The following is a 57,671-nucleotide window of genomic DNA, read 5'->3' as shown; positions in this document are numbered from 1 at the left end:
ACTGCCGCAGGAGAGCTTCGTTTTCGCGCAGCGCAGCCAGTTGGGCTTCGGCTCGCGCGGCCCGGTCACCGCTGCGCGCCGCGTGCAGCAGCCACCCGAGGACGGTGCCCGCGGCCAGTGCCAGGAGCATTCCGAGTGCAGCGAGTGCATTCATAGGTTTGATGGTGCACCACACCACCGACAAGCGGATTCGGCCCGGCGACAGGTACCCCAAGTTTTCAGGGTTGTCAGTGCGGTGCTCTACCGTTTCGGGTCATGAGGATCCTGCACACTTCGGATTGGCACATCGGACGCACGTTCCACGGGGTGGACCTGCTCGCCGACCAGACCCGTGTGCTCGATGCGATCGCCGCCCTCGTCGCGGAGCACGGCGTGGACGTCGTCGTTGTTCCTGGAGACGTCTACGACCGTTCGATCCCCAGTGCTGACGCCGTCACCGTGTGCAACCGCGGATTCGAAGCGATCCGGGACGCCGGCGCGGTCATCGTCGCGACCTCCGGCAACCACGACTCCGCTGCCAGGCTCGGCGCGGGTGCCGCATTTTCCCGTGCAGGCGGCCTGCACTTGATGACGACCGTCGCCGGTATCGGCTCGCCCGTCGTCCTCGAGGACGAACACGGCACGGTCGCGTTCTACGGGATTCCGTACCTTGAACCGGAGATCACCCGCGATCGACTCGGAGTGCCGTCTGCCCGGTCGCACGCCGAGATCCTCGACGCCGCGATGGTCCGCGTTCGCGCCGACCTCGATGCCCGTCGCGAGACGCTTCCTCGTACCAGGTCCGTGCTTCTCGCTCACGCGTTCGTCGTGGGTGCCGAGCCCACTGGATCGGAGCGGTCCATCTCCGTCGGTGGCGTCGAGACGGTGCCGGCATCAGCCTTCGGTGGAACCGACTACGTCGCGCTCGGCCACCTCCATTCGCCCCAGACTCTCGCGGAGAACATCCGGTACTCGGGGTCGCCGCTGCCGTACTCGTTCGGCGAGCGCACCCACAGCAAGGCTGTCTTCATCGTCGATCTGGATGCGGACGGACTGCGAACCGTTGAGCGTGTCGCGTTGCCGGTAGTCCGCGGTCTGCGACAACTGACCGGCACGGTGCGCGAACTGCTCGAGAACGACGAGTACGAAGACGCCCGGGACTGCTACGTGTCGGCCGTTCTCACTGATCCGGAACGCCCGGTCGACGCCATGCGCGCGCTGCAGACGCGATTCCCGTTCGCTGTCCATCTCGAGTGGAAACGTCCGGAAGGCAGTGAGAATCTCCGGTATCAAGACAAGATACGTGGGCGCAGTGATCTGCAGATCACTCACAGCTTCCTTACCGATGTACGTAACGAGCCGTCGGTAGGTGAAGTCAGGCTGGTGGAAGCCGCACTCGGCTTCGCCGAACGGGCAGGCGAGGACACCGCCGAAGTCGGCGCGCTGGGGCAGACGGCATGAAACTGCACCGACTCGAGGTCGAGGCCTTCGGGCCGTTCGCGGGATCAGTGGAAGTCGACTTCGACCGACTCGGCGCAGATGGTCTCTTCCTTCTACACGGTCACACCGGCGCCGGGAAGACCACCGTTCTCGACGCCGTGGCCTTCGCGCTCTACGGCACCGTGCCCGGGGCGCGTAAGGAAGGCAAACGGCTTCTTTCCGACCATGCGCCCGCCGGTTCCGTTCCGACGGTGACGCTCGAGGCCACGATCGGCGGCCGACATCTGCGACTCGTGCGCAGTCCCGAATTCGAGCGCCTGAAGCGTCGAGGGTCGGGAACGATCAAGGAGAACGCGAAGGCCACGCTTACGTGGCTCGACGGACGCGGCGAGGACCTGTCCCGGATCCCCGACATCGCCGAGGAGGTCGGCCGGCTGATGGGCATGAGTGCCGATCAGTTCTTCCAGGTGGTCCTGCTGCCCCAGGGTGAGTTCGCGAGATTCCTGCGCGCCGACAACGAGGAACGGGGTCAGCTCTTGGAGAGGCTGTTCGACACCACCCGTTTCGGGACGGTGGAGGAGTGGTTTCTCAACCGCAGGCGCATCAGCGCCCAAGACTTGGACGACCATCAGCGGGGCATCGAAGTACTGATCGCGAAGGTCGGGGCGGCGGCGGGAATCGAGGGAGGCGCCGATGCCGACCCGGTGACCTGGGCGCACAAACTCGAGGACCAGGCCCGCGAGATTCACGAAGCCGCCTCGAATGACCTGGAAAAAGCCAAGGTCGAGGCGAAATCGGCCGGTGACGCGCTGACTGAAGCACGCCGAATACTCGAACTGCAGAGTCGTCGACGACGGGCGGAGTCGGAACTTGCCGCGCACGCCGCGGGTGCGGGCGACCGCGCCGTTCTCGCCGCCGAATTGGCGGATGCGCGCCGGGCCGAACCGGTGGCAGCCGCCGCACGGGACGCCGAGTCCGCTCGAACCAAGTCGGCCGCCGCGCTGCGGAACGTCGAGATGATCGCCGGGGATCTCAGCTCGAGAGTGGGCGGCGCCGAACTTGTGTTCGAGTTGCCTTGGCCACATGAGGTTTTCGATCGAGAGCGCATCCGAGCGCATATTCGATCCTGGCGCGACGAGGTCGTGCGTCTCGACGCCGCCCTTGCCGAGTCCGCAGCAGCCGAGCGTCTCTCGGTCGAACTCGGTCGGCTGCATGAAAGGCGGGTTGGACTCGCCGACGCCGGTGAGGCCCTGTCCCTCGAGCGGGAACAGTTGCCGCTCGCGCTGCAGATAGCGGAGAAGGCGCTGGACTCGGCGCGGAAGGCCGCTGCCGCACTGCCCGCCCTCGTGGACGCCCGGGATCGTGCGGCCGATGCCGCCTCGGCTGCGGCGGGCCTTCGTCCGCGCCGGCTCGAGCGCGATCGGCTCGAGCGCTCGGTGCTCGACGCCAGACAGTCACACCAAGACGCACGCGGGCGCTGGCTCGACCTGTTGCAGCGTCGAATCGTCGGGATGGCAGCGGAACTGGCAGGCAAACTCGAGGACGGTGAGCGATGCATGGTGTGCGGATCGTTCGAGCATCCGCGCCCGGCAGAGCCGTCCGAACAATCGATCACTAAATCCGACGAGGATGCGGCACTCGCCGAGGAGCAGCGCACCGCGACGGCACTGACCGCCACGCGGGACGAGCTGGCCGTGGTCGAGCGTGCGATCGACGTGTTGATTCAGCGCGGTGGTGACGGCGATACGAATGAACTCGATCAGGCACGTGCCGAGGCCGACACGATGGTGCGGGAGTCGACCGCGCTCGCCGACGAGGTCGGAAAGCGGGCCAAGTCCCTCGAAGAACTCCGGGATCGTGAGAGCCTGTTGCAGGAACGCCTGAGGGGACTGGGCGTCGACGCAGCCACCGTGGCCGAGAAGATTGCGGCGAGTGCAGCGCAATTCGAAGAGATTCGGATACGCGTGAGCGCGGCGGCAGGCGAAGACCCGAGTGTGGAGGCTCGCCGCGCACGACTCGACGCGCTTGCCGAAACGGCTTCACACCTACTCGACGCGCGCGATGCGGGTACGGCGGCCGAGTTGTTGGCCGGTGAACTCTCCGCGAAGGCGAAAACGCTTTCCGAAAATGCGGGTTTCGGGGGCACCGACGATGCCCTGGCCGCAGTAAGGACCACGGCTCGCCAGGATGAGATCGAGGCAGTTCTGGCGGCGGCCCGCGATGCGGAGGTCGGGGCACGGAGTGTGCTCGACGATCCCGACGTCGTAGTCGTCTCGGGCGCGGAACCTGTGGAGTTGGGCCACGTCCAGCGCGCGCACGATGTGGCGGCGGAGTCGGTGAACCTTGCCGTCGCGGCGGCGTCCGATGCCGGGCGCCGACTACTCGACCTCGAACGGTTCGTTCATCAACTCGCCGAGGCCGCCGAGGCGATGGCTCCGATGCAGGCCGCCCACGAGGAGTTGGCCGCGCTCGCCGAGGTGATCGCCGGCCGCGGTCAGAACTCACGGCGGATGTCGCTGCGGTCCTACGTGCTGGCTGCTCGGTTGGAAGAGGTGGCGGTTTCAGCGTCCGCACGTCTTGGCCGGATGTCCGCGGGACGCTACGAATTCGTGCACACCGACGAGGCCGGTCCGCGTGGCAGACGGGGAGGCTTGGGGCTCGACATCCGCGACGACTACACCGGGGTCGTGCGGTCGGCCAAGACGCTCTCCGGCGGGGAGTCGTTCCTGGCGTCGTTGTCGTTGGCGCTCGGTCTCGCCGATGTGGTTGCGGCGGAGTCGGGAGGCGTCGTGCTCGACACCATGTTCATCGACGAAGGATTCGGTACGCTCGATTCAGACACCCTCGACTCGGTTATGGGTGTGCTCGACGAACTTCGTGACGGTGGCCGCGTGGTCGGGATCGTCAGTCACGTCGACGAGATGCGTCAGCGAATCCCGAACCGCCTTCACGTGATTCGGGGACGATCTGGCTCCACCCTGGAGGTGGTGGCCGGCTGAGGCTGTTCAGTCCGCGGTGGGAGAGACGGCGGATTCGTCGACGGTGACGCCCTCCCGTTCGGTCTCCTCTACGTCTTCGTCACCGGCGTGGGCGTCGGGGGCGTCGTCGATGTCGCTCTCTGCGCTGTGCTCGTCGATCTGCTCGCCGATGTAGCGAATCACCACGGCGATAACGGCTGCTGTGGGGACTGCGAGGAAGGCGCCGACGATTCCGAACACGGAACCGCCCGCGGCGACGGAGAGCAGCACCACGACCGCATGCAGTTTCATGCTCTTGCTCTGCAGCACCGGTTGCAGCACGTTGCCCTCGATCTGCTGCACCACGATGATGATGATCAGCACAATCACGGCTGTCGTGAGGCCGTTGGCCACCAACGCCACAAGCACGGCGAGAGCGCCTGCGACGAACGCGCCGACGATCGGGATGAAGCCGCCGATGAAGGTCAGGATCGCCAGGACCGGCGCGAGTGGCACGCCGAGGATCAGCAGTCCGGCGCCGATGAACACGGCGTCGATGAGGCTGACCAGGGCCTGGGTTCGGATGAACCCGCCGAGCGTGTCCCACATTCGGCCGAGTACCGCTTCGAGGTGGCGTCCAGCGCGGCCACCGGTCACGGAGTGCAGCCACGGGGTGAAGCGGGGGCCGTCCTTGATGAAGAAGAATGACAGGACGAGCACGAGGCCGAGGGTGATGAGGAGCGACCCGGCGGTGCTGACGCCGGTAAACACACCGGACGCGATGACCGTTCCGCTCTCCTGGACCTTCGCGATTATGGTGTGGATGCCCTCGTTGATCTGCTCGTCCTGGAGGTTGATCGGGGGACCCTTCAGCCATTCCTGGACCGTGTTGATGCCCTCGGTGGTCCTGTTGGCCAGTTCGGGTGCCTGGCTGACGACAGACGGCACAATGCCCGCGACGATTCCGGCGACGACAGCGATGAACACGATGAGCGTCGTCGCGGCAGCGGCGGCTGGGGGAACGCGCCGTTTGGTCATTGCTCGGGTCGGTGGCCACAGCACGGTGCACACGACGGTGGCCAGGAGTATGGGGAGGACGATCACCCACAGTTGTTCGATGATCCACCCGAACAACAAGGCGCCCAGTGAGATTGCCACGAGAACGAGAGACCATTTGGCTAGCCACATCGCGCCCACCCCGATGAGATGCGCGCGGTCCGGATTCGTGGATCTAGGCTCCGCCACAGATGGTCCTCCCTGGTCGTCCAGGCCATGGTCAGCTGTGCAGACGTTCGCCTGCACAGCTGATCGTACTGACAGTAGTGTCGGCGGTCGGGGATATGCCGCGCCGTCAGAAGTGCGCCGACGTTCCGTTCGGTTGGGAACTCCGTCAGAAGCGGGTCGAGTCGGCCTCGATCCAGTCGCTGAGCCAGTCCGCGGGCGGGTCGTCGAGCAGTTCACCCGGCATCAGCCACTCATAGAGTTGCGCATAGGTCCGGGTAGTGACGCCGTCGATACGTCGATTGAGCAGGGCCGGTGTCAGTTGATCGAAGCTGTCGAGGCCCATCGATGCCACCATCTGCTGGGCGCCGGCCACCGTCGATTTCTGGAACCGGAACACGCGCGCAGCCTTGTCGGGGACGTCGAGTGCCCGGGTCCGCGCCGGGTCCTGCGTGGTGACCCCGACCGGACACCGGTTGGTGTGGCACATCTGCGCTTGAATGCACCCGACGGCGAACATCATCGCCCGCGCGGACATCGTGAAGTCGGCACCCTGGATGATCCGTTTGACGATGTCGGCTGCGCTGGCGACCTTGCCGGACGCGCCGATCTTGACGCGGTCGCGCAGTCCGGTCCCGGTAAGCGCGTTGTGTACCAGCATCAGTCCCTCGGTGAGGGGCATGCCCATGTTGTCTTCGAACTCCACTGGGCCGGCCCCGGTACCACCCTCGGACCCGTCGACGATGACGAAATCGACGGTGACGTCACGCTCGAGCATCGCCTTGCAGATGCCGAGGAATTCGACGCGGGAACCGACGCACAGTTTGAACCCCACCGGCTTGCCGCCCGATAACGTCCGAAGCGTGACGATAAAGTCGACCAACTCGTTCGGGGTACTGAACGCAGTGTGGGTGGGCGGCGAGATCACCGTCTCTCCGAGAGGCAACCCCCGTGTCTCCGCGATCTCCTGTGACACCTTGGCTCCGGGCAGCACGCCGCCGAGCCCCGGTTTGGCACCCTGGGAGAGCTTGATCGAGATGGCCTTCACCTGGTCGAGCCTCGCGAGTTCGGCGAATTTGGAGGCGTCGAAATGACCGTCGCGGGTGCGGCAGCCGAAGTAGCCGGATCCGATCTCCCAGATCAGGTCTCCGTCGTGTTTGCGGTGATAGGGGCTGATGGCGCCTTCGCCGGTGTCATGGGCGAACCCGCCACGCGCCGCGCCTGCGTTGAGGGCTTCGATGGCGTTGCCAGACAGTGCCCCGAAACTCATCGCCGACACGTTGAAGAGAGCGATGTCATAGGGACGCGGGCAGTCTCGGCCGCCGAGCCTCACAGTGGAAGGTTCCAGCGGCGCCGTCCTCGCGCGTAGAGAGTGGGTCATGAACTCGTAGCCGATAGCGTGCACGTCCCGCTCGGTGCCGAACGGTTCCTCGGCCAGAGTGCCCTTGGCGCGCTCGTAGACGAGGTCGCGGGTATCGCGGTCGAAGGGTGTTCCGTCGGTCGATGATTCGATGAAGTACTGCTGGACTTCGGGACGGATCTTCTCGAGCAGAAAGCGGGCATGCCCCAGCACCGGGTAGTTCCGCAGGACGCTGTGCCTGCGTTGCAGCAGATCCCACGTCCCCACGGCAGCCAGGGCGAAGAGGACGACTGCGGCGAACCACCACCCGCTCGCCAGTCTGAGCGCCAGGGCCAGAGCGCTCAATCCGAGAATCCACATCACGAGGACAATCAACCAGCGGGTCACTCCCTGAGACTAAGACCCCCGGCAGGCGTCGGTGCGTACTCCGGCATAGTCCCTTTCCTGGACGCCGGGAGAGGATGCCATAGTGAATGCGCACGGTCAGTCGTCGCGAATGGGGGATGGATGTCAGAGCCAACGAGCAATCCGGAATGGTCGAGCGATCCGGGAACGCCGATACCCGGCGACACGGGTTCGTACGGGCTCCAGTATCAGACCCAGCAGCAACCGCCGCAGCAGCTGTACCCGGGTCAGTTCGGTCCACCGCCGCTGCCGCGTTCGAACGCAGGATGGGCCGCGGCCGCTGTGATCTTCTTCTGGCCACTCGCGTTCTCCGCCTTCAACCATGTTCACGACGTGTACCCCAAGTGGGCGATGGGCGATTACCAGGGCGCTCAATACGCATCGGATCAGGCCAAGTCTCTCGGCAAGATCGCGCTCTGGATCTTTGTGGCGCTGATGATCCTGTTCGTGCTCTTCTACGTCATCATGATCGCCGTCGTTGTTGCGAGCACCAGCAGTTCCACCATGTGACGGCCGAGGTCGGTGATTCGCCCCCGACGCCGTAGAATCCAACGACCGTGAGCCTTACCCTCGGAATCGTCGGACTGCCCAACGTCGGCAAGTCCACCTTGTTCAACGCGCTGACCAACAACGACGTGCTGGCCGCGAACTACCCGTTCGCAACCATCGAGCCGAACGTCGGACTGGTCGAACTGCCCGATCCGCGGCTGTCCAAGCTCGCCGACATATTCGGTTCGCAGCGCATCCTGCCTGCCACGGTGTCGTTCGTCGACATCGCCGGCATCGTCAAGGGTGCGTCCGAGGGGGCGGGCCTGGGCAACAAGTTCCTGGCCAACATTCGTGAGGCCGACGCGATCTGCCAGGTGGTTCGCGTGTTCGACGACGACGACGTCGTGCACGTCGACGGGCGCGTCGACCCGGCGTCCGACATCGAGGTGATCGAGACCGAGCTCGTCATCGCCGACATGCAGACGCTGGAGAAGGCGCTGCCGCGCCTGGAGAAGGAAGCGAAGAAGAATAAGGAGCTCAAGCCGACGCACGAGGAGGCGCTGAAGGCGCAGGAGATCCTCAACGAGGGCAAGACCCTGTTCAGCGCGAAGGACAAGCTGGATTTCGGTCTGCTGCGCGAGCTGAGCCTGCTCACCACCAAGCCGTTCCTGTACGTCTTCAACGCCGACGAGTCGGTGCTCACCGACGAGGCGAAGGTCGCCGAGCTGCGGGCCTCTGTCGCCCCGGCGGACGCGGTGTTCCTCGACGCGAAGGTCGAGCAGGAACTGCTCGAGCTGGACGAGGAGGACCGGCAGGAGATGCTCGACTCGATCGGTCAGACCGAGCCCGGGCTGTACGCCCTCGCCCGTACCGGCTTCCACACTCTTGGACTGCAGACCTACCTCACCGCCGGGCCCAAGGAAGCGCGCGCCTGGACCATCCACAAGGGCGACACCGCCCCGCAAGCTGCCGGCGTCATCCACACCGACTTCGAGCGCGGCTTCATCAAGGCCGAGATCGTGTCCTTCGACGACCTCGTCGACGCCGGATCGATGGCCGCCGCCAAGGCCGCGGGCAAGGTGCGCATGGAGGGCAAGGACTACAACATGGCCGACGGCGACGTGGTGGAGTTCCGCTTCAACGTGTAGCGGGGCAAATTTTCCAATTCAGGTGCCCCGGGGCGCTTCACCTCATGACTGCAGGGTCGGGGCGCTCGTCGGGCCTGTCAGGGCGTCACCCGACGGGCTTCCAGGTGCCCATTCGCTTGCTCGTGAACTGCGCGTCGGACACGGCGATCGTGACGGTGACCTGCTGGGCCGAGGACATGAAGTTATTGTCGATGATGCCGCCGGACTTCGAGGTGCATTCGCAGCAGCCGCCGCCACCCGGGTTGCGCAACGGTGGCGACGTCCTCTACATCACGATATTTCCTCTCTCGAACGCAGATCGACTTATTCCCAATGGATTTCCTGATTCGGGTACACGTTTTGTGTTGGGGTGGTATCCGCATGCAGTTCGAGGATGACGGCGTAGCCGCTATATGCCCGAGACCGCTTGCGCGTCCTAATGAACGTTGTTAGCTTCTGTGTGTCGGGGTGTCGATAGACCTGAGTTCGGCACGGGGGGCTACCAATTCACGGAGGCTCTGCCGAGTCGATTTCTGGCCAACTTCAGGAGGATTTTCGTGATTCGTTCCATTCGGCAGCCGTTGATCGTTGCTGCCACTGTCGGGCTCGTCGCTGGTGGGTTTGGCGTCACCGGGGCGAACGCCGCGCCGTCGGAGACCAGCATCCAGGCGGTGTCCGGCGTGACGACGGCGGCACCGGTCGCCGACACCGGCGAAGACGACGTGGTACCTGCCCTCGGCTCGCTCGAGTTCGGGTCGTTTGCGCTCGGCTCGTTGGTAGGTGGCGCGCTCGGCGGCTTCATAGGCCTCCCCTTGGTTCTGATCGAGTTCAGCGACGTGCTCAGCTGATCGAAGGCCAAGCCTCGCGTTTCTTGGCGGGTTCACGCGGTCGTCGCGACGCTCTCGATGTGGGAGGTCGCGGCGACCGTGTCGTTTTCGGACTGTGCTCGGTTCGGTGATCAGCTCGTGGTCTTGGCCGATTCCGTTGTACCCGTGGTGGATGCCGCGTCCGTTTTCTACTCCAGCACGACGCTCTCTCGGGCGCAGATCGACTTATTCCCAATGGATTTCCTGAACTGGGGTACACGTTTTGTGTTGGGGTGGTATCCGCATGCAGTTCGAGGATGACGGCGTAGCCGCTATATGCCCGAGACCGCTTGCGCGTCCTAATGAAGGTTGTTAGCTTCTGTGTGTCGGGGTGTCGATAGACCTGAGTTCGGCACGGGGGGCTACCAATTCACGGAGGCTCTGCCGAGTCGATTTCTGGCCAACTTCAGGAGGATTTTCGTGATTCGTTCCATTCGGCAGCCGTTGATCGTTGCTGCCACTGTCGGGCTCGTCGCTGGTGGGTTTGGCGTCACCGGGGCGAACGCCGCGCCGTCGGAGACCAGCATCCAGGCGGTGTCCGGCGTGACGACGGCGGCACCGGTCGCCGACACCGGCGAAGACGACGTGGTACCTGCCCTCGGCTCGCTCAACACTTTTATGGGTGGCGTGGCCGTCGGCTCCGTGATGGTCCCCACGGTGGTGATCTGTTTGCTGATCGACTGCGCTCCAGGTGGTATGGGGTGAGCTGATTACCGACTCGTTCAGCGCCTGATCGAAGGCCAAGCCCCGCGCTTCCTGGCGGGTTCACGCGGTCGTCGCAACGCTCTCGATGTGGGAGGTTGCGGCGACCGTGTCGTTTTCATTGGACTGTGCTCGATTCCGGTGTGCCAGTGACGGATGGTGCCGTCTGCTCCACACCACGAACTAGTGAAACACGGCCTAGTGCCGGGTTCTCCGCAGCGTGCGGGGTCGCGTGTGCGCTCACCGCTGGCGTAAGGACTGTCGCATCTGCGTCGCCGACGTCTTTCTGAGAGGGACCTTCACGTTGTCAACCGACGGGCAAGTCACACCAATCAGAGGTAGCAGTGGGCGTCCCGCATGATCTGGGCCCCATTCGGTTTCATCACTTCGATCTACGAGACGCGGTCGCTCGGTCCGCTGATCTGGATCGTGGGAATGCAGTTGACGGTCGCGTTCGCGAGCGCCACCAGCCCGTTGAGGAGTCCCGGCGCCGACACCTTCAGGCAGACGCCTGGGCGCCCGGTGAGATAGCCGGCGGCCACGGCCGCATGCCCGACGGCCTGCTCGTTGCGGAATTTGCTGGACTCCGCCCCGCGGGCGGCGATCTTCCCCGAGCCTCCCCCCGTGCGGTCAGGCCGGACCGAAACGTCGGGCATGCCCGGATGGCGGCTCTCGGTGCAGTCGAAGACGCGCGGTCGACAAAATTGGTCATATGACCAAACTTGGGCGCCCAGAATCTTGACACTTGTCAACATTTGCCTGGACAGCCGTCAAACAAAATATAGAGTGATGCGCGTCGCAGGCGTTGTGGTCTCCGCCACCTTTCGGAAGGGGCAGGCAAGTGAGTGTCAATAGCCATGCAGGCAAGAAGGCGCTCTTCACATGCGGTTCACAAGGCCGCGGCGGCGCCTGCCTCGTCACGGGTCTACGAGCGCGCCACCGCCAGCGACGTCCGAGACAATCGCTGCCGGCATCCCCGTCAGCCACACTCACGACAGGAGAAAGAACATGGTTGGTCTGCTAGCTGACAAGGTAGCCATCGTCACTGGGGCCGGTGCCGGCATCGGTGCTGCGATCGCTCGCGCCTACGGCGCAGAGGGAGCGCGCGTCGTCGTCACTGATATCAACGGTAATGCGGCAAAGGATGTTTCGGCGTCCATCGCTGGATCCATCGCGGTCACAGCCGACGTCACCGACGAGAAGCAGGTACTGGATCTTGTCGAGCGGACGGTCTCCGAGTTCGGTGGTCTGGACGTGGTGGTTCCGAACGCGGGCATCGCCACAAGCAAGCCGCTGGTTCAGACCTCTTTCGAGGAGTGGAGAAAGGTGATGTCGGTCGACCTCGACGGGGTGTTTCTGACCATCCGTCACTCACTGCCCGCAATGCTCAAATCCGGTGGAGGGTCGATCGTGACCATCTCCTCGATCTCGTCGACTACCGGTTCGGCCCTCATCGGCAGCTACGCCGCAGCGAAGGCCGCTGTGCGAAATCTGACGGAGACGCTCTCGGCCGAACTCCGCTTCCAGAACATCCGTGCCAATGCGCTGCTCCCCGGGTTCATCGACACCGACCTCGTCAAATCACATCAGCCGGACTTCGAGGCGGCGCTCGGCCTCGAGGCCGGCGGGTTCGATGACCTGATCTCTGCCAAGCAGACACGTTACGGGCGTACCGAGGAGGTGGCTGCTGCGGCGGTGTTCTTCGCGAGTGATCAGTCTTCGTGGTGCAACGGCAGCAGCCTCATCCTCGACGGCGGCTTCAAGGCGTCCCTGCTCTGAATCAGGAACATCAAGTCACACAACGGTAGTCGCCGGGCACTCGCGAGGCTTGCCTCCATGTCGCGCCCGACGACTCCACCCCTTCCAGGCCCACGCCGAAGGATGAGGACATGCTCTCCCCAGCGATCTATGTAATACCGCCCGGCGGTCTCGACAACCTCGTCACTCGTGATGTCCACACACCCGATCCGCGGCCGGGTGAAATCATGATCGAGGTTCATGCGAATTCGCTGAACCACCACGACGTCCTTGTCGCAAGCGGGGCGATCGCAACGAATGCACCACGAATCCTGCTCTCGGACGCCGCGGGTGAGGTTGTTGCGATCGGCGACGGAGAGCCGCAGTTCAGTCTCGGCGACCGCGTAATGACGACGTACTTGCCGCATTGGCAGCACGGACGGCCCACCTTCGACGGGTTTGCGAACTCACCGGGCGACGGCGTGGACGGATACGCCCGTCGGTTTGTCACAATCCAAGCCGCGGCGCTGACCACGATCCCACGAAACTACTCGTACGCCGATGCCGCGACCCTGCCGACCGCGGGACTGTCCGCATGGCGGGCACTGTTCTCAACAGCGTCGCTCAGGCCGGGCCAGACCGTGCTCGTTCCAGGTTCGAGCACGGTGTCGCTGTTCGCTATCCAACTTGCCAAGGCGGTCGGCGCCCGAGTCATCGGCACGTCCTCTTCGACAGACAAGATCTCCAAGCTGCTCGAACTCGGCGTCGATGTCGCCGTCAACTATCGAGAGAATCCTGAGTGGGGACGAGAGGCATTTCGTCTGGAAGGTCACGGAGTTGATCACGTGCTCGACATCGGAGGACCGGCCACCTTCGATCAGTCCCTCGCCGCAGCGAAAGTCGGCGGAAGGATCGCCGCGCTGGGCATCATGACGGGGGCTTCGTCGACGGTCGATTTCACGCCGCTGCTGACCAAGCAGATCACGATCGAAGGTCTGTTGGTCGGGAGCAAGGAACATCAGGAGGAGATGGTGGCTGGGCTCGAGGGCCTCGCGATCAAGCCTGTCATCGACTCGACGTATCCTTTCGGTCGCCTGACCGATGCACTACGCCACCAGCAGTCCGGCCGGCATTTCGGCAAGATCGTCCTCACGTCGTAGCTGGCCGCAATTCGCTTGCAGCGCGGCGTTGTGTGGGTCACGTCGTTGCCGCATTCGAGATCGTTACGCGTTCGAGATGGTTAGGTAAAGCCGCGACATCGCGACAGAGGGCGGTCGGATTTTTGGGTTGACAGTGCTCCTCGAGCGGGCCTACGTTCGAACGGGCAGCTAGCCTCTTGCCCAATTGAGGGAGAATTCTGATGCTACGAAGTGTCGGTGTGTGTTTCGCCGCTGCGAGTGTGCTCGTCCTCAGCGCCTGTTCGAGTTCATCCACGTCGGACGATTCCGCCGCGTCGTCCGCTACGAGCGCGTCAGCGGCGGAACAAGTCTTGCCGACGATCACGCTCGAAGACATGCCGACCGGCACTGCCTCGCTGAGCTGGGACCCAGACACCATGCTCGTCACCGCGGCGATCGACATGCACGGCTTCACGCCGAGCAGCAGTCACGCCATGCACATCCACCCCGGGACCTGCGCCGACCAGACCCAGCCGCCGTCGGTGCCATTTCCGGATGTCGTCGCGGACGCCAGCGGCGCGGTTGAGCAAACAGTCGTCAGCGCGGCGGTACCCGAAGGCATCCCGACCGAGTCGTACCTGAATATCCATCTCGCGCCGATGGCGGAACTCGGGGCGCCCACCGACGTGAGTTTCACTCCGATCGCCTGTGGAGACATTCCCGCGGATACGGCTGCGGCAGGTCCGGCGGAGCTGGAAATGCAGACTCCGCCGCTGGAGGGGCAGACTCCGCAGGGCACGGCCACTCTGACATATGACAGCGATCAGCAGACCCTTGGCGTCGAGGTGAGGGCCTCCGGTCTACAACCTGACAGCGCCCATGCGGTGCATGTCCACTCCGGTTCGTGCGCCGCCCAGGGGCCCGTCGTGTATCCGGTACCGGACCTGCAGGCAGACGGCTCAGGCGAGGCAACCACCACGATCACCATCGACAACGTCGACGCTCCTCCGCCCGCCACGGGTTGGTACGTGAATGTGCACATGGGGTCGATGAATGAGATTGCCGACGACAGCGGCCCGACGCTGCTGTTCGCCCCGATAATCTGCGGGGATGTCACCGAATAGTCCTTTGCATCCGTGGCCGACCGGCCCTGACGGTGAACCTGATTTGGGATTACACCACTTCATGCAGGTGCGGGCGCGAACGTCGCCCGCACCTGCAGCCACTGGGCCAGGATCTGACACCCGGTCAGACCGCTGGCGTCCAGTGGCTCGCTGGCGTATGCGACATGTCGCCCGCCTCGTGAATTGGCGATGTTCACGCCGTGCCAGGTGAGACGCGGCGGCAGGTAGCCGAGTATCTCGATCGTCGCTATCCGCAGGCGTTGCAAATCGGTACGCCATTGCTTCGGAGTGATTCTTGTCTTTTCCGCATTCTGGAAGCTGTTGTGGCGGAGCAGCTCCCATGTTCGCGCGCGCCACACTCGATGCATACGAAACGACATCCACCGGGTGAGGTCCGCGATATCGCGGACATAGCTGTCGTCGCTGGCATTGCAGATCATGTCGCTCGGGTGCGCGATCCACAGGACAGGGATCGAGCCGGGTAGCGGTGCTCCTTCGCCTGCGACTCCCCGTCCACAGCAGCCGAGAACGGCACCCGCGGGCTGTTCGGGATCGGAGATCATACCGGCGGCGCTGACATTGCCGCTACGGAATTCGCCGGTGGCGATCTTCCCCAGCACCTCACGGATCACGGTGCAACCCTGTGAATAACCGATCAGCATGACCAATCCTGCGGCGCCGTCGATGGCCTCGATCAGCCTGCGCACACCGACCTCGGTGCTCTGTCGATAACTCAGCCCGCCTGCAGCGACCGGTCCGTACGACGCCGGGTAACCGACCCAGCGTGACGTGAAACGCCCGTCGAGCGCGTCGGTGACCTCGCACAGCAACCCGGACACGTGGGTTCGGTCGTCATCGGTGTGGGACTCTCCGGTGCCACCGACTGCGAAAACGGTCACGTCAGGCATGTAATCCATCTTGCCGAGCGAGAATAGGTACCCGATCGGTCGAACCTGAGAACTCCCTGGCAATCGGGAACGGAGATAGAACTCTCAGCGTGGTTCGGGTCGCTCCTGGTAACACTTGAATCTCAATGTGAGACGGCCACGCCCGTGAGTAATCGATCGGAGCGCAACCGCATAGTCGGTGACCTCGCTCGTCGGGACGGAGGCGATCACGGTGATCTCGCCGTCGCGGGCCGGTTCGGTGCCTTCGATCTGCCCCCGCCGACGTCCGAGATCTGCCATCACGTCACCCTGAACGGCCGCGGGCACTGTGACCTCCAGGTGGTCGACCGGTTCGAGGACGCGGGTGCCCACACTGTCAATAGCCGCGCGGAGGGCGAGCGCCCCGGCCATCCTGAAGCTGAAATCATCGGAATCGACCGAGTGGTGTTTTCCGTCGAGGACCGTCGCTCGCAGGTCGACGAGAGGAAACCCGTGTCGGCCCCCGCGTTCCATGGAGTCGGCGACGCCCTTGCCGACCGCAGAGACGAGAGACTTGGGAATCACCCCGCCGCGAGTCTCGTCGACGAACTCGTAGCCGTCGTCGAGGGGAAGTGGTTCGAAGCGGACGGTGGCCACGCCGAACTGGCCGTGACCGCCGGACTGCTTCTTGTGACGGCCCTCCGCCTCGGTGGATCCGAGCAGAGTCTCGCGGTACGCGATCTTCATGGGTTCGGTGCGGAGGGTGATCCCGTATCGCCGCTGCAGCCGTGTCAGGGCCACCTGTACGTGCATGTCGCCCGCGCCACGGACCACCGTCTGATGGGTTTCGTTGTCACGGATCACTTCCAGCGTCGGGTCGTCGCTGACGAGTTCGGCCAGGGCGGTCGACAACTTGTCCTCGTCGCCTGCGCTCTCGGCGGCCACAGCAATCCCGTATACAGGTCGCGCGCGTTCGATCGGCGCCACGGTGAGTGAGGACCCGATCGGCGCCAGGGTGTCGCCAGTCGCGACGTCGGCGAGTTTGATCGCGCCGACGATATCGCCCGCCTCCGCGGAGTCGATCGCGGTGTGCTTGCTGCCGAGGACGCGAAGCAGATTGTGCAGACGCTCCTTTGCTCCGGTGCGCTGATTCACGAGGACGTCGTCGGCGTGCACGGTGCCGGAGGCGATCTTCATCAACGCCACCTGGCCGACGTATTCGTCGGTCTGGGTCTTGAAGACGTACGCCAGTGGATCACCGGACGCATCGCACGGCACTTCGCTGACCCGGCCGTTGTCATGTACTTCGATGCCGGGGGCCTCCGCCGGTGCAGCCGCGATCCGGCACACGAAGTCGAGTAGACGATCGACCGCGATGGCGTCGACGGCCGACCCGCACAGCACCGGCCACAGGGTGCCACCGGCAAAACCTACGCTCAGTGCGTGCTCGAGTTCGGCGACGCCGATGTCCTCCCCTTCGAGATACCTGGAGAGCAGATCATCCTCGATCTCGACCACGTCCTCCACGAGATGTTCGTGTTGCTCGTGCTCGCGGTCGGCGATGTCGGCCGGGAGTTCGTCGCTCGTGGTCGCTGAACCGGTGTCGTAGAGCATGACGCGTTCGGTCAGGAGATCGGCGACACCCGCAAACGCGGATGCCTCGCCGATCGGCAGATCGACTGCTTCCACTCCGGAGCCGAACCGGTCGTGGATTCCGGCCAGGACCGCATCGAAGGACGCTCGCTCCTTGTCCAACTTGTTGATGAAGAGGATCCGAGGGATCGATCGCTCGTTGGCCGCCTGCCACAGCAGTTCATCGTTCACCTGTAGACCACTGACCCCGTCGATCACGAACACGGCGACGTCCGCGACCCGGAGTGCGGTCATCGCGTCGCCGACGAAATCGGCGTAGCCAGGCGGGTCGAGGAGATTGATCCGATGATCGCCCCAGGAGAAGGAGGCCAGACCGAGCGTCAGCGACTGGGTGTGGTCGTGTTCTTCCGGTTGGGTGTCGAGTACGGTGTTGCCGCTCTCCACGCGTCCGGGGCGAGTAATGACACCGGCCCGGTAGAGCATTGCCTCTGCGAGGCTCGTCTTGCCGTTGCCCTGATGCCCCACCAGCGCGATATTGCGGATCAGATCACTCTCGATCGTCACGGCCCCCCTGCCACGGGACTGTCGTATGGGTCGTTCCCGACGATACCGTGAGAGACCCCTCTGGGGCGTGCGACTTGGGCATCGCAGTCTCGGGCCGGCAGCGACAGATCGAGGGCCGGCGTATCATGGAGGAACTACACCCTCCCGAAGATGTTTGCACTGCAACACATGTCGGCGGTAAGTGGTGGCCCGGTGCATGAATGAACCAACTTCAGCTCCTGCGCCCCGTTTCCACCGATCGAGGAGAAGCAAGGGTGACCGATCGGTGAGTGGCAGCAGTTTGTCCGGTGACCGAAGAACCCCATTCGCGACAGCGGGTTATCATTCGAACGACGAATCTGGTGTCGACAAATCTGGTGTCGAGGGTTCTGCTGTCGAAGGGAATCGAAGTGAGCACAAATATCGAACAACTGCAGTTCCAGGCGGAGACCCGCCAAATTCTGGACCTCATGATCCACTCGGTGTACTCCAACAAGGACTCGTTCCTGCGGGAGCTCATCTCCAATTCTTCGGATGCATTGGACAAGTTACGGCTCGAAGCCTTCCGCAATAAGGATCTCGACGTCGATACGTCGGATCTGCACATCGAGATCGAGTTGGACGAGGAGAACCGCACACTCACGATCCGCGACAACGGCATCGGTATGTCGCACGAGGAGGTCGTCGACCTCATCGGCACGCTGGCCAAGTCCGGGACGGCAGACCTGCGCAACAAGCTGCGGGAGGCCAAGGACTCCGCAGCGTCCGAGGAGCTGATCGGGCAGTTCGGCATCGGCTTCTACTCGACGTTCATGGTCGCAGACAAGGTGACCCTGCTGACGCGGAAGGCTGGCGAGAGCGGGGCCACCCGCTGGGAGTCGAGCGGCGAGGCGACGTACACGATCGAAGCAGTCGATGACGCGCCGCAGGGCAGTTCGGTCACCCTGCACCTCAAGCCCGAGGACGCAGAAGATCAGCTGCACGACTACACCTCGGACCGGAAGATCAAGGAACTCGTCAAGCGGTATTCCGACTTCATCGCCTGGCCGATCCGGATGGACGTCGAGCGAACGGTCCCAGCCGAGGGCGAGGGCGAGGGCGAGGTCACCACGACTTCCGAGACGATCAACTCGATGAAGGCGCTGTGGGCCCGATCGAAGGACGACGTCACCGAGGACGAATACAAGGAGTTCTACAAGCACATCGCCCATGCCTGGGACGACCCCCTCGAGGTCATCCCGATGAAGGCGGAGGGCACGTTCGAGTTCCAAGCGCTGCTGTTCATCCCGTCGCACGCGCCGTTCGACCTCTTCATGCGCGATGGGAAGACCGGCATCCAGCTCTACGTCAAGCGCGTCTTCATCATGGACGACTGCGACCAGTTGATGCCCGAGTACCTGCGCTTCGTCAAGGGGGTGGTGGACGCACAGGACCTCTCGCTCAACGTCTCCCGCGAGATCCTTCAGCAGGACCGGCAGATCCGAGCCATCCGCCGCAGGCTCACCAAGAAGGTTCTCACCACCATCAAGGACCTGAAAGCGGAGCGCCCCGACGACTACCGGGCGTTCTGGGGGGAGTTCGGCCGCGCGGTCAAGGAAGGCCTGATGTCGGACACCGACAATCGAGATGTGCTGCTGGGCGTCTCGTTGTTCGAGTCCACACACAGCGAGGACGAACTGACGTCGCTGGAAGAGTATGTCGCTCGGATGAAGGACGGTCAGGAGCAGATCTTCTACGCGACCGGTGAATCCCGGCAGTTGCTCGAGAGTTCGCCACACATGGAAGCCTTCCGGGCGAAGGGCTACGAGGTACTGCTGCTGACAGACCCGGTCGATGAGATGTGGGTCGGTGCGATTCCGGAATTCGATGGCAAGTCGTTCCAGTCGATCGCGAAAGGCGAGGTCGATCTCGACACCGAGGAAGACAAGAAGGCCCACGAGTCCGAGCGGGAAGAGCAGGAGAAGGATTTCGCGGGCCTGCTCACCTGGATGGCCGAAGCGCTGACCGAGCAGGTCAAGGAGGTCAGGCTGTCCTCCCGGTTGACTACGTCTCCGGCCTGCATTGTCGGCGACGCCTTCAGCATGTCGCCCGCGCTCGAACGGATGTACCGGGCGTCAGGACAGCCGGTTCCCACCTCGAAGCGCATCCTCGAACTGAACCCGACCCACCCGCTGGTCAGCGGGTTGCGGGACGCTCACGGTGAGCGCAGCGAGGACGCAGCGCTGGGGGAGACCGCCGAACTCCTCTACGGCATGGCACTGCTCGCCGAAGGTGGCGAACTCGACGACCCTGCACGGTTCACGACCATGCTCGCCAACCGTCTCGCCAGGACGGTGTAGTTCCGCTTGCTCGTATTGGTCACGGGGGGAACGGGGTTCGTTGTGGGAGCCCGCTCGCCCCGTGACCAATTCCGCACACCGACCATAACTTTGGAGGCGGGTCGGCCGTGAGTTTCACCCGCGCGGAGTTGGAGTCGTTCCGCGATGCCGAGGTCCCGGAACTCATCGGACAAGACTGCCGCCTGCTGTTCGTCGGAATCAACCCGGGGTTGTGGACGGCGGCGACCGGGGCGCATTTCGCGCGGCCGGGCAACCGATTCTATCCGGCCCTGCTGGCCGCCGGGATCATCGAGCGTGCGATCGATCCGACGGACGGAATGTCGGATGCGGATCGGAACTACCTGGTCGAGCGCGGCGTCGGTATCACCAATCTGGCGCGGCGCGCCACGGCGAAGGCCGACGAGTTGACCGCCGAGGAATTGGCGGCCGGCGGCGAACGGCTTCGAGTCATGGTGCGTGACAACGTTCCTCGAGTCGTTGCGATTGCGGGGGTTACTGCCTATCGCACGGCTTTCGGACAGCGGGGTGCAAAGAAGGGGAAGCAACCGGGCGGCTTCGAGGGTGCGGAGTTGTGGGTTGTGCCCAATCCGAGCGGGCTCAACGCCCATGAAACCGTCGCAACCCTGGCCGCAGCCTATCGGGAGGCGGCGATCGAGGCGGGGATCGTGTCCGGCTGACCGGTCGGTTCGCTACGTCAGACGCGGGGTCGATGTTGCTGTAGTTGTGGGATGCGCCGAGCGGACTGGCCCCGGACGAACGGGTGAGCTGATGAACTGATGAACCCGGCCACTAAGCTGTCGACATGACCGTCCTCTACCATCTCGTTTTCGTCTGCCATCTGCTCGGTATGGCCGCCCTCGTCGGTGGCTACTTCGCGGTACTCGCGACTCCGCGGGTCTCCGAGGTGATGGTGTGGGGTGCGCGACTCCAATTCGTGTCAGGACTCATTCTCGTCGGCATCGGCGAGGGTGCACTCGACAAGGACTACAACCACATCAAGATCGGTGTGAAACTCGTACTGTCGCTCGTGATTCTTGCGCTGGCCGAGATCTTCCGAGGCAAGCAGAAGAAGGGGTTGGAGAACCCGAACATGGTGCATGTGATCGGCGGGCTGTCCATCGTTACCGTTCTAGTCGCCGCGCTCTGGACCTGATCCCGCCGCGGTTGCTGAGCGGAAGATGGCCCCGATTGCTACCGTCGGCAACATGAACAGCGAGGCGACGGTGTATTCGCACGGGCACGATGAGTCGGTGCTGCGCAACCACCGGTGGCGTACGGCGGAGAACTCCGCCGGGTACCTGTTGCCGCATTTGGCCAGTGGAATGACTTTGCTCGACGTCGGTTGCGGTCCGGGAACCATCACTGCTGACCTCGCGGGCCTTGTCGCTCCCGGAGAAGTCACGGCCGTCGAGATGAACGACGAGGCGCTGAACTTGGCACGGGCCGAGTTCGCGAAACGATGTGTCCCGAATGCCAAGACGGTGGTGTCGGACATTCACGCACTCGACTTCGCCGACGACACTTACGATGTCGTGTACGCACACCAGGTATTGCAACATGTCGGTGATCCGGTGCAGGCGTTGCGTGAAATGAAGCGTGTCTGCAAGCCGGGCGGAATCGTCGCCGTCCGCGACACCGACTACGGCACGTTCACCTGGTACCCGGCGAAGCCGGAACTCGACCGGTGGCTGGCGCTGTACAAGGCCACCGCCCGTGCGAACGGGGGTGAGCCCGACGCGGGGCGGCGCCTTCGGGCGTGGGCACACGAGGCTGGTCTCGAAGAGTTCATGACTACCGCCAGCACGTGGTGTTTCTCCTCGGACGAGGATCGCGAGTGGTGGGGCGGTTCCTGGGCCGATCGCGTCCTCCACTCCAACTACGCCGACCGTGCGATCGAACTGGGATTGGCAACTCCGGAGGATCTGGAACACATTGCGGCAGGATGGCATTCGTGGGTGCGGGAGTGCGACGGCTGGTTCGCGCTGCTGCACAGCGAAATCCTCTGCCGAGTGTAGGAACGATCTTTCGGTCGGCGCCGACTACAGGCCGGGGCGCTTGCCGACCGTCAACGTGACCTCGCCGGTGTGGGCAAAGAAGTCTTCACCCTTGTCGTCGACCACGATGAACGCGGGGAAGTCCTCGACCTCGATCTTCCAGATCGCCTCCATGCCCAGTTCCTCGTACTCGATCACCTCGACCTTCTTGATGCAGTCGAGGGCCAGACGTGCCGCGGGGCCGCCGATTGAGCCGAGGTAGAAGCCGCCGTACGACTTGCACGCGTCGGTGACCTGCTTGGAGCGGTTGCCCTTGGCGAGCATTACCATCGACCCGCCCGCGGCCTGAAACTGCTCCACATACGAGTCCATTCGGCCGGCGGTGGTGGGACCGAAGGAACCGGATGCCATGCCGTCGGGCGTCTTGGCCGGACCGGCGTAGTACACCGGATGATCCTTGAGGTACTGCGGCATCTCCTCGCCGGCGTCGAGGCGTTCCTTGATCTTCGCGTGGGCGATGTCGCGGGCGACGACCAGCGGACCGGTCAGCGACAAACGGGTCTTTACCGGGTGCTTCGACAACTCGGCGAGGATCTGCGGCATCGGCGTGGTGAGGTCGATCTTGACGGCGGCGCCCTTGCCGGTGCCGGAGACGCCATCTGTCTCGGTATCGAGTTGGGCGTCGGTGACCTCGGGGAGGAAGCGGCCGGGGTTGAACTCGAGTTGTTCGAGGAAGACACCCTCGGGGGTGATCTTCGCCTTGGCCTGACGGTCTGCGGAGCAGGACACGGCGAGCGCCACCGGGAGGGAGGCGCCGTGACGTGGGAGACGGATGACGCGGACGTCGTGGCAGAAGTACTTGCCGCCGAACTGGGCACCGATGCCGATCTTGCGGGTGAGTTCGAGGACTTCTTCCTCGAGGTCGAGGTCGCGGAAGCCGCGACCGGTGATCGCACCCTCGTTGGGAAGCTCGTCCAGGTAATGCGCGGACGCGTACTTGGCTGTCTTGAGCGCGAACTCGGCCGAGGTGCCGCCGACGACGATAGCGAGATGGTACGGCGGGCAGGCCGCAGTGCCGAGGGCGCGGATCTTCTCTTCGAGGAAACGCATCATGCCGTTGGGGTTCAGGATCGCCTTGGTCTCCTGGTACAGGTAGGACTTGTTGGCGCTGCCACCACCCTTGGCCATGAACAGGAACTTGTAGGCGTTCTCGTGGCCGCCCGCGGTGTCGGCGTAGAGCTCGATCTGCGCAGGGAGGTTGCTTCCGGTGTTCTTCTCGTCCCACATCGTGATCGGCGCGTTCTGCGAGTACCGCAGGTTGAGCCGGGTGTAGGCGTCGTAGACGCCCCGCGCGATGGCCCTCTCGTCGTCGCCGGGGGTGAGGACGTGCTGACCGCGCTTGCCCATGACGATCGCGGTGCCAGTGTCCTGGCACATCGGCAGAACGCCGGCAGCAGAGATATTGGCGTTCTTGAGTAGATCCAGCGCGACGAACTTGTCGTTGCTGGACGCTTCCGGATCGTCGAGGATGCTCGCGAGCTGCTTCAGATGATCGCTGCGCAGGTAATGCGAGATGTCGTGGAGTGCGGTCTCGGTGAGTAGACGCAACGCCTCGGGCTCGACGGACAGGAAGGTGCGGCCGTCGGGTCCTGCGACAGTCGTCACCCCCTCGGTGGTCAGCAACCGATATTCGGTGGGGTCGTCACCGATCGGTAGCAGGTCCTCGTAGACGAAGTCGGCCATTCTCTCTCCTGGACAGCGGGTGATGTGAAGTTCGAACCCAGGCTAGCCGGGAGCCGGAGACGCCCGATGGGCGAGGGGGAGTGCTCCTACACACAGTGGGGTAGCTCACAGGAGTCCGGGCCTGCAGATCCGTACACTCACCGGATGCAACGCGAAGGAGACCGGCCGAACGTATGACTATCCAATCCAACTCCGCGGGGGCCGTATACGCAGAGTCAACGGGTGGCTGGGCGAAGCGACCCGCGCTGCATGCCTATCTCGATATCGCAATAGTCGTGGTCGTGCTGGCGGGCACGAACCTGATCGCACACTTCACCACCGCGTGGGCCAGCATCGCCACCGTTCCGATCGCCGCTGTCGTGCTGCTCGTACTGACGCGCCGCAGGGGGCTCGGCTGGGCCGAGTTGGGGCTGTCCCCGAGACACTGGCGCCGGGGTTCGATGTACGCCCTCGGCGCGATGGGTCTCGTGATCGCCGTTGTCGCGATCGGAGCAGCGCTGCCACTCACTCGGCCCTTCTTCATGGCCGATCGGTATGCCACTCTCTCCGGCGCGCTCATCGCCTCGATGATCGTCATCCCACTACAGACTGTCATCCCCGAGGAACTCGCATTCCGTGGTGTACTCCACGGCACGCTCGACCGTGTGTGCAGTGCACGCGGAGTCTTCGCGGCGGGTTCGCTCATGTTCGGCCTCTGGCACATAGCGTCCTCGCTAGGGCTGACCTCGGGAAACAAGGGTTTGACGAGTATTTTGGGCGGCGGTGTAGTCGGTCAGATTCTCGGCATCCTTGGGGCGGTGGTCGTCACTGCGGGGGCCGGAGTGGCGTTCACCTGGATTCGCCGTCGCAGCGGCAGTCTGATTGCGCCCATCGCGCTGCACTGGTCGTTGAATGGCGCCGGCGCACTCGCCGCTGCCATCGTGTGGCATACGACCATCAACTGAACGCGGCGTTCGATTCGCCGATGTGGCCAGCGGCTCAGGACTATTCTCACGAAAGGTAGGCCTTCCGGACGACACCGACCTCGAGGGGAATCCAATGGTTCGCAAGACGATCGTCAGCGGTGCCGCAGTGGCTGCTATTGCGCTTGCCGGGGTAGCCGGTTGCTCCAACGAAAACTCCGATGACGCCCCGGTTACCACCACCACGAGTTCGGAGCCGGGCCCGTTCGATGGTGCGGCCACCAGCATCAGAGCCACCGCGTCGTCTGCTGTGAACACGGCATTGGAGGCCACTCAGAATGCCATCAACTCGGCAATCTCGGCGGTGCCGGTCCAGTTCGAATCCGATAGTTCCGAATTGGACCCGATTTCCAATGTGACGCTCACAACCATCGCGCTAGCACTGAAGACGAGCGATGCCGACATCAAGATCGACGCGTACGCCGACAAGTCCGATGAGGCCGCCGCACAGCAACTGGCCGAGGAACGTGCCGATTCCGTCGCCAGCGCCCTCGAAGCGCAGGGGATAGACAAGAACAGGATCTCCACCGAGGGAACCGCGAACCCGGGCAGCGACGTCAACGTCGACCAGGCCGACATCACCGTCGGGGAGAACTGATCGAACAGAGTTCAGTGCAGGAGGTTCCTGTGCTCGTTTCGGTACGGGATGTGCTCGGCGGTTCTGCCTTCTCGGAGTTTGAGCACCCATTCCGGATCGGATAGCAGGGCCCGACCGACCGCGACGAGGTCGAACTCGCCGTTCTCGTACTGTCGCAGCAGGCGGTCGATATTGGTGGGGTTCGATGCGCCGTCGGTGGGGAGGGCTTTCGTGAAAACGCTGTCGAGTCCTACCGAGCCCACCGTGATCGTCGGTAGTCCGGTTAGTTTCTTCGTCCATCCGGCCAGACCCAGTTCTCCGTCGGCACCGGGCAGTTCGGCGAACGCAGGTTCCCAGTATCTGCGAGTGGATGGATGCAACACGTCTACCCCCGCGGCAACCAGCGGCTTGAGCACCACGCTCAGCTCGTCGGGAGATTGCGCGATGCGTGCGTCGAAGGCGTTCAGCTTCCACTGGGAGAAGCGGTAGACGATGGCGAAGTCCTCGCCGACAGCCTCGCGGATCGCAGCGACCACCTCGACCGGGAATCTGGTACGGGCCTCGAGTGACCCGCCGTAGCTGTCGGACCTGACGTTCGTGCGGTCCCACAGGAACTGATCGATCAGGTAGCCGTGTGCGCCGTGAAGTTCGACGCCGTCGAAGCCGATGTCACGTGCGTTGGTTGCGGCCGCTACCCAGGCGTCTCGTAGTTCGTCCAGGTCGGATGCGGTGAACGGCCGACCCACCGGGGTGCCGTCCAGAGCCAGTCCAGACGGGCTGACGGTGGTCACACCAGGATTCAGGAGCGGATGTGGTCCGCGCTCGGCGCCCAGGTGCCACAGCTGCGGAATGATCTGTCCGCCCTCTTCGTGTACGGCGTCCACCACGGACTTCCACCCGGCGAGGCTGTTTTCGCCATAGAGGCGCGGCACTCGGGTATCGGGTCCGACGGCCGGGTCGGGGACGTACGTGCCTTCGGTGATGATAAGCCCCACCCCGCCCGCCGCGCGACGGCGGTAGTACGCCGTCACGTCGTCCCCGGGGATGCCGTCGGGAGAGAAGGCCCTCGTCATCGGGGCCATCGCGAAGCGGTTCCGCATTTTCAGGGACTTGATGGTGATCGGCTCGAAGAGGCCGTCTGTGGGCAGTGATGTTTCGGTCATACTTGTTTGCAACTCATTTGGGATACGCACGATTCCCGCATTTGACCTGCTGCCTAGTTGTAGGGTGAAGTCAGAGTCGAGACTCGCTGCCGGCGCGTGGGGGTCGTCCTCGCCCGGTCCGACGGGAGGGCGCACTGATGGGCAAGAAGGGTACGAAGACTGCCGATCTGGTGCTTTTCGGTGACGTGGTCACCATGGATGACACACGGCCACGCGCTCGAGCGGTCGCTGTTCGTGACGGACGCATCGCCGCGGTCGGCGACGACGCTGCGGTGATTCCGCTGATCGGGCCCGCGACGGTCACTGTGGACCTGGGCCGAGCCTGCGTACTCCCGGGATTCATCGAAGCGCATGGACATCCGCTCTACTCGGCGGTGCTTCTCGCCGAACCGGTCGTGGACATCAGGCCGGTCACCATCGCCGATGCGGAAGAAGTGGTCGAGGCCGTGCGCAAAGCCGTCGACGAGCATCCCGACGGCACCGTACTCAACGGCTGGGACCCCTTGTTGCAGAGGGGACTACCGGAACCGACCCGCGCGTGGCTCAATTCCGTCGCCCCGGACACTTCGCTGGTGATCCTGCACAACAGCGGGCACGTTGCCTTCTTCAATGACGTGGCCGCGCGGGAAGCCGGGTTGACCCGCGATGCGCCGGACCCCGAGGGCGGTAGCTTCGGCCGCGAGAGGTCGGGTGAACTCGACGGCTCAGCCTTCGAGGCACCCGCAGTGATGGCGGTGGCGGGAAAGGTACTGGCTGGGGCCGTGACTCGACTGCCTGAACTCCTCTCGGCGGAGTGCGCGCGGATGAACGCAGCGGGTGTTACCACCACCAGCGAGATGGCGTTCGACCCGAACTTCCGGGCCGCCTTGACCGCTTTCTCCAGGTCCGGCGCGCTCACTACTCGCCTCCGTCTCTACGAGATGTCGAACCCGCAGCGCGCCAGCGAGGTGTCTCCGGGTGTGGGCAACGACTTGGTCCGCCAGGTAGGTATCAAGATCTGGGCGGACGGTTCGCCCTGGGTGGGCAACGCGGCCACCAGTTTTCCGTACATCGATTCTGAGGTCACGCGGGCGATGGGTCTCGTTGGAACCCGTGGCAAGACCAACTACACCGAGGACGAGGTTCTCGAGATCAGTCGGCCGTACTTCGAGAAGGGCTGGCAAATCTCCTGTCACGCGAACGGCGACGACGCAGTCACCGTGGCGCTCGACGCATGGGAGCGGATGCTCGCGGACACGCCACGCGACGATCACCGGTTGCGGCTCGAGCACGTCGGAGCGATGACTCCGGACCAGTTCCGTCGAGCGACCGAACTCGGCGTCACGTGCAGCATGTTCATCGACCACCTCTACTATTGGGGAGACATTCTCGTCGACGACCTGTTCGGCTCGGAGCGGGGAACATCCTGGGCTGCAGCAAGTTCCGCAATCGCTATGGGACAGCGCATCTCGTTCCACAACGACGCGCCCGTCACCCCGATCAACCCGCTACGTAACATCGCCGACGCCGTTACCCGCCGCACCCGATCGGGACGCGTGCTCGGTCCCGACGAGCGGATCTCCGTCCTCGAGGCTCTTCGCGCGGAGACGATCAACTCAGCCTGGCATCTACACAGTGATGACGCGATAGGGGCGATCATGCCGGGTATGCACGCCGATTTCGTCGTACTGTCGGCAAATCCGCTTCTCGTGGAACCTGACGAGATCGCGGATCTGCGCATCCTCGCTACGATCATGGAGGGCCGAACGGTATTCGGAAAACTGAGGTGATCGCGTGGCGACTGGATCGAAGGCTGCGCGAAAGATCGTGATGCCCATGAGGCGCTGGATTCGGCGTGCCACCTACTTGCGGAAATGGCTCGTCCTGGGCGCCGCGATCGGGATCATTGCGGGACTCGGGGCGGTCGTGTTCTACTTCGCCCTGTCGGAGGCGACTCATCTACTGCTCGTCGAACTCGGGGGCTACCAACCACCGACCGCGGCAGGCGACGGTGGTGTGGCCGCGGGCAGGGAGTTCACGCGGCCGTGGGCGATCCCACTCGTGGTGTGCCTGGGTGGTCTGGTCTCGGGGATCATCGTGTTCACGCTTGCTCCGGAAGCCGAGGGACACGGCACCGACGCGGCGATCGACGCTGTCCACCGCGATCCCAGAATGATCCGCGTACGTGTCGTTCTCGTGAAACTGGTCGCGTCTGCGGTCACCATCGGGTCCGGCGGGTCCGGCGGTCGCGAGGGCCCGACGGCGCAGATCTCGGCCGGATTCGGGTCGCTGCTCTCCCGCCGACTCAACCTGTCTCCGCGGGACGGCAGGATCGCTGTGGCAGTCGGAATCGGCTCCGGCATCGGCGCGATCTTCGGCGCTCCACTCGGCGGCGCGGTGTTGTGTTGCACGATCCCGTTCCGGGAGGACTTCGATTTCGACATTCTGGTTCCCGCGTTGTTCACGTCGATCGTCAGCTACGCGGTGTTCGGCAGCTTCGTCGGCTTCGGGCCGCTTTTCGGGTATGCCGCGCAGGAGTACGTCTTCGTCGCGCCGCTCGAACTGGTGTGGTTCGCGATGATTGGCATCCTCGGTGGCCTGATCGGACTGCTGTACAGTGGAACCTTCTACACGACAGTAGATCTCACTCGTCTACTTCCAGGCAGTCGGATCGTCAAACCCGCGATCGGCGGACTGCTGGTCGGACTGATGGCGCTGGTGCTGCCGGAGGTACTCGGCAGCGGATACGGCTGGATCCAGCAGTCGATGTCCCGCTTGGACCTGATGTCGATCCCCCTGTGGGTAGTGCTGGCGTTGCCGTTCGCGAAGATCCTGGCGACTTCGCTGTCGATCGGCTCAGGTGGGTCCGGAGGCATCTTCGGGCCCGGCCTGGTGATCGGTGCATTCACCGGCGCGGCGGTGTGGCGGGTGCTCGAACCGTGGGCTCCCGGCGTCCCGGACAGTCCGGGCCCATTTGTCATCGTCGGGATGATGGCCTGTTTCGGCAGCATCGCGCGCGCCCCACTGGCGGTGATGCTGATGGTGGCGGAGATGACCGGCAGCATCGGGGTGCTGGCGCCGGGGATGATTGCAGTGGGAATTGCCTACCTCATCGTGCGTCGGGCAGGAAAGACCATCTACCGGTCTCAGGTAGAGAACAGGGATGAAGGTCGACGGCGGCAGCGGGCGCCGGGCTGAACGGATCGGGGTCCGTGGATTGCCCGCACACGGATCGGGGTCCGTGTGCGGGCGACTCGGTCGATTCCGGCATGCTTGTGGTCATGACCGTTCACGTTCCTCAGTACGTTGACCTCTTGTGGCCGGCGCTTCAGGCTGCCATTGCTCTCGGTGGCTCGGCCTCGAACGAGGAACTCGACAGCGCGGTCGTTGAGCGCGAAGGTTTTTCGTCCGAAGTGCAGGGGGTGCTGCACGGTGACGGTCCGAGCACGGAGATCGAATACCGACTGGCTTGGGCGCGCACTTACCTCAAGGGGATGGGTCTACTGACCAACAGTCGGCGCGGAGTGTGGAGCGTGACGGAGAAGGGTCGCGAGGTGACTGAGAGCGATATTCGCCCCTTGCACACCGAGTTCTCCGCGGAGAACCGCAAGAGAAACGCGGCCCGCAAATCGGCGAAGGCCGCCTCACGCAGAAACGACGAACCGGATACAAACATCGCCGAGGCGGAGAACGACGCGGATTGGAAGGACCTCCTACTCGACACCGTTCTCAAGATGTCTCCGCCCGCGTTCGAGCGGTTGACTCAACGGTTGCTGCGGGAGGCCGGATTCTCGAGCGCGTCGGTCACAGCACGCGGGGGAGATGGGGACATCGAGGGTCTCGGGGTGTATCAGCTTTCACTGCTCAGTTTCCCGGTGTTCTTTCAGTGCAAGCGCTACAGCGGCAGTGTCGGCGCCAGCGCGGTGCGTGATTTCCGCGGAGCGATGGCGGGCCGTGGCGAGAAGGGCTTGCTCATCACCACCGGCACGTTCACCGGTGACGCCCGGACGGAGTCGAAGAGGGACGGCGCGCCGCCGATCGATCTCATCGACGGCGACCGCTTGTGCGACCTGTTGAAGGAGCATTCGCTTGGCATCCAGACCACCACGCGACTCGTCGAGGATGTCGAGATCAGGTCGGACTACTTCAACTCTCTGGAACCGAAATGATCGACGACAGGCCTCGAACCCCAGGTCGGGATGCACTTTCCCGTTGCGGTATGGGCACGAAGCGATCACGCAGACCCTAAGCAACGGGCGCGCGCGTCCGTGATTGTGTAAACAGGAAGTTAAGCGTGAATTTCACTCACGTGAAAGACGGCGAGAGAAGCCGCAATGACTACCACGACATCGTGGCCGTTGACGGGCCGCACAGTGCGGGTGCCTGCCGGAATGCTGGTGGACCGCCGATTCGGGATGCTCGTCGACCAGTTCTTCGCGCTTTTCCACGACACCAGTCAGGGCGGCGGCGCATTGGCCGTATACCTGCACGGAGAACCCGTTGTGGACGTGTGGGCGGGCTGGGCGAGCCGCAACACCCAATGGAAGGAAGACACCGTCACCCTCACGTTCTCCACGGGTAAAGGTGTTGCGTCCACCGTGCTGCATCGTCTCGCAGGCCGCGGCATCATCGACTACGACATGCCGGTGGCGCAGTACTGGCCGTTGTTCGCTGTCGCGGGCAAGGACACCATCACCGTCCGCGAACTGCTGACGCATCGTGCCGGGCTGCACCGAGTTCGTGGGCTCGTGCCCGGCCCGCTGAGCCTGATGGATCATTCCTTGGTCAGCGCGGCACTAGCGGCTGCCGAACCGGATCGGCGGAGGCTGAACGCACCCGGATATCACGCGGTTACCTTCGGTTCGCTCGTTGCCGAACTGACGTCCCGTGCCTCAGGCACGCCATTCACCGAACTCGTGCGTACCGAGATCGCCGAACCACTCGGCGTGAAGGAATTCTGGTACGAGGTGCCGCGCAGCGAGCGCGGCCGGATCGCAAGGACGTTCCCACGCATCAACCCCTTCGGCGTTCCGTGGGCGGCCACCTCGTTCGCGATGTCGAGACTGCCCGGGTTGCGCGACGTGGCAGACGCTGGCATGCCCGCCGGATTCGACCTCCTCGTCCGCAACCCTGCGATCCACGACAGCGTGATGCCGGGATGGAACGGAGTTTTCAGCGCCCGCGCACTGGCCAAGATGTACGGGGCGCTGGCGAACGACGGTACCGTTGGCGGCGTCGAGTTCCTCCGGCCGGAAATCGTGGCGCAGCTGAGCGAGGTGCAGACGACCACGCGCGACTACGTGCTGGGCTTCCCGATGAATTGGCGGCTCGGCTACCATGCGGGGATGGTGGCGCGAAGAAGGCAACCCCGGAATACGTTCGGGCACTATGGTTTAGGTGGATCCGGCGCATTCGCGGACCCCGATACGGGGCTGTCGATCGCGTTCGTCACCAACCGGCTCGGCAACATGCTGACACCCATCGCAGACCTCCGTCTGCCCAGGCTCGGCTCGACCGCACTCGCAATTGCCGAGAGGTTGTAACCGAGCATATCCGTCTACTTCGATTCGATTTCGAACCGCCGATTTCGATCACCGCGTGCCGCAGGTCTGGAGATCGCAGGACCGGTAGCATCGAGTCCGTGACCGACGCGACCGCCAACACGACCCGCCCCGACCGGTTGCGTGTCCTCGTCTACAGCGACAACGCGAACACCCGTCAGAAGGTCGTCTTGGCGCTGGGGAGGCGTCCACACCCGGACCTGCCGGAATTGGAGTACGTCGAGGTGGCGACCGCGGCGGTCGTGATCCGGCGCATGGACGCCGGAGGCATCGACCTTGCCGTTCTGGACGGGGAAGCGGTACCGGCCGGCGGGATGGGGATCGCCAAGCAGTTGAAGGACGAGATCGACCGGTGTCCTCCGATCCTTGTCCTTACCGGGCGCCCCGACGATGCCTGGCTGGCCTCCTGGTCGCGCGCCGAGGCGGCGGTGCCGCACCCGATCGATCCGCTCCGGTTGGCGGAAGCGGTCATCGCGCTCCTGAAAACTCGACTCTCCGCTTAGGTTTTCCTGAGTTGGTCCTGCCGCGTCCGCGGGCCGACCAACAGCCTGTGCCGCATAGGGATTCCGTGCCCCGAGATCTACCGTAACTCGCTGGTTCAAACTGAGCGGGCTTGACGGCAAGCCTTGTACGCTGTGCGATAACTCACAAGAGCGTAGCTTCGGAAACGACAGTCCGGAATCGGGCGGCAACCCGTGAAGAGGGGAGTTGGAGTTGGCATGAATGTGTATGTGCCGATTCTCGTGCTCGGAGCAATCGCTGCCGCGTTCGCGGTCTTCTCCGTGGTCATGTCGATGATCGTCGGTCCGAAGCGCTACAACCGCGCCAAGCTCGACGCTTACGAATGCGGTATCGAGCCGACGCCGCACCGCGTGGGCTCCAGTCGTTTCCCAGTGAAGTACTACATGACTGCCATGTTGTTCATCATCTTCGACATCGAGATCGTGTTCCTCTACCCGTGGGCCGTGCACTTCGATGCGCTCGGTTTCTTCGGTCTCGGCGCCATGGCTCTATTCATCTTCAACGTCTCCGTCGCCTACGCATACGAATGGCGGCGTGGCGGTCTCAGTTGGGACTGATCGGTCCCAAACGCGGTCCAAAAGGCAAGTTGGAAGGAAAAAGTCGGATATGGGCATCGAGGAGAAGTTGCCGAGCGGCTTCCTGTTGACCACGGTCGAAGGGCTCGCGGGCTACTTCCGCAAGGGCTCGTTGTGGCCCGCAAGTTTCGGGCTCGCATGCTGCGCGATCGAGATGATGGCCACCGCCGGTGGACGCTTCGACATCGCGCGCTTCGGGATGGAAGCATTCCGTGCTTCGCCGAGACAGGCCGACCTCATGATCGTTGCAGGCCGGGTAAGCCAGAAGATGGCCCCAGTGCTGAGGCAGATCTACGACCAGATGGCGGAGCCGAAATGGGTGCTCGCGATGGGCGTGTGCGCGTCGTCCGGCGGCATGTTCAACAACTACGCGATCGTGCAGGGTGTCGACCACGTCGTCCCCGTCGACATCTACCTGCCGGGCTGCCCACCGCGCCCCGAGATGTTGCTGAACGCGATCCTGATGTTGCACGAGAAGATCCAGGAGATGCCTCTCGGTGTCCACAGGGAAGAGGTGGCGCGCGCAGTGGAGCAAGCCGCGCTGGCTGCCACCCCCACGATCGAGATGAAGGGTCTCCTCCGTTGAGCGGCACCGGGGCCGGTGAGCCGCCCCGGGACGAAGTCGTTCCGACCGGTAGCGGAGCGAACCGCGTTCCCGAGCAGATCGACGTGCGTCGGGGCCTGTTCGGTGTGCAGGGAAGTGGCGACACGTCGGGGTACGGGGGGCTCGTTCGCCCTGTCCTGTTGCCGGGAAGCACGCCCCGTCCCTACGGCGGATATTTCGACGAGGTCGCCGACGGCCTCCATGCGGCGTTGGCCGAGGCCGGTGTAGTTTTCGAGGACGCGATCGAGAGGGTCGTCGTCTTCCGTGGCGAGATCACCTTCGAAGTGCCCCGGGATCATCTCCCGCAGGTCGCCCGCAATTTGCGGGACGAACCCGATCTACGTTTCGAGATGTGCCTGGGTGTCAATGGGGTGCACTACCCGCAGGACTCCGGTCGTGAACTGCACGCGGTGTATCCGCTTCTGTCCATCACCCACAACCGCCGGATCCGGCTCGAGGTTGCAGTGTCTGATGCCGACCCGCACATACCTTCGTTGAGCGAGATATATCCGACCAACGACTGGCACGAGCGGGAGGCGTACGACTTCTTCGGCATCGTCTTCGACGGGCATCGCTCACTGACCCGAATCCAGATGCCCGACGACTGGTCAGGCCATCCGCAACGTAAGGACTACCCGCTCGGCGGAATCCCCGTCGAGTACAAGGGCGCGGAGATTCCGCCACCCGACGAACGCCGGGGGTACAAGTGATGAGCGAAGACACCACCGTCTACACCGTCGCCGGTCAGGACTGGGACGAGGTCGTCGATGCAGTGAAGACGGCTGCGGGCGATTCGACTTCGGAATCCGGCGAGGAACGCATCGTCGTCAACATGGGTCCTCAGCATCCGTCCACGCACGGTGTTCTCCGGTTGATCCTGGAGATCGAGGGCGAGACGGTCACCGAGGCCCGATGCGGCATCGGCTACCTGCACACGGGAATCGAGAAGAACCTCGAGTACCGCAACTGGACGCAGGGCGTCACATTCGTGACCCGCATGGACTATCTGTCGCCGTTCTTCAACGAGGCAGCCTATTGCCTCGGCGTGGAGAAGTTGCTCGACATCACCGAGCAGATCCCGGAGCGGGCCAGTGTCATCCGGGTCATGCTCATGGAGCTCAATCGCATCTCCTCGCATCTGGTGGCGCTCGCCACGGGAGGTATGGAACTGGGCGCGGTCACTGCGATGCTCTTCGGATTCCGTGAGCGTGAGTTGGTCCTCGACGTGTTCGAGATGATCACCGGGCTCCGCATGAACCACGCATACATCAGGCCCGGTGGACTGTCCCAGGATTTGCCGTCCGGCGCGGTCGAGAAGGTGCGAGAACTGCTGACGTTGTTGCCGGAGCGGCTGAGGGACATGGAGAACCTTCTCAACGACAACAGCATCTGGAAGGGCCGCACCGAGGGCATCGGGTACCTCGATCTCACCGGCTGCATGGCACTCGGCATTACCGGCCCGATGCTGCGCGCCACGGGTCTGCCGCACGACCTGCGCAAGTCGCAGCCGTACTGCGGCTACGAGAACTACGAGTTCGAGGTCAGCACCGCCGCCACGTGCGACGCCTACGGCCGCTACCTGATCCGGGTCGACGAGATGAAGGAGTCGCTGAAGATAGTCGAGCAGTGCCTGGATCGGTTGCGGCCCGGCCCGGTGATGGCCGAGGACAAGAAGATCGCCTGGCCTGCGGACCTGACGCTTGGCCCCGACGGCCTTGGCAACTCACCCGATCACGTCGCCAAGATCATGGGCTCGTCGATGGAATCGTTGATCCATCACTTCAAGTTGGTAACCGAGGGATTCCGGGTTCCCCCAGGGCAGGTGTACACCGCCGTGGAATCTCCGCGAGGCGAGCTCGGTGTGCACATGGTGAGCGACGGCGGCACGCGCCCGTATCGGGTGCATTTCCGCGACCCGTCGTTCACCAACCTGCAGTCGGTGGCCGCGACCTGTGAGGGCGGGATGATCGCCGACGTCATTGCCGCGGTCGCGAGTATCGACCCCGTGATGGGCGGTGTCGACCGATGAACCTGCGCCTTTTCGATGAAGCGGTTCGGCTCGTGCGGCGGGAGAGGGAGCGCAGCGAATGAGTGACGAGGGAACGGCGCGAGGCCGGGCTGCGGCACCCGCGGGTGCAGCGGCCCGCGGTCCTGTGTTCGTGGAGTTCGGTCCCCGACCCGAGGAACAGGGGCAACTGGTCCGGCCGGGTGCACGTGAGGAGTATCCGCCGGATGTGCAGGTGAGGCTCGAATCGGACGCGGCGTCGATCGTCGGCCGCTACCCGGATTCCAGGTCCGCTCTGCTGCCATTGCTGCATCTGGTGCAGGCAGAGGACGGGTACATCACCCCGGCCGGGGTCGAATTCTGTGCCGCCACGCTCGGGTTGACGGGCGCCGAGGTCGCTGCGGTGGCCACCTTCTATTCGATGTACCGCCGTGATCCCACAGGCGACTACTACGTGGGCGTCTGCACCAATACGTTGTGCGCGATCATGGGCGGCGACGCGATTCTCGCCGCGCTGAAGGAGCATCTCGATCTGGCCCCAGGCGGAACGTCCCCGGACGGCAAGATCACGCTCGAGCACATCGAGTGCAACGCGGCGTGCGATTACGCCCCGGTCGTGATGGTCAATTGGGAGTTCTTCGACAACCAGACGCCGGAGTCGGCGAGGTCGCTGGTGGACGATCTACGTTCCGGCGGGGCGGTCACGCCGAGTCGGGGAGCGACCTTGTGCACGTTTCGGGAGACCGCCCGCATCCTGGCAGGTTTTCCCGACGAACGCCCCGGCGCGGTCGAGGGCGGCATCGCCGGCGCACCAACCCTGGTCGGCCTGCGCATTGCCCGGGAGTTGGGTATGGAGGCCCCGGACCCGGCGGACGTAACAGGTCTTCCGGAGTCGGAAGCGCCACCCGTCACCGGTCACGGACGAAAGGGAGACTGATATGCCTCTGACCCCCGTCCTCAGCCGCTACTGGGACGATTCATCCTCCTGGACCCTCGACACCTACCGTGGCCACGGCGGGTACGAGGGCCTGCAGAAGGCGCTGCGCATGGACCCGGACGAGATCATCTCCACCGTCAAGGAGGCCGGACTGCGCGGTCGCGGCGGTGCAGGCTTCCCGACCGGGATGAAGTGGTCATTCATCCCGCAGGGCGATGACAAACCGCACTACCTGGTGGTCAACGCCGACGAGTCCGAACCCGGCACCTGCAAGGACATTCCGCTGATGATGGCCACGCCCCACACTCTCGTGGAGGGCATCATCATCGCGGCATACGCCATCCGCGCCAAGCACGCCTTCATCTACGTGCGCGGCGAGGTGGTACCAGTGCTGCGCCGGTTGCAGGCCGCCGCCGCCGAGGCCTATGCCGCCGGCTATCTCGGCACAGACATCCTGGGCACCGGCTACGACCTCGAATTGGTGGTTCACGCGGGCGCTGGGGCGTATATCTGCGGCGAGGAGACAGCGCTGCTCGACTCGCTGGAGGGGCGCCGCGGTCAGCCCAGGCTGCGCCCGCCCTTCCCGGCAGTTGCCGGACTGTATGCATCACCGACCGTCGTCAACAACGTCGAGTCGATCGCAAGCGTGCCCTCGATCATCGTGAACGGCATCGAGTGGTTCCGGTCGATGGGTAGCGAGAAGTCGCCTGGCTTCACGCTCTACTCACTGTCTGGGCACGTCACCAGCCCGGGACAGTACGAGGCGCCGCTCGGGATCACCCTGCGGGAGTTGCTCGAGTACGCCGGTGGCGTCCGCGCCGGGCACCGACTGAAGTTCTGGACCCCCGGCGGCTCGTCGACGCCGATCTTCACCGACGAGCATCTCGATGTCGAACTCGACTACGAAGGCGTCGGTGCTGCCGGATCGATGCTGGGCACCAAGGCCTTGCAGATCTTCGACGACACGACGTGCGTGGTACGCGCGGTGCTGCGCTGGACCGAGTTCTACGCGCACGAGTCCTGTGGCAAGTGCACGCCGTGCAGGGAAGGCACCTACTGGCTGGTGCAGATTCTGGAGCGTATGGAGCGAGGGGAGGGCACCGACGATGACCTGGAAAAGCTGCTCGACATCGCCGACAACATTCTCGGCAAAGCGTTCTGTGCTCTCGCTGACGGTGCGGCCAGTCCGATCATGTCCTCCATCCAGTACTTCCGCGACGAATACCTCGCACATTTCGAGCAGGGCGGCTGCCCGTTCGATCCGCATCAGTCCACCCTCATGGCGGGGGTGCACGCGTGAAAGCCCAGGCGCCCGTGAGCCCAGAAATCATCAATATCACTATCGACGGTATCGAGGTCAGTGTCCCCAAGGGCACGTTGGTGATTCGCGCGGCCGAGTTGATCGGCATCCAGATCCCGCGGTTCTGCGACCACCCACTGCTCGATCCGGTCGGCGCCTGCCGACAGTGTCTGATCGACGTGGAGGGGCAGCGCAAGCCGCTCGCCTCCTGCACCACGACCGTCACCGAGGGCATGGTCGTTCGCACTCAGCTCACCTCGCCGGCCGCGGACAAGGCGCAGAAGGGCGTGATGGAATTTTTGCTGATCAACCATCCGCTGGACTGCCCGGTGTGCGACAAGGGTGGCGAGTGCCCACTGCAGAACCAGGCAATGTCCAACGGCCGGGCCGAGTCACGGTTCGACGGAGTCAAGCGCACGTTCCCCAAGCCGATCCCGCTCTCCACGCAAGTTCTCCTCGACCGCGAGCGGTGCGTGCTTTGCGCCCGGTGTACCCGGTTCTCCGAGCAGGTTGCGGGCGACCCATTCATAGAACTTCAGGAGCGGGGAGCACTTCAGCAGGTCGGCATCTACGCCAAGGAACCGTTCGAGTCGTACTTCTCCGGCAACACCGTGCAGATCTGCCCGGTGGGTGCGCTGACGGGTACCGCGTACCGGTTCCGGGCCCGTCCGTTCGACCTGATCTCCAGCCCCAGCGTCTGCGAGCACTGCGCGAGCGGATGCGCTCAGCGCACCGACCACCGCCGGGGCAAGGTGCTGCGGCGCCTGGCCGGCGACGATCCCGAGGTCAATGAGGAATGGAACTGTGACAAGGGTCGGTGGGCGTTCGCCTATGCCACCGAGCGCGACCGCATCACCTCTCCACTGGTCCGCGGCGAAGACGGCACTTTGGCACCTGCGTCCTGGTCCGAGGCTTTGGCCGCCGCCGCACGGGGGCTGACTGCGGCCCGGGGTGGCGCCGGGGTCCTCGTCGGGGGGCGGTCGACGTGGCAGGACTCCTACGCCTACGCAAAGTTCGCGCGAATCGCGCTCGGCACCAACGATATCGACTTCCGGATCCGTTCCCACTCCGGCGAGGAAGCCGAGTTCCTGGCCGCACGGGTGGCGGGGCAGCGACTCGCCGTCACCTACGAAGACCTGGACGATGCACCGGTCGTTTTGCTCGCCGCGTTCGAGCCCGAGGAGGAGTCGCCGATCGTCTTCCTTCGGCTTCGCAAGGCGGCGCGAAAGACGGCACTGCCGGTGTACTCGATCACCCCCTACGCATCCCGCGGCTTGGAGAAGATGTCCGGCAGGCTGCTGAAGGCCGTACCGGGCGCCGAACCGGAGATCCTCGATGCGATCCGTGCTGGACGCCTAGATCCCGGTGTCACGGCACTGCTGCGGCAACCGGGCGCGGTGATCATGGTCGGAGAGCGACTCGCCACCGTCCCCGGGGCGCTGTCCGCTGCGGTCCGGTTGGCCGACGACACCGGGGCCCGGCTGGCCTGGGTGCCGCGCCGGGCGGGCGAACGGGGCGCGCTCGAAGCCGGTGCGCTGCCAAACCTTCTGCCCGGTGGCCGGCCCGTCGACGACCCCGAGGCGAGACGGCAAGTCGCCACGGTCTGGAACGTCGCGGACCTGCCGGATACCGCAGGACGGGATATTGAGAGCATCCTCGCGGCGGCGGAGGCGAAGACCCTCGGAGCGTTGGTTTTCGGTGGCGTCGAGGCCGACGACCTCCCCGACCCGCAGGCTGCACTGGCCGCCGTCGAGGCAGCCGGATTCGTCGTGAGTCTGGAGTTGCGGCACAGCGCGATCACCGATCGTGCGGACGTCGTGTTCCCGGTGGCGCCGGTGATGGAGAAACCGGGAACCTTCCTCGACTGGGAGGGGCGCACACGCGATTTCGACACCGCTCTTCGTGACACCGGTGCGATGCCAGACCAGCGGGTGCTTCACGCGATCGCCGGTGAGATGGGCTCCTCTCTGGGACTTCCGGACGCCGCCGCCGCACGGCGCGAACTCGACCGACTCGGCGCCTGGGACGGCGACTTCCCGGCGCCACCACGCCACCCCCAGCGCCCGCAACGGGTACCCGGTGCGGGCGAGGCGGTGCTCGCGAGTTGGCGGATGCTGCTCGACTCGGGTCGACTCCAGGACGGGGAACCGTATCTGGCAGGCACGGGCCGCACCCCGGTCGCACGATTGTCTGCGACGTCGGCCTCCGAGATCGGTGCCGCTGACGGGGATTCGGTGACCGTCACCACCGAACGGGGCACGGTCACCTTGCCCTTGGTAATCACCGATCTGCCGGATCAGGTGGTATGGCTGCCGATGAACTCGCCCGGTTCCGCGGTGTACCGGCAGTTGACCGCCACGACGGGCAGCCTCGTCCACATCCGGCGGGCGACCGACTCCGACGTCGTCATTTCGGGAGGTGCGCAGTGACCGTCGAAGCCGTCTACCCCGACCCCACGCTGTTCGGTCACGACCCGTGGTGGCTGGTGCTCGGCAAGGCCGTGGCCATCTTCGTCTTTCTCGTGCTGACCCCGCTGTTGACGATCTTGGCCGAGCGCAAGATCATGGCCTGGATGCAGATGCGCGTCGGTCCCAACCGGGTGGGGCCGCGGGGCATGCTGCAAAGCCTCGCCGACGGCATCAAGCTCGCACTGAAGGAAGGCATCGTCCCGAAGGGCGTGGACAAGCCGATCTACCTGCTCGCGCCGATCATCGCGGCGGTGCCGGCGTTCATGGCCTTCGCCGTGATCCCCTTCGGCCCCGAAGTGTCGATCTTCGGTCACCGCACCGCGCTTCAACTGACCGACCTGCCGGTGGCAGTCCTCTACGTTCTCGCGGCCACCTCGATCGGCGTCTACGGCATCGTCCTCGCGGGTTGGGCGTCCGGTTCCACCTACCCGCTGCTGGGAGGTCTGCGCTCGACAGCGCAGGTGATCTCCTACGAGATCGCGATGGCACTGTCTTTCGCGGCGGTTTTCCTGCATGCGGGGACCATGTCAACCTCGGGCATCGTCGCGGCCCAGGAACGCACCTGGTACGTGTTCTTGCTGCTGCCATCGTTTCTCATCTACGCCGTCTCGATGGTCGGGGAGACCAACCGGGCGCCGTTCGACCTCCCCGAGGCGGAGGGTGAACTGGTCGGCGGCTTCCACACGGAGTACTCCTCGCTGAGCTTCGCGATGTTCATGCTCGCCGAATATGTGAACATGGTGACGGTCTCGGCGCTGGCCACCACGTTGTTCTTCGGCGGCTGGCGCGCTCCGTTTCCGCTCGACCTCTGGGCGGGCGCCAACTCCGGTTGGTGGCCGGTGCTGTGGTTCACGCTGAAAGTGTGGGTGTTCCTGTTCGTGTTCGTCTGGCTGCGCGCCACCCTGCCCAGGCTGCGGTACGACCAGTTCATGGGTCTCGGGTGGAAAATCCTCATCCCGTTCTCGCTGGCGTGGGTCATGATCGTCGCGACGGTCCGGGCATTCCGCAACGAGGGTTACGAAGTTTCGTCGATCGCCCTCGTTGTCGCGGGTTTGATCGTTGCCCTCGTCGCGCTGACACTGCTGTGGAAGCGCCTGCACCCGAGCCGCACCCGAGTGCCCAAGGAACCCGTCGAGCCGAAAGTACGCTCCGAAATCTCGCCGGAAACTCTCGAGCCGTTCGACCCCATGTCCGGTGGCTTCCCGGTACCGCCGATGCCGGGCCAAACGCTGCCGACGTTCCACCGCACACCCGTTTCAGTCACGAACACGGCCGGCCGGCACTCCATCGGATCGACTCAGGAGGACAGCGATGCCTAAATTCCTCGGCCCTATCGCAGGATTCGGCGTGACATTCTCGACGATGTTCAAGAAATCGAACACCGAGTTCTATCCCGAAGAGAAGACGCCAACCGCGGAGCGATATCACGGCAGGCACCAGCTCAACCGCTATACCGATGGTTTGGAGAAGTGCATCGGGTGCGAGTTGTGCGCCTGGGCGTGCCCGGCCGATGCCATTTATGTGGAGGGCGCGGACAACACCGACGACGAACGCTTCTCGCCGGGGGAGCGCTACGGTCGCGTCTACCAGATCAACTATCTGCGCTGCATCGGGTGCGGTCTGTGTATTGAGGCGTGCCCGACCCGGGCGTTGACGATGACCAACGAATACGAGATGGCGGACGACAACAGGGCGGGTCTGATCTACGAGAAGGACCAGTTGTTGGCGCCACTCGAACCTGGCATGGTCGAGGCGCCGCACCCGCTGTCCCCGGGCGCCACGGCGGAGGACTACTACCGCGGCACTGTGCCCGGGGTAGCCGAACCGGGGGGCGGCGAGACGACCGGAGAGGCGCCGGGGGACGGAGAGGCGCCGGGGGACGCGCGGTGAGTCGGGAAGGAGAGTCGGCGTGGTGAATGCGATGACGTCCGCGGTCCAGGTGGTCGCGGAGCCCTTCACTGCGACCTCGGCAGGGGAAGGGGTGCAGTTCTGGATCCTCGGGACCCTGGCCGTCATCGGTGCGCTCGGGGTGGTGAGTGCGACGAAGGCCGTCTACTCGGCGATCTTCCTGGCCACGACCATGATTATTCTGGCGATCTTCTACATCGCGCAGGGTGCACTCTTCCTCGGTGTCGTGCAGATCGTGGTCTATACGGGCGCGGTCATGATGCTGTTTCTGTTCGTGCTCATGCTCATAGGAGTCGACTCGTCCGAATCGCTGGTGGAGAACCTGCGCGGTCAGCGGGTGGCCGCAATCGCGGTGGGACTGGGATTCGGAATCCTGCTGATCGGTGGTCTCGGCAGAGCTTCGGTCGGCGCGTTCGACGGTCTCAGCCAAGCCAACGCGGGAGGGAATGTCGAGGGTCTGGCCGAACTCATCTTCGTCCGGTACGTCTGGGCGTTCGAACTCACCGGCGCGTTGCTGATCACCGCGACCATCGGCGCAATGGTGCTTGCGCACCACGAACGCTTCGAGCGGCGAAAGGACCAGCGGGAATTGTCCCAGGAACGTGTCCGCGACGGCAGTCGCGTCACGCCGCTACCCAGTCCCGGTGTCTACGCACGGCACAACGCGGTCGACATACCCGCGCTGCTGCCGGACGGGTCGTTTTCCGAACTGTCGGTCAGTCGGTCGCTCGACCGACGCGCGAGCCTGCCACAACGGGCGCTCGGCACCGCCGACGTCTCGGCTCCCGAACCCGAGGCCTCCGGTGAGGAAGGTTCACTATGAACCCCGAGAACTACCTGTACCTCGCGGCCCTGCTGTTCACGATCGGCGCGGCCGGGGTCTTGATGCGGCGCAACGCCATCATCGTGTTCATGTGCATCGAATTGATGCTCAACGCCTCGAATTTGGCGTTCGTGACGTTCGCCCGCATGCACGGAAACCTCGACGGGCAGGTATTCGCCTTCTTCACCATGGTGGTGGCGGCTGCTGAGGTCGTAGTCGGTCTGGCGATCATCATGACCATCTTCCGTTCCCGCCGTTCGGCTTCCGTCGACGACGCCAACCTCCTCAAGAACTGACGGGTACAGATGACAAACATCGTCGAGAAGGTGACCTTGCCTGAAAACAATGCCTCGATCGGTGGTACGGCATGAACGGGATGCTCGAGTCGGCTGTATGGCTCCTGCCGGTGCTGCCGCTTCTCGGTGCCGCCGTGCTTCTGTTGGCGGGCCGGCGCAGTGATCCCTGGGGTCACATCCTCGGGTGCGGAACCGCGTTGGCCTCATTCGCGCTGGGCGTCGTCTTCTTCGTCGACATGCTCGGCCGGGATGCCGCGGAGCGGGCCGTGCACCAGCGACTGTTCAGTTGGGTTCCGGTCGCGGACCTACAGGTGGACTTCGGCCTCCAACTCGACCAGCTGTCCATGTGTTTCGTGCTGCTGATCACGGGCGTCGGATCGCTGATCCACATCTACTCGGTCGGATACATGGCGCACGATCCGGCCCGGCGCCGTTTCTTCGCCTACCTGAACCTATTCCTCGGGGCGATGGTGCTGCTGGTGCTGGCAGACAACTTCCTCGGCCTGTACGTGGGCTGGGAGGGTGTGGGCCTCGCCTCCTACCTGCTCATCGGATTCTGGCAGTACAAGCCTTCTGCCGCGGCCGCCGCGAAGAAGGCCTTCATCGTCAACCGCGTCGGTGACATGGGCCTGGTCGTCGCCATGATGATCATGTTCTCAACCTTCGGCTCGGTCGAATTCGCCGACGTCTTCACCCGTGCCGAGGGCGCCGGGGAGGGAGCACTCACCGCGATCGGTCTTGCGTTGCTGCTCGCCGCCTGTGGGAAATCGGCGCAGGTTCCGCTGCAGTCCTGGCTCGGCGACGCGATGGAAGGCCCGACGCCGGTGTCGGCGCTCATCCACGCCGCGACCATGGTCACGGCGGGTGTGTATCTGATCGTCCGATCCAATCCGATCTTCGACCTAGCGCCGAATGCCCAACTCGCCGTTGTGATCGTCGGCGCCGTCACGCTGCTCTTCGGTGCGATCATCGGCTGCGCGAAGGATGACATCAAGAAGGCGCTGGCGGCCTCCACGATGAGCCAGATCGGTTACATGGTGCTGGCCGCAGGTCTCGGTCCCGCCGGGTACGCGTTCGCGATCATGCTGCTGCTCACCCACGGTTTTTTCAAAGCCGGACTGTTCCTCGGTGCAGGCTCGGTGATACACGGTATGAACGACGAGGTGAACATGCGCCACTACGGGGGCCTGCGCACCGTCATGCCGATCACTTTCGCCACTTTCGGGCTGGGATACCTGGCCATCATCGGCATTCCACCGTTTTCCGGCTTCTTCTCCAAGGACAAGATCATCGAAGCGGCGTTCGCCACCGAGGGGTTCGAGGGTGTAGCCCTCGGAACGGTGACGCTGCTCGGCGCGGGAATCACCGCGTTCTACATGACCAGGGTGATGCTGATGACCTTCTTCGGACGCCGCCGTTGGGTTTCTGAGGCGAGCGAAGCGACGGGGGATGTCCATGTCGCCGACCCACACGAATCGCCGGGGGTGATGACAATGCCGATGATCATTCTCGCGGTCGGTTCGGTGGCTGCCGGCGGTGTGCTCAGCATCGGTTCCTCGCTGCAGAACTGGCTGGAACCGGTGGTCGGTATCCATCACGGCGAGCCCGCACTTCCGGTGTGGGCGATCACCGGGCTGACGCTGGTGGTGGTGCTCGTCGGTGTCGCGGTGGCCTACCGGCAGTACGCCGTCCAGCCGATCCCCGAGATCGCTCCGGTGTCGGTCACCCCGCTCACTGTGGCGGCCCGGAACGATCTGTACGGCGACGCTTTCAACGAGGCCGTGTTCATGCGTCCGGGCCAGGAGGTGACTCGCACACTCGTGACCGTCGACGACCGCGGTGTCGACGGCGTCGTCAACGGATTCGCCGCACTCGTCGGTGCCACGTCGATGAAAATTCGGCGTCTCCAGACCGGGTTCGTCAGGTCGTACGCGCTGTTCATGTTCGCGGGCGCGGCTCTCCTGATCGCGACGATGCTGGTGGCACTGCGGTGAGCGCCTTCCCGTGGTTGACCGTCCTGTGGGTGCTGCCCCTCGTCGGTGCCGGTGTCGTCCTGGCTGTGCCGGTCGACAAGCGCGTGCTCGCGAAATCGCTCGCGGTGGGCGTGTCTGTGGTGGTGCTGTGCCTGGCGGTCGTGTTGGCGATTCGGTTCGACCCGACCGGTGAGCAATACCAGTTCGTCGAGTCGCACGCTTGGATTCCGGCGTTCGGCACCAGATACACCCTGGGCCTCGACGGCATCGCGCTCGTTCTGGTGCTGCTCACCGCGGTGCTGGTGCCACTGCTGTTGCTGGCGGGCTGGAACGACGGCAAATCGGCACCCGACTACCGGCGGCGGCGCGTGGCCCACACGTATGTGGCGCTGATACTGATGGTCGAGTCGATGGTGATCATGTCGTTTACCGCCCTCGACATCCTGCTCTTCTACATCTTCTTCGAAGCCATGCTCATCCCGATGTACTTCCTCATCGGCGGTTTCGGCGGGGCCGGGCGGTCGTATGCGGCGGTGAAGTTCTTGCTGTACAACCTGTTCGGTGGCCTGATCATGCTAGCGGCGGTCATCGGCCTCTACGTGGTGACTGCCGATCAGGGTGGCGTCTTCGGCAGCGGAACATTCGATTTCCGGACGATCGTCGCCGAAGGACTGGACGCCGACCCCGGGGTGCTGAAGGCGCTGTTCCTCGGGTTCATGTTCGCGTTCGCGGTCAAGGCGCCACTGTGGCCGTTCCATACGTGGCTGCCGGGCGCGGCCGTGGAATCTACTCCTGCCACTGCGGTACTCATGATGGCCGTCGTAGACAAGGTCGGCACCTTCGGCATGCTGCGCTACGCCCTGCAACTGTTCCCGGACGCATCCACATATTTCGCACCGTTCATCACGGCGTTGGCGGTGATCGGGATCGTCTACGGCGCCGTGCTCGCGTTCGGCCAGACCGACGTGATGCGCCTGATCGCCTACACATCGATCTCCCACTTCGGGTTCATCATCCTTGGCATTTTCGCGATGACGAGCCAAGGCCAGGCCGGGTCGACGCTGTACATGGTCAACCACGGCATCTCGACCGCGGCGCTGTTCCTGGTGGCCGGGTTCCTGGTCTCCCGGCGCGGCACCCGTCTCATCGCCGACTACGGCGGGGTGCAGAAGGTCGCCCCGGTCATGGCCGGTACCTTCCTCTTCGCCGGCCTCGCCACCCTGTCGCTGCCCGGGTTGGCGCCGTTCATAAGCGAGTTCCTCGTCCTGATCGGCACGTACTCGCGTTACCCGATCGCCGCCGTGGTCGCGACTCTCGCACTCGTCCTCGCCGCGATCTACGTGCTCTGGCTGTACCAACGCGTGATGGCCGGCCCGGTCAAGGAGGGCAACGAACGGGTCCGTGATCTCGTGCGCCGCGAGGTGGCGGTGATGGCTCCGCTCATCGTGGTCCTCATCGTTCTCGGCGTCTATCCCAAACCGGCGTTGGACGTCATCACCCCCGCGGTGGATCACGTCCTCGTTACCGTCGGTGAGCACGACCCGGCACCGATCGTTGCCGAGCAGGGCCCACAGGGAGGTACACACAGATGAGTCCCTCCGACCACGTCGCAACTTTCGCCCAAGCCGGGACGTTGCGTGCGCCGGATATCGAATACAGCCAACTCTCACCCATGCTGATCGTGTTCGGTGTGGCCGTCGTCGGCGTGCTCGTCGAGGCGTTTCTGCCCCGCCGGGCCCGCTACGCGAGCCATCTCGTTCTCGCTCTCGGTGGTCTCGCTGCCGCGTTCGTGGCCGTCGTCCTGCTCGCCGGCACCCGGGACTCGGCCGTCATGGGTGCGGTCGCCGTCGACGGCCCGACGCTGTTCCTCCAGGGAACGATCCTGCTGATCTCGATCCCCGCGATCCTGCTCATCGCTGAGCGGAGTGTCGACAGCGGGGTCGCCGAGTTGACCGCGGATGTCGGCGCGGCGAGTGCCTCGGAGGGCGGAACCGACGCCTTCACGCCTCAGGCTTTCGCCGTCCCCGGCAGCATCGCCGAAAAGGAGGCCACCAACGCCGCCCCCGGTCACACCGAGGTCTTTCCTCTCACACTGTTCGCTGTCGGCGGGATGTTGCTGTTCCCGGCTTCCAACGACCTCCTCACCATGTTCGTGGCACTCGAAGTGCTCTCGCTCCCTTTGTATCTGCTGTGCGGCTTGGCTCGCCGCCGCCGTCTCCTGTCCCAGGAAGCGGCGATGAAGTACTTTCTCCTCGGGGCGTTTTCCTCGGCGTTCTTCCTGTTCGGTGTCGCGTTGCTGTATGGCTCCACGGGCACAGTCGAGTTGCCGCGTATCGCCGACGCACTCGCTCAGGGCACCGACGACAGGACGCTGGCGGTGATCGGCACCGCGCTTCTGACGGTGGGCCTGCTGTTCAAGATTGGTGCGGTGCCGTTCCACTCCTGGATCCCTGATGTCTATCAGGGTGCGCCCACGCCGATCACCGCGTTCATGGCGTCCGCCACCAAGGTCGCGGCCGTCGGTGCGATGCTGCGCATCTTCTACGTGGCCCTGCCGGATCTTCACTCGGACTGGCGGCCCGTGCTGTGGGGCGTCGCCATTCTCACGATGGTGGTCGGTGCGGTCTTGGCTGTGACCCAGACCGACGTCAAACGCATGCTGGCGTACTCGTCGATCACGCACGCGGGATTCATCCTCACCGGTCTGATCGCGGCCAACCGTGAGGGACTGTCGTCCACGATGTTCTACTTGTTCGCATACGGTTTCAGCACGCTCGGCGCCTTCGCGGTTGTGACCCTGGTGCGCGACAGCAGGGGCGAGGCGACGGATCTGTCTCGGTGGGCGGGGTTGGGCAGGCGGTCGCCGTTGCTGGGGGCGGTCTTCGCCCTCTTCCTGCTCGCGTTTGCCGGTATTCCCTTGACTAGTGGGTTCGTCAGCAAGTTCGCGGTCTTCCAGGCCGCTCTCGCGGGGGGTGCCGCTCCGCTCGTCATCGTCGGAGTCGTCAGCAGTGCGATCGCGGCATTCTTCTACGTGCGCGTCATCGTGTTGATGTTCTTCTCGGAACCGGAGAGCGATGCCCCGACGGTCGTGGTCCCCAGCATGTTGACGGCCACGGCCATCGCTCTAGGAGTGGTGGTGACCGTGGTGCTCGGCATCTTGCCGCAGGCGGCGCTGGATCTGGCGGACCACGCAGCGGTGTTCTTCCACTGACGACTTGGGCCCCCTGCGCTGAGCTGGTTCGCGAGTGCCCCGTGTGACTGATGTAACCCAAGTGGCCTGCGAGATTTGTGTGAGTGTGGTGAAATGCAAGCCAGACAACATATCGACTGAGCAATTCTGGACGTCGGGGACACGCCGAGGCGCGACCGATCCGATAGGGGGCCACAGTGCAGATTTCTCGACGAAACTTGTTCCGATACGCGGCAGCGGGATCTGCAGTCGCTGGAATTACGGCACTCTCATCCACCACGTCCTCGGTCGCCGTTGCGCAGGCGCGCAGCCTCGGCACCTTGATCGACTATTCGGGCGGCGTGCCGTCTGCGGGCGCGATTCTCGCGGCCGGATACGACGGCGCCATCCGCTACGTATCCGACCGTCGTCCCGGCGCCGACTGGATGAAGGGCAAGCCGATGCGGGCCGACGAGGCGCAGGCGTTGCGCGACGCCGGGCTTTCGGTGGTGTCGTGCTACCAGTTCGGCAAGGGCGCGACGGCCGACTGGCGCGGCGGGTGCGAGGCGGGTAAACGCCACGCCGCCCGCGGACTCGAATTGCATCTTGCCGCAGGAGGTCCCGAAAATCGTCCGATCTACGCGTCCATCGACGACAATCCGACGCTCCTCGACTTCATCACGATGATCGGCCCCTACCTCGCAGGTTGGGAGTCGGTGGTCGGCAAGGCCAATACTGGTGTCTACGCCAATTCCGGGACGCTGGACCTGGCGATGCTCACCGGCCTCGGATCGTGGTACTGGCAACATAATTGGGGCACACCGGCGGGATACGTGCACCCACGGGCGCACCTGCACCAGTACGAGATCGACAAGCGCACCGTGGACGGGATCGGCATCGACCTGAACGACATCCTCCGGCCCGACTACGGGCAATGGTGATCTCTGGTATCGAACTCGCCTGGGTACCGCGCCTCATAGCGATACGTTTCTTGGTGAAAATGAAGCAGAGGTATACGGGATGGCTGCTCATGTCGCTGGCAGTGATGCTCCTGGGTGCCGGATGTGGCACTGGAGGCAACGCACAGCCAGCGCCGGACGAGTTCGCCCCTCGTGCGCCTTTGCCGAGTTGTGGCACGACGCGCGCCACCGGGCCCAATCCGCTAAGCAGTGAACTTTTTCCTCAGGGTGTGATCGATTGTTTGATCGCCGGCCGAAACGGGCAGGGCGCCGAGTATGTGCTCACCGTATTTACCACTGACGGCGATCCGATCACGCTCTACTACCGGGTCCAGCCCGGGACTGAGGACGCCGAGGTCTTCGTGGACAGTTCCGAGGACAGGTACGGCGGAGGGTGGCAGCACCGCACCTGCCGGGTTGTCGAACTATCGGCGGATGCATTGAATCTCTGCAGGTCGTCGGGGTAGCAGGCCGCTCGGTTGTCTCTGGCGTTGTTAGCGCACTGTATTCGCCACCAGCGCAGGGCGAGCCAACGAGCTCGCGAAGGATGTCAGGTCGGGACAGTGAGACCGAAGCATTCTGGTCCTAGTTCCTGCGGTCGCTGCGCGAGCGGGGCCTGACCGGTGTCCAGCAGGGAGCATCACACCGGTCCCGACTGCTATTCCTGCTATTGAGGGGAATATGAAGAAGTTCAATCTCGGCGTCACCGCAGTTGTGGCAGGCGTAGCCATTACGACGGTCGGTCAGCTGGTGGCGGACGCAGCGAATCAAGGAACCAGGGTCACACTGCTGCTGTGTACCGCGTTCGTGGCGGCAGTCACGGTTTGGCGCGCGCTGAACCTGAGTCAGGAACCGGCTGTTTTCATGGCCGTGACCTATCTCTCGTACCTCCCGGTTGCGGCGATCGCATTCGCAGTCTCAGGCGACTACACCCGGGCCGGGATGAGCGTGTACCCGTCGCCGATCCTTGCGGTCTTCTTTGTCGAAGATCCGCGAACGCGTCAGTGGATCAATCGGATCGCTCGATACCCCGAAAAGAACCTGCGTGACGACCAGAAATAGATCGTGTAGGACGACCAGACCCATCCAACCCTGATCGAGTAGGCGCGGCCCGTTCCCATCCAGGGAGCGGGGCGCGTCCGTTCATCCGCCATCTGAGCATCGACCCGATATGCGCGACACCACCCACGCTCGCCAGTGATATGTGTGCGCCTCGGTCGTGCAGAGCGGATGGGGCGTAATCCCCATCACTGCAGAGCAACGTACGCACTGAATCGCACCGCTCTTCATGGGGCTCTATCGTTCACTCACCCGCACACTTCGACTCGGGTGGGTTTGCGGCGATGTTCAGGCGGCGAGGGACGTCAATCAGCTGAGCTTGCCGATTACGGCCTCGGCGCCCTCGATTAGCGCCCCGGAGGCGGCGAGCTGCACCACGGCCTCGATTTCCGGCGCCAGGTGCCGGTCCATGCCCGGCCCCTGAACGTGCTCACGAATGGTGTCGCGCACGGCAGCGGTCGCCGGCGACGGTTCGAGCGGGGCTCGCAGGTCCAGGCCGCGGGCGGCGGTGAGTGCCTCTATGGCGAGCACCCGAGTGAGTCCGTCGACGGCCCGCCGCAACTTGCGGGCACCCGACCAGCCCATCGACACGTGGTCCTCCTGCATCGCCGAGGAGGGGATCGAGTCGACGCTCGCGGGCACCGCGAGCCGTTTGAGCTCTGAAACGATCGCGGCCTGTGTGTACTGCGCGATCATGTGCCCGCTGTCCACGCCGGGATCGTCGGCCAGGAATGGCGGCAAGCCGTGGTTGCGCGTGGCGTCCAAGAAACGGTCGGTTCGGCGCTCACTCATGCTCGCCACGTCGGCGACGACGATCGCGAGGAAGTCCAGCACATACGCGACGGGCGCCCCGTGGAAGTTTCCGTTGGATTCGACTCGGCCGTCGAGGGTTACCACCGGGTTGTCGACGGCGCTGGCCAACTCGAAGGAGGCGATCCGCTCGGCATGCGCGAGGGTGTCGCGCGCGCCGCCCGCGACCTGTGGCGCGCACCGCAGGGAGTAGGCGTCCTGCACGACCGTGCAGTCGGGGACGGCGTGGCTGGCGACGATTCCCGATCCGGTGAGCAACCGGGTCATGTTTGCCGCCGCCACCGCCTGACCGGGCTGTGGTCTCAATGCCTGCAGGTCGGCCGCGAACACCTTGTCCGTGCCGAGCAGCCCCTCGACACTCATCGCCGCGGTAACGTCGGCCAGGGACAACAGCTTGTGTAGGTCGTAGCAGGCCAGGACCAGCATGCCCAGCATGCCATCGGTCCCGTTGATGAGGGCAAGGCCCTCTTTCTCCTCGAGCTCGATCGGTTCGATTCCTGCCGCGGCCAGCGCCTCGGCAGCCGATACTTGCTCACCGTTCGCGTCCCGCACCGGACCCTCCCCGATCACGGCCAGCGCTACGTGCGCAAGCGGCGCGAGATCCCCCGAGCAGCCGAGACTGCCGTACTCGTGGACGACCGGGGTGATGCCGGCCGACAGCAGAGACGCGTAGGCCTGGGCCAACTCCGGACGGACGCCGGTCCTGCCGGTCGCCAGCGTGGACAGTCGCAGCAGCATCAGCGCCCGGATCACCTCGCGCTCCACCTCAGGGCCGGATCCGGCGGCATGCGAGCGAATCAGACTGCGTTGCAGCTGTGCCCGTAGCTCCGGTGGGATGTGCCGGGTGGCGAGCGCACCGAATCCGGTCGATACTCCGTACACAGGCCGGGGATCTGCGGCGAGTGTCTGGATGCGGTTGCGGCTGGCCCCTATCGCTGAGAGCGCCTCCTCGGACAGTCGCACCGGGGCGCCAAAGCGGGCAACGCGCACCACTTCCTCCGGCGTCAATGCGCCAACTCCGACCACGACGGGTTCGATCCTGTCCATCACGCGCTTCCCTGTCTGCCCGAGGGTGTTCGTGCCCATGATTGCTCTCCGTTTCGAATCAGCGGTACCGAGAATTTTTCGGTCGGGTCAGGACGTTCGGTCCGCTGGTACGGATTCGGTCGGTGTCAACTCAGGTCGCACCCACCGGCGGAAGGCAAGGGCGAGCAAAACCAGCCACACCGCCCCGACGATCAGTGCCACGCGGGTATCGGCGTCGAAAGCGAGCACCGCCATCACGAACACCAGGAAGCCGATCACGATCAGCTGCCCGTATGGCCAGAACGGGACCGGGAACTTCAGCGCGGCGACCTCGGCCGGATCCATCCGCTGCCGCGAGCGGTAGTGCGACGCCAAGATCATCAGCCAGACGAAGACCGTGGCGAACGTAGCAATCGACGCGATGACCAGGAACACCCGGTCCGGGATCAGGTAGTTGAGGAGCACTCCGATCAGCAACGTGACCGTCATGATGAGCACCGTCATCCACGGCACCCCGTTGCGGGAGACTTGCTTCATCGCCGCGGGCGCCTGGCCGCGCTGGGCCATGCCGAACATCATCCGGCCAGCGCCGAAGACGTCGCTGTTGATCGCCGACAGTGCCGCGGTGATGACCACCACGTTCAGCACCGCCGCCGCAGGGCCGATGCCGAGACCCTGGAAGATCTGTACGAAGGGGCTGCCCTCGGATCCGATCGACTGCCACGGGTTGATGGCCATGATCACTGCGAGTGTGAGCACGTAGAACAGGATGATTCGCACAGGCACCGTATTGATCGCGCGAGGGATGGTGCGCTCCGGGTCTTGCGCCTCGGCCGCCGTGATGCCGATGATCTCGGTGCCACCGAAGGCGAACATGACGATTGCGAAGCAGCTGATGAAGCCGCCGAGCCCGGTGGCAAAGAATCCGCCGTCGGACCACAGGTTGCTCACTCCCGTGCTGGTGTCGTGGAGTCCGAATCCGAATATCAGGATCGCTGCGCCCCCGACGATCATTGCGATGATTGCGACGACCTTGACCAAGGATAACCAGAACTCCACCTCGCCGAACACCTTGACGTTGAGCAGGTTGATCGCCCCGATGAAGAAGACGATCGACAGCACCCAGATCCAACGCGGTACGTCCGGGAACCAGAAGCCCATGTAGACGCCGAAGGCGGTCACATCGGCGAGACACACCACGATCATCTCGAAGGTATACGTCCAGCCGGTCATGAATCCGGCGCGCGGACCCAGGTGACGGCTCGCATACTCGCCGAACGACCCCGCCACGGGATTGCTCACGGTCATCTCGCCGAGCGCGCGAAGCACGATGTATACCGCCGCGCCGCCGATGAGATAAGCCAGCAGCACCGATGGCCCCGCTCGGTTGATGGCCTCCGCCGATCCGTAGAACAGGCCGGTCCCGATTGCGGAACCCAGCGCGATGAATCTGATGTGGCGGGTTGTCAGACCTCGAGTCAGAGCCGCGGCGGTGTCTTTCACGATCGATCTCCCTGGGCTGTGCTGGTGGATTCGGCCGGGGCCGTTCGCGTTGTGTGGCGAGTCACACGTCCGTGAGTATGTGTAGTCCTGTATATACATACGCGCAAGGGGATCCGCGCTGATCCAACCCGGCCATCTCAGGGACAGGGATTAGCTGCACGCGCAACTATGGCGGTGGTGCCCGGTCCGGTCCGTGGCAGCACCGGGTCAACTCGACCCGTCGCCGCACGCTGCGTTCATCCCTTCCCATCTTTCGAGGCACCCCTCGGACTTTGCCTCGAAAGATGGGAAGGGGTTTCGCATTCCGCAGATGAGGATTTGCGTTGGATTGGAAGAATCTGAAACGCTACCCGCGGCAATTGCGATTACCGGTTGTCATTGGTTTCACACTCGAACCCGGAGGATTCAGCCATGAACCTGTCCATCAACTTTCTGTACACCGTTGCCTCGGCTCTCTTCACGGCGCTGTTCATCAACGGGTCCTGAGCCGCGTCCGCGCGCCGGGATCAGCCAGGCGAAGGCAAGGGTGACGACCGAGGCGATGATCGACACCAGGAACGTCGCGCGGAACGCGTCGAGTGACGGGATCACCGCAGTGCCCACGGTGACCGTCATGCCCGCCAGAATCACACTGACGACGGCCGCGGACGTGGATGTGCCGATGGAGCGCATCAGTGCGTTCAGTCCGTTCGCGGCCGCGGATTCGGTGACCGGCACCGCACCCATGATCAGCGCGGGCATCGCGGAGTAGGACAAGCCGATGCCGGCGCCGACTATCATCCCTGCGAGCACCACCTGCCAGACAGTGGACACGGCAAAATAGGCCATTGCGTAGCCGCTGCCGATTACGGCGGCGCCAATCATCAGCGTGATCCGCGGACCACGCCACGCAGAGATGCGTGCGGAGACCGGGGACAGCGCCATCATCACGAGTCCGCCGGGCGCGAGGGCCAGACCTGCGGTGATCATGGGCAGGCCGAAACCGTATCCGGTGGACTCGGGAGCCATCAGTAACTGGGGGAAGGCAAGCGACGTTCCGTACATCGCGAACCCGACCGCTACCGACGCGAAGTTGGTGAACAGGACCTGCGGTCGCGCGCTCACCCTGAGGTTGACGAGTGGTGCTGCGACGCGGAGTTCGAACAGTCCCCATCCGAACAGGCTCACAAGCGAGACTGCGAACAATCCCAGGGTTAGTGAACTCGACCATCCCCAGGTTCCGCCCTTCGTGATGGGCAGCAGGAGCGTGATCAGGACGAGACTCAGCCCGAGAGCACCAACGAAGTCGAAGCGCCCGGGCCGGCGCACCTGCGACTCGGGGATGAGCAGGAGGATCAGAGCAAGGCAAACGGTACCGAGGATGGCGGAGACCACGAACAGCATGTGCCAGTTCGCGTACTGGGCGATGGCAGCGGCGATCGGCAGTCCGATGGCGCCACCGACGCCGAGGGTTGCGCTCATGATTGCCATCGCGCCGCCGACCTTCTTCGGCGGAAGCACGTCGCGGAGGATAGCGATGCCGAGTGGGATGGCACCCAAGGCCGCGCCCTGCAATGCGCGCCCTGCGATCATCGGCATCAGGGAGTTTGCCATCGCGCACACGACCGATCCCAGGACGAGTGCAGCGAGGCTGCCGATAAGAGCGCGGCGCTTGCCGAGCATGTCGCCCAGTCGGCCGCTGATCGGTGTGATGACGGCGCCGGCGAGAAGCGTGGCCGTCACGGCCCAGGAGGTGTCGGCGGGAGTGGAGTCCAGGAGGTGGGGGAGCAGCGGAATGATCGGGATGACGAGGGTCTGCATCAGCGCTACTACGATCCCGCAAAGTCCGAGAACCGCCAGTATCTGACCGGGTGCCCGATCGGTGGCGGTGGTGTCCGTGGGTGCAGAGGTCATTCGGTAACTCCCTGGGTGTTCGGGTGATCACTTCGGACGGCCGCTATGGCAGGACAAAATGTGCACCATACACATAATGTGTATGGTGCACAATTGCACGGTTGGGCAGAATGCAGGGAACTAGTGGAGGTGACAGTGTCCGATCGCGATGCCGCAACGACCGAAATCGAAAACGAGTTGACGCTCCTGTCCAGATATCATGTCCACGCAAAACGTGCCGGTTTCCAACTCGACAGGTCTGCGTACCTGCTTCTCGGTCGCCTCGAACTCGAACATCCGCTGAGCTTGAAACAACTTGCCGAAGCGTTCCGCCTCGACATATCGACGATCAATCGACAGATCGGCGCGTTGCTACGCCTCGGCCTCGTCGAGCGCGTCCTCGATCCGGATGGAGGAATCGCGCGCAAGATCGAAGCCACCGCGCTAGGGCTCGAACAATTGCACGCGGACAGAACTTTGGGCCGGGTTGGGGTCGAACGCGTCGTTGCAGAGTGGAGCGATCACGATCTGGGCGAGTTGTGCCGGCTGCTCACGATGTTCAACGGCGGGATCGAAGGGCTCGAGGGAAGCGCGTGGCCGCGTGCCCGACGGACACGCTGATCGAATTGGGTCAGGACTGTGCGTGTGCGGTGGCATCCCGAGTGAGATCCGGTTCCTCGGCGATAACTGTGAGGTGCGGGTGTTCCTGCGGCCAGTCGTGCCGCCCCTGCCACGACATCAGGGACCACCGCGACAGACCCGACAATGCAGACCCGAGACTCGCAAACGAAGCGGTGCTCAGCGCGGAGCCGAAAGAACCGACTGATCCGATCGAGAGCACCGATCCGATGCTGCCGATGGACAGAACCGACCCGACCGATCCGATCGAGAGAATCGACCCCTCCGAGCGGATCGAGAGAATCGATCGCCGGGCGTGCAGTGATCGCAGCGAATGACATCGTCTGTGCGGTTTCGAGGACATTCCTCCGTTTACCACGGCAGCGCGTTCGGCAAACAGTGAAGCGGCGGCAAATATGAACGAGGGGCCCCCGGAATTCCGGGGGCCCTCATCCTTCTGCTTCGGGCTTGTCAGAAAACCCCTACGCGACCTGGAACATTCCGACGGTTGGGAGGAAGCTGCAGGTGATCGGCTCGGCATCCTCCTCCTGCGTGGTCAGTCCTCCCGATATGACGGCTAGGACACGGCCGGGACCGGTGTCCGCGATGACCGACAAGGTTGCCGGTCCGTCGGGGTTGATCTTTGCCTCGTCGGTGAGGTTCTGAGTGTCGCGCCGTTGGTTGTCCACGTTGACCCACGACACGGTGAGCGGTTCAGGCTGCTCGGCGGCAACGGGGCTGGTTCCGAGTGCGGTGAACACGAAACCGGCTTGGCCGGCGGCGGGTCCGGGCGGGGGCAGCGTGGCAGGGCCGGGGACTGCGAGCGCGGTGCCCACGGAGTCCGAGCCCTCGCCGATGCAACCCTGGCCGACGGTTGGGTAGAGGAACTGTGCGATGACCGGCGCGTTCTCCATCGGGATCTCGGGACCGCCGCCGCCGCTACCGTCCAGGAAGGTGATGACGCTCTCGAGGGTGGAGTCGAGTTCCGGGGGGAGATTGGCGGAATCGAGGATATTCCGGGCCTGGTCCAGCAGTTCTTCTTGAGGCCCTGCGGCGAGATCCTCGGTACCAGCCACTGCGCCGATGATCGCGGGTGCGAAGGAGGCGAGCATCTCCACGGGGAGGCCTTCGGGCACGGGAGGTAGCGTCGGAAGCGCAACTGCCTGCGCTGGTAGTGCCATCGCGGCTGCTGTGGCAAGTGTGAGGGCAGTCACTGCCCTCCTCATACCTTGGGTTCGAAGCACTGTGTCCCCATCCTTGGTCATAACAGCGTGGACGACAACCCATTCCACGTCTGACGGCTTGTGTGGCCACCCTATCCATGGCGGCCCTAGGGTTGTGCAGCTCACGATTTCGTTTACCGGTAGCTGCGGCACCCCGGTGGGAGTGTATTGCATGC

Annotated in this window: 51 protein-coding genes and 1 pseudogene (1 of these 52 only partly in view); 38 read left to right on the top strand and 14 right to left on the bottom strand. The window is 64.3% G+C overall.

Annotation, left to right across the window (positions count from 1 at the left end; translation table 11 throughout):
- Nucleotides 1-154: the beginning of a DNA recombination protein RmuC gene (locus RM2_RS06740; protein ID WP_072688058.1), read on the bottom strand. Its footprint begins 1,010 nt before the window's first position; the window shows 154 of its 1,164 coding nt (coding positions 1-154); its start codon is at nucleotides 152-154; its stop codon lies off the left edge, out of view.
- A gap of 101 nt (nucleotides 155-255) precedes the next feature.
- On the opposite strand from RM2_RS06740, the gene RM2_RS06735 reads away from it, so the two are divergent.
- Entirely contained in the window at nucleotides 256-1,440 is a 1,185-nt protein-coding gene (locus RM2_RS06735) for an exonuclease SbcCD subunit D (RefSeq protein ID WP_072688057.1), read from the top strand.
- Nucleotides 1,437-4,418, top strand: coding sequence for an AAA family ATPase (locus tag RM2_RS06730; protein WP_072688056.1), 2,982 nt, complete (start codon nucleotides 1,437-1,439; stop codon nucleotides 4,416-4,418). Before RM2_RS06735 ends, RM2_RS06730 begins: the two co-directional genes overlap by 4 nt.
- Before the next feature lie 6 nt (nucleotides 4,419-4,424).
- On the opposite strand, the gene RM2_RS06725 is transcribed toward RM2_RS06730, so the two are convergent.
- Nucleotides 4,425-5,564: an AI-2E family transporter gene (locus RM2_RS06725; RefSeq protein WP_139277689.1), complete on the bottom strand. Its 1,140-nt coding sequence runs from the start codon at nucleotides 5,562-5,564 to the stop codon at nucleotides 4,425-4,427.
- A gap of 202 nt (nucleotides 5,565-5,766) precedes the next feature.
- Nucleotides 5,767-7,344 (bottom strand): FMN-binding glutamate synthase family protein, encoded by a 1,578-nt coding sequence (locus tag RM2_RS06720; RefSeq protein ID WP_072688055.1) that lies wholly within the window; start codon nucleotides 7,342-7,344, stop codon nucleotides 5,767-5,769.
- 120 nt (nucleotides 7,345-7,464) lie between these two features.
- Here RM2_RS06720 and RM2_RS06715 point away from each other — a divergent pair, with 120 nt between their 5' ends.
- A complete protein-coding gene (locus tag RM2_RS06715) occupies nucleotides 7,465-7,872 on the top strand; it encodes a CD225/dispanin family protein (protein ID WP_072688054.1) in 408 nt (135 codons plus the stop codon).
- A 47-nt stretch (nucleotides 7,873-7,919) separates the two neighbouring features.
- Nucleotides 7,920-8,999: a redox-regulated ATPase YchF gene (ychF, locus tag RM2_RS06710; protein WP_072688053.1), complete on the top strand. Its 1,080-nt coding sequence runs from the start codon at nucleotides 7,920-7,922 to the stop codon at nucleotides 8,997-8,999.
- An 85-nt stretch (nucleotides 9,000-9,084) separates the two neighbouring features.
- On the opposite strand, the gene RM2_RS24405 is transcribed toward ychF, so the two are convergent.
- On the bottom strand, nucleotides 9,085-9,249 hold the full coding sequence (locus tag RM2_RS24405; protein ID WP_169846683.1) for a hypothetical protein: 165 nt from the start codon (nucleotides 9,247-9,249) through the stop codon (nucleotides 9,085-9,087).
- A gap of 286 nt (nucleotides 9,250-9,535) precedes the next feature.
- Between RM2_RS24405 and RM2_RS06705 the strand changes: the two genes are divergently transcribed.
- Both RM2_RS06705 and RM2_RS06695 read left to right on the top strand, forming a co-directional pair.
- Nucleotides 9,536-9,826 carry a hypothetical protein gene (locus RM2_RS06705; RefSeq protein WP_072688052.1) on the top strand — a complete coding sequence of 97 codons (291 nt, stop codon included), beginning with the start codon at nucleotides 9,536-9,538 and terminating at the stop codon, nucleotides 9,824-9,826.
- A gap of 438 nt (nucleotides 9,827-10,264) precedes the next feature.
- Nucleotides 10,265-10,549 (top strand): hypothetical protein, encoded by a 285-nt coding sequence (locus RM2_RS06695; protein WP_072688050.1) that lies wholly within the window; start codon nucleotides 10,265-10,267, stop codon nucleotides 10,547-10,549.
- Nucleotides 10,550-10,947: 398 nt separating this feature from the next.
- Here the strand turns inward: RM2_RS06695 and RM2_RS06690 are convergent.
- Nucleotides 10,948-11,145 (bottom strand): annotated as a pseudogene (locus RM2_RS06690) (thiamine pyrophosphate-binding protein); the annotation flags it as partial.
- Nucleotides 11,146-11,554: 409 nt separating this feature from the next.
- Here RM2_RS06690 and RM2_RS06685 point away from each other — a divergent pair.
- The 3 genes from RM2_RS06685 to RM2_RS06675 all read left to right on the top strand — a co-directional run bounded on the left by RM2_RS06685 (nucleotide 11,555) and on the right by RM2_RS06675 (nucleotide 14,525).
- Nucleotides 11,555-12,325 carry a glucose 1-dehydrogenase gene (locus RM2_RS06685; RefSeq protein WP_072688049.1) on the top strand — a complete coding sequence of 257 codons (771 nt, stop codon included), beginning with the start codon at nucleotides 11,555-11,557 and terminating at the stop codon, nucleotides 12,323-12,325.
- 110 nt (nucleotides 12,326-12,435) lie between these two features.
- Nucleotides 12,436-13,443, top strand: a complete 1,008-nt coding sequence (locus RM2_RS06680; protein ID WP_072688048.1) for a zinc-dependent alcohol dehydrogenase family protein — start codon at nucleotides 12,436-12,438, stop codon at nucleotides 13,441-13,443.
- Between the two features lie 200 nt (nucleotides 13,444-13,643).
- On the top strand, nucleotides 13,644-14,525 hold the full coding sequence (locus tag RM2_RS06675; protein WP_072688047.1) for a CHRD domain-containing protein: 882 nt from the start codon (nucleotides 13,644-13,646) through the stop codon (nucleotides 14,523-14,525).
- A 59-nt stretch (nucleotides 14,526-14,584) separates the two neighbouring features.
- Here the strand turns inward: RM2_RS06675 and RM2_RS06670 are convergent, their stop codons facing one another.
- Complete coding sequence (locus RM2_RS06670) at nucleotides 14,585-15,433, bottom strand: PE-PPE domain-containing protein (RefSeq protein ID WP_072688150.1); 849 nt, start codon at nucleotides 15,431-15,433, stop codon at nucleotides 14,585-14,587.
- An 84-nt stretch (nucleotides 15,434-15,517) separates the two neighbouring features.
- Complete coding sequence (locus RM2_RS06665; RefSeq protein ID WP_072688046.1) at nucleotides 15,518-17,548, bottom strand: elongation factor G; 2,031 nt, start codon at nucleotides 17,546-17,548, stop codon at nucleotides 15,518-15,520.
- 389 nt (nucleotides 17,549-17,937) lie between these two features.
- On the opposite strand from RM2_RS06665, the gene htpG reads away from it, so the two are divergent.
- The 4 genes from htpG to RM2_RS06645 all read left to right on the top strand — a co-directional run bounded on the left by htpG (nucleotide 17,938) and on the right by RM2_RS06645 (nucleotide 21,881).
- The gene (gene htpG / locus RM2_RS06660) at nucleotides 17,938-19,866 is read left to right on the top strand and encodes a molecular chaperone HtpG (protein ID WP_072688149.1); all 1,929 of its coding nucleotides are present in this window, start codon (nucleotides 17,938-17,940) and stop codon (nucleotides 19,864-19,866) included.
- A gap of 107 nt (nucleotides 19,867-19,973) precedes the next feature.
- Nucleotides 19,974-20,543: a mismatch-specific DNA-glycosylase gene (locus RM2_RS06655; RefSeq protein WP_072688045.1), complete on the top strand. Its 570-nt coding sequence runs from the start codon at nucleotides 19,974-19,976 to the stop codon at nucleotides 20,541-20,543.
- A gap of 125 nt (nucleotides 20,544-20,668) precedes the next feature.
- Nucleotides 20,669-21,019 (top strand): hypothetical protein, encoded by a 351-nt coding sequence (locus RM2_RS06650; RefSeq protein WP_072688044.1) that lies wholly within the window; start codon nucleotides 20,669-20,671, stop codon nucleotides 21,017-21,019.
- Nucleotides 21,020-21,071: 52 nt separating this feature from the next.
- Nucleotides 21,072-21,881, top strand: a complete 810-nt coding sequence (locus RM2_RS06645) for a class I SAM-dependent methyltransferase (protein WP_072688148.1) — start codon at nucleotides 21,072-21,074, stop codon at nucleotides 21,879-21,881.
- Between the two features lie 24 nt (nucleotides 21,882-21,905).
- Here RM2_RS06645 and RM2_RS06640 read toward each other — a convergent pair whose 3' ends face one another.
- Nucleotides 21,906-23,603, bottom strand: coding sequence for a fumarate hydratase (locus tag RM2_RS06640; RefSeq protein WP_072688043.1), 1,698 nt, complete (start codon nucleotides 23,601-23,603; stop codon nucleotides 21,906-21,908).
- A 173-nt stretch (nucleotides 23,604-23,776) separates the two neighbouring features.
- Between RM2_RS06640 and RM2_RS06635 the strand changes: the two genes are divergently transcribed.
- Both RM2_RS06635 and RM2_RS06630 read left to right on the top strand, forming a co-directional pair.
- Nucleotides 23,777-24,547 carry a CPBP family intramembrane glutamic endopeptidase gene (locus RM2_RS06635; protein WP_072688042.1) on the top strand — a complete coding sequence of 257 codons (771 nt, stop codon included), beginning with the start codon at nucleotides 23,777-23,779 and terminating at the stop codon, nucleotides 24,545-24,547.
- Between the two features lie 94 nt (nucleotides 24,548-24,641).
- Nucleotides 24,642-25,163 (top strand): OmpA family protein, encoded by a 522-nt coding sequence (locus RM2_RS06630; RefSeq protein WP_072688147.1) that lies wholly within the window; start codon nucleotides 24,642-24,644, stop codon nucleotides 25,161-25,163.
- Between the two features lie 11 nt (nucleotides 25,164-25,174).
- Here the strand turns inward: RM2_RS06630 and RM2_RS06625 are convergent, their stop codons facing one another.
- On the bottom strand, nucleotides 25,175-26,305 hold the full coding sequence (locus RM2_RS06625; RefSeq protein ID WP_072688041.1) for an NADH:flavin oxidoreductase: 1,131 nt from the start codon (nucleotides 26,303-26,305) through the stop codon (nucleotides 25,175-25,177).
- 137 nt (nucleotides 26,306-26,442) lie between these two features.
- Between RM2_RS06625 and RM2_RS06620 the strand changes: the two genes are divergently transcribed.
- The 22 genes from RM2_RS06620 (at nucleotide 26,443) to RM2_RS06515 (ending at nucleotide 50,446) form a co-directional block, all read left to right on the top strand.
- Complete coding sequence (locus tag RM2_RS06620; protein WP_072688040.1) at nucleotides 26,443-28,074, top strand: amidohydrolase; 1,632 nt, start codon at nucleotides 26,443-26,445, stop codon at nucleotides 28,072-28,074.
- 40 nt (nucleotides 28,075-28,114) lie between these two features.
- Nucleotides 28,115-29,482 (top strand): chloride channel protein, encoded by a 1,368-nt coding sequence (locus RM2_RS06615; RefSeq protein WP_072688146.1) that lies wholly within the window; start codon nucleotides 28,115-28,117, stop codon nucleotides 29,480-29,482.
- Between the two features lie 71 nt (nucleotides 29,483-29,553).
- Nucleotides 29,554-30,453, top strand: coding sequence for a restriction endonuclease (locus RM2_RS06610; RefSeq protein ID WP_072688039.1), 900 nt, complete (start codon nucleotides 29,554-29,556; stop codon nucleotides 30,451-30,453).
- A 165-nt stretch (nucleotides 30,454-30,618) separates the two neighbouring features.
- Nucleotides 30,619-31,827, top strand: coding sequence for a serine hydrolase domain-containing protein (locus RM2_RS06605; protein WP_072688038.1), 1,209 nt, complete (start codon nucleotides 30,619-30,621; stop codon nucleotides 31,825-31,827).
- Between the two features lie 98 nt (nucleotides 31,828-31,925).
- Nucleotides 31,926-32,348, top strand: a complete 423-nt coding sequence (locus tag RM2_RS06600) for an Rv3143 family two-component system response regulator (RefSeq protein WP_072688037.1) — start codon at nucleotides 31,926-31,928, stop codon at nucleotides 32,346-32,348.
- 216 nt (nucleotides 32,349-32,564) lie between these two features.
- Nucleotides 32,565-32,924 carry an NADH-quinone oxidoreductase subunit A gene (locus RM2_RS06595; RefSeq protein WP_072688036.1) on the top strand — a complete coding sequence of 120 codons (360 nt, stop codon included), beginning with the start codon at nucleotides 32,565-32,567 and terminating at the stop codon, nucleotides 32,922-32,924.
- Between the two features lie 49 nt (nucleotides 32,925-32,973).
- Entirely contained in the window at nucleotides 32,974-33,528 is a 555-nt protein-coding gene (locus tag RM2_RS06590; RefSeq protein ID WP_072688035.1) for a NuoB/complex I 20 kDa subunit family protein, read from the top strand.
- Between the two features lie 77 nt (nucleotides 33,529-33,605).
- Complete coding sequence (locus RM2_RS06585; RefSeq protein ID WP_245813764.1) at nucleotides 33,606-34,256, top strand: NADH-quinone oxidoreductase subunit C; 651 nt, start codon at nucleotides 33,606-33,608, stop codon at nucleotides 34,254-34,256.
- A complete protein-coding gene (gene nuoD / locus RM2_RS06580; RefSeq protein ID WP_072688033.1) occupies nucleotides 34,256-35,575 on the top strand; it encodes an NADH dehydrogenase (quinone) subunit D in 1,320 nt (439 codons plus the stop codon). The genes RM2_RS06585 and nuoD overlap by 1 nt, the downstream gene beginning before the upstream one ends.
- Nucleotides 35,576-35,633: 58 nt before the next feature.
- The gene (gene nuoE / locus RM2_RS06575; RefSeq protein ID WP_084721660.1) at nucleotides 35,634-36,488 is read left to right on the top strand and encodes an NADH-quinone oxidoreductase subunit NuoE; all 855 of its coding nucleotides are present in this window, start codon (nucleotides 35,634-35,636) and stop codon (nucleotides 36,486-36,488) included.
- A 1-nt stretch (nucleotide 36,489) separates the two neighbouring features.
- On the top strand, nucleotides 36,490-37,788 hold the full coding sequence (nuoF, locus tag RM2_RS06570) for an NADH-quinone oxidoreductase subunit NuoF (RefSeq protein ID WP_072688145.1): 1,299 nt from the start codon (nucleotides 36,490-36,492) through the stop codon (nucleotides 37,786-37,788).
- On the top strand, nucleotides 37,785-40,217 hold the full coding sequence (locus RM2_RS06565) for an NADH-quinone oxidoreductase subunit G (RefSeq protein ID WP_072688032.1): 2,433 nt from the start codon (nucleotides 37,785-37,787) through the stop codon (nucleotides 40,215-40,217). Before nuoF ends, RM2_RS06565 begins: the two co-directional genes overlap by 4 nt.
- Entirely contained in the window at nucleotides 40,214-41,575 is a 1,362-nt protein-coding gene (gene nuoH, locus RM2_RS06560) for an NADH-quinone oxidoreductase subunit NuoH (protein WP_072688031.1), read from the top strand. The genes RM2_RS06565 and nuoH overlap by 4 nt, the downstream gene beginning before the upstream one ends.
- Nucleotides 41,568-42,146 (top strand): NADH-quinone oxidoreductase subunit NuoI, encoded by a 579-nt coding sequence (nuoI, locus tag RM2_RS06555; RefSeq protein WP_072688030.1) that lies wholly within the window; start codon nucleotides 41,568-41,570, stop codon nucleotides 42,144-42,146. Before nuoH ends, nuoI begins: the two co-directional genes overlap by 8 nt.
- A gap of 31 nt (nucleotides 42,147-42,177) precedes the next feature.
- A complete protein-coding gene (locus RM2_RS06550) occupies nucleotides 42,178-42,987 on the top strand; it encodes an NADH-quinone oxidoreductase subunit J (protein ID WP_072688144.1) in 810 nt (269 codons plus the stop codon).
- The gene (nuoK, locus tag RM2_RS06545) at nucleotides 42,984-43,283 is read left to right on the top strand and encodes an NADH-quinone oxidoreductase subunit NuoK (protein ID WP_070377679.1); all 300 of its coding nucleotides are present in this window, start codon (nucleotides 42,984-42,986) and stop codon (nucleotides 43,281-43,283) included. Before RM2_RS06550 ends, nuoK begins: the two co-directional genes overlap by 4 nt.
- 71 nt (nucleotides 43,284-43,354) lie before the next feature.
- On the top strand, nucleotides 43,355-45,277 hold the full coding sequence (gene nuoL / locus RM2_RS06540; RefSeq protein ID WP_072688029.1) for an NADH-quinone oxidoreductase subunit L: 1,923 nt from the start codon (nucleotides 43,355-43,357) through the stop codon (nucleotides 45,275-45,277).
- Nucleotides 45,274-46,848: an NADH-quinone oxidoreductase subunit M gene (locus RM2_RS06535; RefSeq protein WP_072688028.1), complete on the top strand. Its 1,575-nt coding sequence runs from the start codon at nucleotides 45,274-45,276 to the stop codon at nucleotides 46,846-46,848. The genes nuoL and RM2_RS06535 overlap by 4 nt, the downstream gene beginning before the upstream one ends.
- Entirely contained in the window at nucleotides 46,845-48,467 is a 1,623-nt protein-coding gene (gene nuoN, locus RM2_RS06530) for an NADH-quinone oxidoreductase subunit NuoN (protein ID WP_072688027.1), read from the top strand. The genes RM2_RS06535 and nuoN overlap by 4 nt, the downstream gene beginning before the upstream one ends.
- Nucleotides 48,468-48,643: 176 nt before the next feature.
- Nucleotides 48,644-49,366 carry a DUF1906 domain-containing protein gene (locus tag RM2_RS06525; RefSeq protein WP_072688026.1) on the top strand — a complete coding sequence of 241 codons (723 nt, stop codon included), beginning with the start codon at nucleotides 48,644-48,646 and terminating at the stop codon, nucleotides 49,364-49,366.
- 248 nt (nucleotides 49,367-49,614) lie between these two features.
- Nucleotides 49,615-49,851 (top strand): hypothetical protein, encoded by a 237-nt coding sequence (locus tag RM2_RS23800; RefSeq protein ID WP_139277684.1) that lies wholly within the window; start codon nucleotides 49,615-49,617, stop codon nucleotides 49,849-49,851.
- A gap of 214 nt (nucleotides 49,852-50,065) precedes the next feature.
- On the top strand, nucleotides 50,066-50,446 hold the full coding sequence (locus RM2_RS06515) for a hypothetical protein (RefSeq protein ID WP_072688024.1): 381 nt from the start codon (nucleotides 50,066-50,068) through the stop codon (nucleotides 50,444-50,446).
- Between the two features lie 306 nt (nucleotides 50,447-50,752).
- On the opposite strand, the gene hutH is transcribed toward RM2_RS06515, so the two are convergent.
- From hutH to RM2_RS06500, 3 genes are all read right to left on the bottom strand, one after another.
- A complete protein-coding gene (gene hutH / locus RM2_RS06510; RefSeq protein ID WP_373863297.1) occupies nucleotides 50,753-52,339 on the bottom strand; it encodes a histidine ammonia-lyase in 1,587 nt (528 codons plus the stop codon).
- A 48-nt stretch (nucleotides 52,340-52,387) separates the two neighbouring features.
- Nucleotides 52,388-53,782: an amino acid permease gene (locus RM2_RS06505; protein WP_072688023.1), complete on the bottom strand. Its 1,395-nt coding sequence runs from the start codon at nucleotides 53,780-53,782 to the stop codon at nucleotides 52,388-52,390.
- Nucleotides 53,783-54,187: 405 nt separating this feature from the next.
- Complete coding sequence (locus RM2_RS06500; protein ID WP_072688022.1) at nucleotides 54,188-55,675, bottom strand: MFS transporter; 1,488 nt, start codon at nucleotides 55,673-55,675, stop codon at nucleotides 54,188-54,190.
- Between the two features lie 129 nt (nucleotides 55,676-55,804).
- Here RM2_RS06500 and RM2_RS06495 point away from each other — a divergent pair, with 129 nt between their 5' ends.
- The gene (locus RM2_RS06495) at nucleotides 55,805-56,275 is read left to right on the top strand and encodes a MarR family winged helix-turn-helix transcriptional regulator (RefSeq protein ID WP_072688142.1); all 471 of its coding nucleotides are present in this window, start codon (nucleotides 55,805-55,807) and stop codon (nucleotides 56,273-56,275) included.
- A 10-nt stretch (nucleotides 56,276-56,285) separates the two neighbouring features.
- Here RM2_RS06495 and RM2_RS06490 read toward each other — a convergent pair whose 3' ends face one another.
- A complete protein-coding gene (locus tag RM2_RS06490) occupies nucleotides 56,286-56,636 on the bottom strand; it encodes a hypothetical protein (RefSeq protein WP_072688021.1) in 351 nt (116 codons plus the stop codon).
- 118 nt (nucleotides 56,637-56,754) lie between these two features.
- Nucleotides 56,755-57,537 carry an Rv1157c family protein gene (locus tag RM2_RS06485; RefSeq protein ID WP_174553829.1) on the bottom strand — a complete coding sequence of 261 codons (783 nt, stop codon included), beginning with the start codon at nucleotides 57,535-57,537 and terminating at the stop codon, nucleotides 56,755-56,757.
- Nucleotides 57,538-57,671 lie beyond the last annotated feature (134 nt).

Origin of the sequence: Rhodococcus marinonascens NBRC 14363 (genome assembly GCF_001894885.1) — a bacterium.
Classification (GTDB): Bacteria; Actinomycetota; Actinomycetes; order Mycobacteriales; family Mycobacteriaceae; genus Rhodococcus_F; species Rhodococcus_F marinonascens.
This window is presented reverse-complemented; position numbering and strand designations above follow the sequence as displayed.

What these genes read in the sequence shown, in the direction of transcription:
- RM2_RS06735 (WP_072688057.1), top strand. Translation starts at nt 256, where the DNA reads ATGAGGATCCTGCACACTTCGGATTGGCACATCGGACGCACGTTCCAC.
- RM2_RS06730 (WP_072688056.1), top strand. Translation starts at nt 1,437, where the DNA reads ATGAAACTGCACCGACTCGAGGTCGAGGCCTTCGGGCCGTTCGCGGGA.
- RM2_RS06725 (WP_139277689.1), bottom strand. Translation starts at nt 5,564, where the DNA reads ATGTGGCTAGCCAAATGGTCTCTCGTTCTCGTGGCAATCTCACTGGGC.
- RM2_RS06715 (WP_072688054.1), top strand. Translation starts at nt 7,465, where the DNA reads ATGTCAGAGCCAACGAGCAATCCGGAATGGTCGAGCGATCCGGGAACG.
- RM2_RS06685 (WP_072688049.1), top strand. Translation starts at nt 11,555, where the DNA reads ATGGTTGGTCTGCTAGCTGACAAGGTAGCCATCGTCACTGGGGCCGGT.
- RM2_RS06680 (WP_072688048.1), top strand. Translation starts at nt 12,436, where the DNA reads ATGCTCTCCCCAGCGATCTATGTAATACCGCCCGGCGGTCTCGACAAC.
- RM2_RS06675 (WP_072688047.1), top strand. Translation starts at nt 13,644, where the DNA reads ATGCTACGAAGTGTCGGTGTGTGTTTCGCCGCTGCGAGTGTGCTCGTC.
- RM2_RS06670 (WP_072688150.1), bottom strand. Translation starts at nt 15,433, where the DNA reads ATGCCTGACGTGACCGTTTTCGCAGTCGGTGGCACCGGAGAGTCCCAC.
- RM2_RS06650 (WP_072688044.1), top strand. Translation starts at nt 20,669, where the DNA reads ATGACCGTCCTCTACCATCTCGTTTTCGTCTGCCATCTGCTCGGTATG.
- RM2_RS06645 (WP_072688148.1), top strand. Translation starts at nt 21,072, where the DNA reads ATGAACAGCGAGGCGACGGTGTATTCGCACGGGCACGATGAGTCGGTG.
- RM2_RS06640 (WP_072688043.1), bottom strand. Translation starts at nt 23,603, where the DNA reads ATGGCCGACTTCGTCTACGAGGACCTGCTACCGATCGGTGACGACCCC.
- RM2_RS06635 (WP_072688042.1), top strand. Translation starts at nt 23,777, where the DNA reads ATGACTATCCAATCCAACTCCGCGGGGGCCGTATACGCAGAGTCAACG.
- RM2_RS06630 (WP_072688147.1), top strand. Translation starts at nt 24,642, where the DNA reads ATGGTTCGCAAGACGATCGTCAGCGGTGCCGCAGTGGCTGCTATTGCG.
- RM2_RS06625 (WP_072688041.1), bottom strand. Translation starts at nt 26,305, where the DNA reads ATGACCGAAACATCACTGCCCACAGACGGCCTCTTCGAGCCGATCACC.
- RM2_RS06620 (WP_072688040.1), top strand. Translation starts at nt 26,443, where the DNA reads ATGGGCAAGAAGGGTACGAAGACTGCCGATCTGGTGCTTTTCGGTGAC.
- RM2_RS06615 (WP_072688146.1), top strand. Translation starts at nt 28,115, where the DNA reads ATGCCCATGAGGCGCTGGATTCGGCGTGCCACCTACTTGCGGAAATGG.
- RM2_RS06610 (WP_072688039.1), top strand. Translation starts at nt 29,554, where the DNA reads ATGCTTGTGGTCATGACCGTTCACGTTCCTCAGTACGTTGACCTCTTG.
- RM2_RS06605 (WP_072688038.1), top strand. Translation starts at nt 30,619, where the DNA reads ATGACTACCACGACATCGTGGCCGTTGACGGGCCGCACAGTGCGGGTG.
- RM2_RS06595 (WP_072688036.1), top strand. Translation starts at nt 32,565, where the DNA reads ATGAATGTGTATGTGCCGATTCTCGTGCTCGGAGCAATCGCTGCCGCG.
- RM2_RS06590 (WP_072688035.1), top strand. Translation starts at nt 32,974, where the DNA reads ATGGGCATCGAGGAGAAGTTGCCGAGCGGCTTCCTGTTGACCACGGTC.
- nuoD (WP_072688033.1), top strand. Translation starts at nt 34,256, where the DNA reads ATGAGCGAAGACACCACCGTCTACACCGTCGCCGGTCAGGACTGGGAC.
- nuoE (WP_084721660.1), top strand. Translation starts at nt 35,634, where the DNA reads ATGAGTGACGAGGGAACGGCGCGAGGCCGGGCTGCGGCACCCGCGGGT.
- nuoF (WP_072688145.1), top strand. Translation starts at nt 36,490, where the DNA reads ATGCCTCTGACCCCCGTCCTCAGCCGCTACTGGGACGATTCATCCTCC.
- nuoI (WP_072688030.1), top strand. Translation starts at nt 41,568, where the DNA reads ATGCCTAAATTCCTCGGCCCTATCGCAGGATTCGGCGTGACATTCTCG.
- RM2_RS06550 (WP_072688144.1), top strand. Translation starts at nt 42,178, where the DNA reads ATGACGTCCGCGGTCCAGGTGGTCGCGGAGCCCTTCACTGCGACCTCG.
- nuoK (WP_070377679.1), top strand. Translation starts at nt 42,984, where the DNA reads ATGAACCCCGAGAACTACCTGTACCTCGCGGCCCTGCTGTTCACGATC.
- nuoL (WP_072688029.1), top strand. Translation starts at nt 43,355, where the DNA reads ATGAACGGGATGCTCGAGTCGGCTGTATGGCTCCTGCCGGTGCTGCCG.
- nuoN (WP_072688027.1), top strand. Translation starts at nt 46,845, where the DNA reads ATGAGTCCCTCCGACCACGTCGCAACTTTCGCCCAAGCCGGGACGTTG.
- RM2_RS06515 (WP_072688024.1), top strand. Translation starts at nt 50,066, where the DNA reads ATGAAGAAGTTCAATCTCGGCGTCACCGCAGTTGTGGCAGGCGTAGCC.
- hutH (WP_373863297.1), bottom strand. Translation starts at nt 52,339, where the DNA reads ATGGGCACGAACACCCTCGGGCAGACAGGGAAGCGCGTGATGGACAGG.
- RM2_RS06500 (WP_072688022.1), bottom strand. Translation starts at nt 55,675, where the DNA reads ATGACCTCTGCACCCACGGACACCACCGCCACCGATCGGGCACCCGGT.
- RM2_RS06490 (WP_072688021.1), bottom strand. Translation starts at nt 56,636, where the DNA reads ATGTCCTCGAAACCGCACAGACGATGTCATTCGCTGCGATCACTGCAC.
- RM2_RS06485 (WP_174553829.1), bottom strand. Translation starts at nt 57,537, where the DNA reads ATGACCAAGGATGGGGACACAGTGCTTCGAACCCAAGGTATGAGGAGG.